Source organism: Anaerotignum sp. MSJ-24 (genome assembly GCF_018918145.1).
GTDB lineage: Bacteria > Bacillota > Clostridia > Lachnospirales > Anaerotignaceae > Metalachnospira.
The window spans coordinates 230,687-288,357 of the sequence record NZ_JAHLPX010000001.1 but is presented as its reverse complement, the minus strand read 5'-3'; the positions used below and the strand labels follow the sequence as shown (position 1 = coordinate 288,357).

Sequence of the window (57,671 nt, the reverse complement as noted above, 5' to 3'; positions counted from 1 at the left end):
TTCTAATATTCTTATAATGGTTTATTTTCCGTTTTCTTTGAAGCCGTCAAGCTTTGCACGCTTGTAGCTTTCAAATCTGTCCTCATCAAGAGCAAGTCTTATTTCTTCCATCATTGTGTTGAAGAAATAAAGGTTGTGCATTACGCAAAGACGCATTGCAAGCATTTCCTTTGCCTTGAAAAGATGACGGATGTATGCCTTTGAATAACGTCTGCATACGGGGCAGTCGCAGGTATCGTCAATAGGTGTGTCGTCAAGCTCATATTTTGCATTGAGAAGATTGAGCTTTCCATGGTTTGTGTATACATGGGCATGACGTCCGTTACGTGCCGGAAGTACGCAGTCGAAGAAATCAATACCTCTTTCAACGCTTTCGAGAATGTTCTCCGGTGTGCCTACACCCATGAGATATGTCGGCTTGTTCTGAGGAAGATAGGGAACAACCTCTTCGAGAATGTGATACATCTCTTCGTGAGTTTCACCGACAGCAAGACCGCCGACAGCATAGCCGTCAAGGTCAAGCTCGGAAATACGCTTTGCGTGCTCAATACGAATGTCGGGATATATTGCACCCTGGTTTATGCCGAAAAGCATCTGCTGTTTGTTTATTGTGTCATCAAGTGAATTAAGTCTGTCCATTTCGGCTTTGCATCTGTAAAGCCAGCGAGTTGTTCTTGCAACAGAATTTTCCACATAGCCTCTGTCGGCAAGGGCAGGAGCACATTCGTCAAATGCCATGGCTATTGTTGAAGCAAGGTTGGACTGTATACGCATACTTTCCTCAGGCCCGATAAAAAGCTTGCGTCCGTCAATATGCGAATTGAAATAAACGCCTTCTTCCTTTATCTTTCTCAGCGAAGTAAGAGAGAAAACCTGGAATCCGCCGCTGTCGGTGAGTATGGGCTTGTCCCATACCATAAATTTATGAAGTCCGCCGAGCTTTTTAACAACCTCATCACCGGGACGAAGGTGAAGATGATATGTGTTGGAAAGCTCAACCTGACATTTTACTCTCTCAAGGTCCTCTGTTGATAATGCACCCTTAATAGCCGCAAGAGTTCCTACGTTCATAAAAACAGGTGTCTGTATTACACCGTGAGGTGTGTGAAATTCGCCACGTTTGGCACGTCCGCTTGTTTTCAGTAATTTGTACATTGTTATCTCCGTTCAAAATAAAAATAGATTTTGATATATTTTTTATCAATTATATATTTTACCTTTAAAATGTATAGATTTCAAGGTATAATAAAATACATACATTATAAATCGGTATTTTTAAGGAGAAAACAATGATTAATTATATTGCTACTGCTGCGGCAGGACTTGAGGCATGCGTAAAGAGAGAGGCTATAAAGCTCGGATTTGAAAATATTCACACCTTTGACGGAAGAGTTGAATTCACCGGTGACGAAAGCGTTATACCAAAGGCAAATCTCTGGTTCAGATGTGCCAGCAGAATACTCATAAAGATAGGAACCTTCAAGGCTGTTTCATTTGAAGAGCTTTTTCAGGGAACAAAGGCACTCCCCTGGGAGGAATGGATTCCGGTTGACGGAAAGTTTACGGTAGTCGGAAAAAGCGTAAAAAGCACGCTCTATTCAGTTTCAGACTGTCAGGCTATCGTTAAAAAGGCAGTTGTAGAAAGACTTAAGGGTGTATATGATGTGGACTGGTTTGACGAAACCGGTGCAGAGTACACAATACAGGTTGCTTTGCTTAAGGACATTGTGACACTCACAATAGATACATCGGGCTCAAGCCTTCACAAAAGAGGCTACCGTGCAAATGCCCTTGATGCACCGCTTAAGGAAACGCTTGCGGCTGCTATGATTGAGTTAAGCTACTGGAACAAGGACAGAGTACTTATGGATCCCTTCTGCGGTTCCGGCACAATACCCATTGAGGCGGCTATGATAGCAAGAAACATAGCTCCCGGACTTAACCGACACTTTGCATCGGAAAAATGGGACAGAGTTCCCGAAAAGCTTTGGAAAGAGGAGCGTAAAAAGGCCTATGCCGCAATAGATTATGACTGTATGCCGGAAATATACGGCAGTGACATTGATCCGGCAGCTATCGAGCTTGCGAAATCAAATGCGGAGCTTGCCGGAGTTGACGACTGCATAACATTTGAGGTTAAGCCGGTGCAGGAGCTTGAGCTTTATGGAGATTACGGCTGTCTTATAACCAATCCACCCTACGGCGAAAGACTCGGTGATATGAAAACCGTAGAGGATATGTACCGCTCTCTCGGCGGAACGATGCACTCAAACGAAACATGGTCAACCTATGTAATAACATCAATGGAGTATTTCGAGAAGCTTTTCGGCAAAAAAGCAAGCGCAAAGAGAAAGCTCTTCAACGCATGGATTAAGACGGACTATTACCAGTTCTATGGCCCAAGACCGCCGAAAAAATAAAATCTTGCGGCTTTACAAGTCGCAAGGGTGTTTTGTGAGGGAGGACGCGCTTAGAATTGCGAATACTGACCGCACAAGACGGTGCGGCAACGGAGTTGCTTTTGCTTGCAAAAGTCATGACCAACGCTGTCCTCCCTCGTGCTCCCTCCTTTCCGGACACGCACGAGTTACTGAAAAACCTAAAGCTCGCAGGAATACTGCGAGCTTTTTAACGGTTTTTATACTTTAGGCATGTTCAATTTTGGGAGTTTGGTTTAAATATTTCCTATAACTACATTCGTAAGAATGTAGTTAGTCAGAGTTTACGTCCACGCTTTTTAAAGGGTGGCGGGTTTAAGGGCAGAGCCCTTATATCATATATTAATTATATTTTTCGTTTACTATATTTTTTGTGCATTCAATGAATTTTTTAACCGTATTTGTTGCATATTTCTGCGACTGTATAGCTATGCCGAGCTCACGATAGATTTTCGGCTTTGTTTCCATTATCTTTATGTTATCGTTTCTGCCCTTAAGCAACAGCTCGGAAAGTATGCTCGTTCCAAGGCCTCTTTCTACCATTGAAATGATAACCGAATAATTCATATGTGAATTGCTTATATTCGGCTTTATGTCATATTTGTTGAATACACGGTCAATATCCTTATTAAGTCCGTAGGACGGCATAAAAAATTTCTTTCCGTTAAGCTCCGTAAGCGGAAGCACCTTGCTGCTGTATTTATCGTCAGCCGGAAGTATTGCATAAAGCGGATCCTTTCGGAGTGTTATCCATTCGGTCTTATATTCCTCCTGTTTGGAAAGAAAGCCTATGTCGATTGTTCCGTCCAGAACCCAGTTATATATTTCGTCCGAAACACCGTCCTTTATTTCAAAGGTAACATCGGGATATTCGGCATTAAACCGCTTTACCGCATCGGAAAGCCAGTGCATGATAATGCTTGAATATGAACCTATTCGTATTATAGAATCCTTCATTGAGTTTACACGCTTTATTTCAACATCGAGAGCCGCACTTGTCTCCACAAGCTTCTGTATGTACGGAAGTATACGGCTGCAATTAGGCGTAGGCTTAACGCCGTGATGTCCTCTTATAAGAAGCTGAAAGCCGAATTCGTTTTCAAGTCCGTTCATCATATGAGTAAGTCCGGACTGGGTATATCCAAGAACCTGTGCCGCTTTTGTAAAGCTGCCGAGATTGATTGAAGCAAGCAAAGCTTCATATTTTTTTGTATCCATATCAAATATTATCCTTTCGGTTGTTTATATGAATCATTCTCATGTATTGAAATAATTATAAAGCCTTATCGCCCTAAAATCAATTAAAAATTAGCAATATCTTTTTTTATTTTTGTCATATAAGTACGGTTATATTATTTGAAAAATCCACATAGATTTTATAAACGGAAAAATTAGCTTCGGAGGGCATAATATGACAAATCCAGACATTTATCAGGATATTTCTGAACGCACCGGCGGCGCAATTTACATAGGTATCACAGGACCCTGCCGGACAGGCAAATCAACCTTTATACGACGTTTTATGGAGAAAAGCGTTCTGCCGAACATGAGTATTCAGGCAGAAAAGGACAGAGCAAGAGATGAACTGCCGCTTATCGGCCAGGGCAGAATAATCACAACAACCGAGCCGAAATTCGTTCCGTCAAAGCCGGCGGAAGTACAGGTCAGCGACAGTATAAAGTTCAAAATGCGGCTCATTGACTGCGTTGGGTACATAGTTGACGGTGCGGAAGGTATAACCGACGGTGACGGAGCAAGAATGGTAAATACTCCATGGTCGGATAAACCGATGCCGCTTGAAGATGCGGCAAGATTAGGCACAAACAAGGTAATAAACGATCATTCTACCGTTGCGGTGGCAATGACAACCGACGGAACGATAACCGATATTCCGAGAGAAAATTACATAAAAGCAGAGGAGGATATAATTGCGGAGCTTAAAAAAACACATAAGCCGTTTGTTATCGTACTTAATACGGCAAACCCATATTCAGCTGAAACAGACCTGCTACGGAAGGAGCTTGAGGATAAATATTCTGTTCCCGTATTTGCGATAAACTGTGCCCAGCTCAGGGATGACGACATAAACACGATTCTTGAAGGACTGCTTTTTGAATTTCCTGTAAACGAGATAACTGTGAACATTCCCAAATGGATTGAAGTGCTCGATTCCGAGCATTGGCTCAAAAAGTCAATTATAGATTCTCTTCTTTCCATAACAGAAAAAACGGCTGAATTAAGAGGAATAGCTGACAGTGCCGCAGAGCTTGAAACAAACGAATACATAAGAAAAGCCTATGTCGGTGACATATCTGCCGGCAGCGGTGATGCGGAAATAGATGTGTCCATGCAGGACGATTTGTTTTACACCGTCCTTAGCGAAACGATAAACATAGATATAAAAGGCGATTATGAGCTTATCAATATAATGAAGGAGCTTTCCTCCGTCAAAAATGAGTATGAAAAAATAAGCTCGGCACTTGCCGATGTAAAACGCAAAGGCTACGGCATAGTCGGTCCGACATTCGAGGACATTGTGCTGGATGAGCCGGAGGTATTCAAGCATGGTTCACGCTATGGCATAAAGATAAAGGCACATGGCGAGGCAATCAATATGATAAAAACTGACATAGAAACCGAGGTTGCACCCATAGTCGGAACAGAAGAGCAGAGCAAGGAATTTATAGACGATATTCTCAATACATATAAAACCGATAAGGAAAAAATATGGGAGCTTAATTTATTCGGCAGAACGCTTGACACGCTCGTAAATGAAGGCATGAACAACAAAATATACACAATGCCGGAGGACGCACAGCTTAAGCTTCAGGAGTCATTGCAGAAGATACTCAACGAAGGCAGTGGCGGTTTGATTTGCATAATATTGTAAAAAACAAAGCTGTTCGGTTTGTAATCAGCCGGACAGCTTTTTCGAATATAGTTAAGATAATATTAAAAATCTTTGCCATTGTCGGTGACCTTGCATATCGCACAGTCATCAAGTACAAACATAATTTTTCCTTTGGCAGTATCGCCGAGCTTGTCATAAAGTCTTCCGGCACTCATGGATTCTCCTTTTACGGTAAAAGGACTGTTTGCGACATAACCTATTTTGCCGAGTCCGTTTATTTTTACCTGTATAGCCTCTTTGTCATATGCGTTGTCGGGCTCTTTCAGTAATTTCACTTTCATTCCCTTTTCCATGAAGGCATTTCCTAAATAATGTTTACAGCCTGTTATAGTGAAGTACATTTCATCCATAGTCATTACCAATCCTCTCCGAGTTCGTCCATTGCATCATCTACACCGTCGGCATATTCGCTGTCGTATTCGTATCTGTCGTAATCATAGTCGCCATCCATATATACGGCGTCGTAGCCGTCATCATAAGAATCATATGTATAGCTGTAATTATAATCATAGTTATAATTGCTTTTTGAACTGTTGTTTGAGTAAGAGTAGTTTTCTGAACTGCCGCTTGAATATGAACTGCTGCTTTTTGAGCTTGAACTGCTTTTTGAACTGCTGTTTGAAGTACTCGTATCTGTTTTATCATATGCACTGTATGTTGAGTTACTTTTTTTATTACTTGTGTATGTATAGTTCGGTAAATGATGTAAACTGCTGTTATCTTCAAATATGCTGTATAAACCTACCATATCCAAAGCCAATACAATTACTATTATTGTTTTAATAATTTTATCCTTTTTCAATTCAAGCACTCTCCTATACTATTAAATTGCTTCTGTTTTTATTAATTCAATATTATTACCGATATTTAAAATACTTTCAAGCTCATCAAGACTTTTTTCGAAAATCTCCGCAAAAGCACTGCAATCAACTCCATCCGTCATTGCATAAATACAGTTCAACTCATGTAATTTGTTTTTTCTTTTAATGCGGAGCTCTTTAAGCGTTTTGAATATGTTATAGCCTTGGGCGGCATTGCAGTTTACATCTTCAGCCTCAGCCAAGGTATTTTCTATTACCTTATCAATTTCATTAATTTCGATATTCAGATTTATCATATATTGCTCGGCATTACGGTAAAATTCAGCCTGCTGTTTTGCAAATGAAAGCCAGTTATTTTCTTTTCCGTCTAAAGGAGTAACACATTTATCCTCTGTCATAATATCCTTTCCACCTCGATATATATTTTTTTGTTCTGTAATTACATGAATTTTATTATCTTCGGCATTATGTAAAGCCTCTTTAACCGGAGGACTGCTTTTCATGACACAGTCTTTAAACAGTAAATTATATTTCCGTGGAGTGTATTTTCTTGTTTCAAGACCTTTTATGGATTTAGCCGCCTGCTTTGCCTTTGATATATTTATGCTTGTACCGAAATTTGTCTGAAAATATTCCGTTCTCAAAAGCTCATCTTTTATATCTCTACGGTTTTCACGACATATCCGTAACAGCTCAACCAGATCTTCCGCTTCTCCGGATTTTGTTTCACACAGCTCAATATAATGAAGAATATCACATATCTTCTGATCAATATCTGTAAGATTATTTGTAAGCTTATCACGGTAGTTTTTAACTTCAGATGATACATTTATAAAATGCTCAAGGTATTTTAACCAATCTATCTCTGATAAATCATCTGACGAAATACTCTTTTCCACCGAATTTTTTAATTCGTTACGAACAATTTCTTTTACAGGAGAACTACATTTTCTTTGGATTTGATTATTTAACACAACAGGTATTTCCTTATTTGAAATACACTTATTGCAGACCTCCTCCGATTCGGAAATTTTTTTGTTATTTTCCGTCGGCACAATACAATAGAATGACGATTTTTTTCCCGTTCCGATTTTATTATTTGCCTGTGCAAATGTAAACATAGATGCATCGTTTTCGTCCGCAGCAACAACAAGTTCATTCGTCATATCTGACCTGTAATAATGTCCGCGATAATCCATAATGTAATAAAGTAAATCAGCCACTATATTTCCGCCTCCTGTTTTATATTCTGTCCCTTTTCCATTCATAAAAAAATAAGAACCAAAGGGAAGTCATCTCTTATGGTTCTTATTTTAAACATTCAGGTGTCCAATAAACACACCTCAGAGTACAAATTTATGTTCGCTTATTGCTTATACCGGATTACAAGTCTGTCAATTTCATCATTCATCATTTTGACAGCAGAGGCAGGACTGACAAGCTTTATACCATCACCAAGACCTATTACCCATGCAATGAACTGTAAGCTGAGTGCAACCTCAACATTTACGGAAAAGTGTTCATCATCTAAATGAATTAAAGATACATTCTTGCCAAAGCGGTCAATAATAACTCCGGCAAGATCATTATCACATTCCATACGCACTGAAATTTCATCGCCGCCATACATACCGAACATTTTTTTAGTGTATATTGCGGTGTCGAAGGCTTTGAATACCTGTCTGCCTTCTCTCGGTCTGCCGGTCTGGGTTATGTGAAGCATTTTGTCAACACGGAAGTGCTTTATAATGCCTTTTGTGCTGTCATATGCTATAAGGTAATAATTTTCATCGTCCCATGATAATGCCCATGGACTTACCATATATAAAGCACCGTTGTGGCGAAGCTCCATGCTCTTGTCTACGTTCCATTGGAAGTATTGGAATGTTATTATTGAGTTTTCGGCTATTGCGGTATGTATTCTGTCAACATTGTAATAAATGCTTTCGTTCATTGTTTTGACACGACCGGAAACAAATACCTGTCTGTGAAGTTGAGATGCCTCATATTTGCTGGCAAGACTTTCTAATTTTTTAATAAGCTCGTTGGATTTTTTCTCGGTTATAAATTTTGCTGATTGAATAGAATCAACTAAAAGCTTAAGCTCTGCAAGCTCAAATGGCCTGTTGCCTATGTGATAAGAATATGTACGGTCTTCCTGTGTACCTATAATATCAAGGCCGTATAACCTTAGACTTTCGATGTCGCTGTACAGACTTTTTCTTTCCGCACTTATGCCGTATGCCGATAATGCCTCTATAATTTCCGTCATTGTTATGCTGTGTGTTTCGTCTGTGAGCTCAAGAAAAATTTTTGTCAGATACATAAGCTTGAGTTTTTGATTAGGTGATTTTGGCATAGTTATCCTCCCGTACATTATTACAACCGTAAAGAACTTATTTAATATAGTATAACATAAATCGGAATATACGGAAGGTATTGCTATTGGGTTAAAGTATACCTTTCTGCCAATCGGCAATTTTGCAAAATCATTTTGCGGCTTTACAAGTCGCAAGGGGAATGTTGCGAGAGAGGAAGCTCTTAGAATTGCGAAGTCCGCCTGTCCTCCCTCGTGCTTCCTCCTTTCCGGACACGCACAAGTTACTGAAAAACCTAAATCTCGCAGGAATACTGCTCGATTTTTAACGGTTTTTATACTTTAGGTGTGTTCAAGTTGTGAGAATTAATTTTAATTTTTCCCCTAACTACATTCGTTAGAATGTAGTTAATCAAAGTTTAGGTCAAGCCTTTTTAAAGGCTTGTGGGTTTAAGGGCAACGCCCTTAGGTCTTATCGTTACAATAAGGTATATTTTTTTAATCTGATTTAATGACAAAGAACTCATATTGTTTTATAATAATCTGATAGCTTATTTTAATAAGGAGGAAAACAATATGCAGCCAAACAGAGAACAGGCATGGGAATTGCTTAATGAATACAACAAATCGGACGCACTTTTAAAGCACGGTCTTACGGTAGAGGGCGTTATGCGCCACTTTGCGGCTAAATTCGGCGAAGATGTGGAAAAATGGGGAGTTATAGGGCTTATCCATGACCTTGATTATGAGATGTATCCCGAACAGCATTGCACAAAAACAGCGGAAATAATGCGTGAAAAGGGCATTGACGAGGATTACATACACGCAGTCTGCTCACATGGCTGGGGACTTTGCTGTGACGTTGAGCCGGAGCTGAAAATGGAAAAGGTGCTTTACACAATAGACGAGCTTTCCGGACTTATCAATGCAGCCTGTCTTATGCGTCCGTCAAGAAGCGTTCTGGATATTGAAGTAAAGAGCGTTAAGAAAAAATATAAATCGCATGGCTTTGCGGCAGGCGTAAACCGTGAGGTAATAGAAAAAGGCTGTGAAATGCTCGGTATGTCACTTGACGAGGTTATAGCCGAAACAATAGAAGGCATGCGTGAGTGTGCCGAAGCAATCGGTCTTAAGGGCGAGCTTTGATAAGGTCGGGTGCGGTTAATTGGAAATAACGAGATACGAATTTTATTATCCGGCGGCAAACGGCGTACACGATATTTTCGCCTGCATATGGAGCGATACCGATTGTAAATACTATAAAGGCGTTGTCCAGCTTGCACACGGAATGTCGGAATATATACTCCGCTATGAGGAGTTTGCCGTATATCTTGCAAAACGTGGCTATGTTGTATGCGGAAACGATATGGCAGGCCATGGAAATTCAGTTGACGATAAATCCGATTACGGATATTTCGGCGAAAGAACAGACAGCTGGGAATATCTTGTTGACGATATAAAATATCTTGAAGGCATAGTACGGCTGAAATATCCGGATTTGAAGTATATTATGCTCGGCCATAGTATGGGCTCTCTTCTCGTAAGGGAATATATGGCAGCTTGCGGAGACCGGTTCAACGGCGTTATACTGCTCGGAACAAGCGGCCCGCAGATAAAGACGGACTTCGGCATAAGGCTTTCAGAGCATTTTATGAAAAAACACCCGAAGGAGAGAGGCGTTGTCGTAAGTCAGATTGCATTCGGGCATAATAACAGAAGAATTAAAAATCCGAGAACCGTTTATGACTGGTTTACAACGGACAAAAAGGTAATCGAGAAATATGTTAAGGACGATAAATGCGGTTTCCTTTTTACAAATGAAGGCTATAATGCACTTTTCAGACTGCTTAAAAGAGTGAACCGCAAGGAATGGGCATGGTCTGTTCCGAAAAATCTGCCTGTGCTCATTATGTCCGGCACAGACGATCCCGTCGGAAATTACGGAAATGGCGTTAAATGTGTGTATAACCGGCTTGTTGATGCCGGCTGTACGAATGTTAAGCTTAAGCTTGTGCATGGCGCAAGACATGAGCTTTTGAATGAGAGTAAGAATGAAAGAATATATTATTTTATATATAACTGGCTTGAAAAAAATATAGATGATACGGAGGAATATTATGACTGAACAGCTTGCAGGATGGTTTGTAAATAATCTCGGCGGTGTTCTTCGTCCGGAGGTTATTGTTTTTATTGTGTCGCTTCTGCCTATACTTGAGCTCAGAGGCGGCATACTTGTCGGCTTTCTTCTCGGAATGAAGCTTGCGCCGTCGTTTATTATAGCGTTTATCGGAAATATCATTCCTGTGCCGTTTATACTTATGTTCATTAAGTTTATATTCAAAAAGCTTAAGAAAACAAGAATGAAGGGCTTTATAGAAAAGATAGAAAATAAGGCGATGAGTAAAAGCGATCAGGTGCAGAAATATGCCTATCTCGGACTTCTGCTGTTTGTCGGCATTCCGCTTCCGGGAACAGGCGCATGGACCGGCTCACTTATTGCCGCACTGCTTGAGATGGATATGAAAAAATCCTTTGGGATAATCGTTCTCGGAGTAATAATGGCAGGAATAATTATTTCGATATTGAGCTATGGGGTGCTTGGTTCGATACTGTAAATGCTAATTAAAACCATGGGACTCTGTCCCATACCCAGCAAGCCTTTAAAAAGGCTTGATCTAAATTTTGATAAACTACATTCTAACGAATGTAGTTTTGGAAAATAATTAAAATTAGCTACAAAATTTCTATTTCGTATTTTAAAATTGCGTTAAGACCGAGCAGCATTCCTGCGAAGGTTAGCAATTTTCGTAACTCAAGCGTGTCCGGAAAGGAGAGAGCGCGAGAGAGGAAAGTCGCTGGTCATGACTTTCGTAAACGAAAGCAACTGCGTTGCCGTGCCATCTTGCACGGTCAGTATTCGCAATTTAAGAGCTTCCTCTCTCGCAAAGACAACCTTGCGACTTGTAAAGCCGCAAAATAAGTTTGTGAAAATGCCTGTTGGCATAAAAGATAGCATTACGAAAGGAAAACAGCATGACTGAAAGAATAGCAACGCCCATTCGCACAAGGGCGATAATGGAAAGATACGGATTTAATTTTAAGAAGGGCTTTGGCCAGAACTTCCTTATTGATACCAATGTTCTGGACAATATTGCCGACGCAGCGGGAATAACATCGGAGGACACCGTTCTTGAAATCGGCCCCGGCTTCGGCAGTCTTACACAGACCGTTGCCGAAAGAGCCAAAAAGGTTATATCACTGGAGATAGATACAAAGCTTATACCGATATTGAACGAAACACTTGCGGATTACAATAATATAGAGATTATCAATAAAGACGTTCTTAAATGCGATATTGATGAGCTTTCAAGAGAGAAAAACGACGGAAAGCCATTTAAGGTTGTGGCAAACCTTCCGTATTATATAACCACACCGATAATAATGGATATGCTCGAAAAGCACAGCGCCGTAACCTCAATGACGGTTATGGTGCAGAAAGAGGTCGCCGAGCGTATGCAGGCAGGCCCGAAAAGCAGTGACTACGGTGCATTGTCGGTAGCGGTGCAGTTTTATGCCGATACAAATATAGACATGATTGTACAGCCGTCCTGCTTTATGCCAAGACCGAAGGTCGCTTCTGCCGTTATAACGCTTAAGCTCAGAGATAAACCGTCGGTAGATGTTAAGGATAAAAAGCTGTTCTTCCATATCGTTAAATGTGCCTTCGGCCAGAGAAGAAAAACTCTTCTTAATACACTCTGCAATCAGGGCAATTTCAATATGACTAAGGAAGAAATCGGTGAGGTAATACGCTCGGCCGGCCTTGACGAAAGAATAAGAGGCGAGGCAATGAGCCTTCAGGAATTCGGAATTTTGTCAGATAAATTCTATAATATAATTAATAAATAAAATAATACCGAAAATCATTTCTTGAAATGATTTTCATAAAGTTTAGGTTCACCCTTTTTAAAGGGTGATGGGGTTTGGGGCAACGCCCCATAGAAAGAAAGTGGTTAATAATGAATAAAATAAATACAGCGGCAGTTGTCGGCGTAGGTGCAATCGGCTCGTTTTTCGCAGATAAGCTTGATCTGGTACTCGGCGAAAATTTTAAAGTAATAGCCGGCGGCGAAAGAGCCGAAAGATTGAAAAAGGACGGCCTTGTCATAAACGGCAGACAGCGTTATTTTAATATAGTTCCGCCGGAGCGGAAGGGCGAGATTGTCGATTTTATAATCATAATTCCTAAAATGACCGGCTTGAAACAGGCACTTAAGGACGCAGAAAACTATATTGGCCCCGATACAATAATAATGACACCGCTTAACGGCGTTGAAAGCGAGGAAACGGCGGCAGAGGTTTATGGCTGGGATAGATTGGTCTATTCATTTATGCGTCTGAGCAGTGTAAAAAACGGAAATGTCGTGTCGTTTAATCCCGATATTTCCTTTGTTGAGTTCGGCGAAAAAACCAATGATGAAAATAATCTCTCCGAAAAGGTTCTCCGCATACGTGAGCTTTTCGACAGAGCCGGAATAAGATATAAAAATCCCGATGATATGATTAAGGCTATCTGGGAAAAATTCGTCTGCAACGTAAGCGAAAATCAGGTTGCGGCTGTGCTGAATATTCCCTTCGGTGCATGGGCATCATGCCCGGACGCAAACGCATTGAGGCTTATGACAGCGGCAGAGGTCATAGAGATTGCACATAAAAAAGGCATTATGATAGATAAAAACTATGCGGCAGACCACCTTGAATATCTTGATAGCGTGCCGCATTCCAATAAACCGTCCACATTGCAGGATATACTTGCCGGAAGAAAAACCGAGGTGGATATGTTCGCCGGAACAATTATAAAGCTTGGAAAGGAAACCGGAGTGCCGACGCCGTTTAATGAATTTCTCTATCATGCGATAAAGGTGCTTGAGGCGAAAAATGAAGGAACGATAGTAGGCGTATAACGCCGTAAGTTGAAAACTTTATCCGATATTCGGAGGTTTAATTATGAATAACAGCAATATTTCGGCAGAGGAAAAACAGGCCGCAAAATTCAAACAGATGACCGAGGCTCCGGTCGATAAGCTTATACTCGGTCTTGCCATACCTACAATAGCAAGCATGCTTATTACGTCAATTTACAACATGGCCGATACATATTTTGTAGGCAAAATAGGCACGAGCGCTACCGGTGCTGTCGGCGTTATATTTCCGCTTATGACCATAATACAGGCGGTCGGCTTTTTCTTCGGCCATGGTTCGGGCAACTATGTTTCACGTATGCTCGGAGCAAAGAGAACAAAAGAATGCGAAGAAATGGTAACAACCGGCTTTGTATATTCGCTTATCGGCGGAATTCTTATTACCGTTTTCGGATACTTGTTTCTAAGGCCGTTTGCCGTTTTTCTCGGAGCAACGGACACAATATTGCCTTATGCCGTTGATTATCTTAAATATATACTTATCGGAGCACCGGCAATGGTTTCGTCCTTTGTGCTGAATAACCAGCTTAGATTTCAGGGCAATGCCGTCTATGGAATGATAGGAATAATGATAGGCGGTCTGCTGAACATGGTTCTTGACCCGGTTTGTATTTTTGTGCTGGATATGGGTGTTGCAGGTGCGGCAGTGGCAACGGCTTTGAGCCAGTATATATGCTTTTTTGTACTGCTGTATATGTCCAATAAAAAATCAATTCCCATAAGATTCAAAAATTTCAGACCCGGTGTATATTATTTTAAAGAAATCATAAAGGGCGGACTGCCTTCGCTTTTCAGACAGGGCTGCTCAAGCATAGCGTTTGTTATGCTTAACCATAGTGCCGGTGTTTACGGCGATGCGGCTATTGCGGCAATGACCGTTGTCCAGAGAATAATGCAGTTTGCGGCATCGGCAATGATTGGCTACGGACAGGGATTTCAGCCGGTATGCGGCTTTAATTTCGGTGCAAAAAAGTACGACAGAGTTAAGGACGGAGTAAAGTTCTGCACAAAATCCTCGCTTTTGGTGTTAATCGCCTTTTCGGTAATAGGCATTGTCTTTGCACCACAGCTTATAGCACAGTTCAGAGATGATCCGGAGGTTATCGCCATCGGCGTAAGAACTCTGCGTTTCCAGTGCATATCCTTTCCGCTTGTCGGCTGGATAATCATTTCAAATATGATGGCACAGACGATAGGCTATACCGTAAGAGCGTCGATAATGGGCATGGGAAGACAGTTCCTTTTCTTTGTACCGTGCCTGTATATTATGTCGGCAGTGATGGGACTGACCGGAATAGAGGCATCGCAGATGGCGGCGGATATAATCGGCTTTGTTGTTTCGCTGGCAATAGGAATTGATATTCTTAAGAAAATGAAATAGAATTGCTATACGGTCTTTGGAATTTAAAAGTATAATTATTAAAATTTATGTATAAACGATATAGACATTAAACCGAAAGTATAGTAGAATTCCAGTAAAGAATTAAAATTTATAATACATTAAGGCTTTTGGGGGAAGAACCGCAATGTATTAATTGGGGAATGTACATGAATGATATTAAAAATCCGAAGTATATCGTTATACGCTCATTATGCGTATTTGCGGCTGTGTTTTTAATTGCAAACAGTTTTGCGCATATGGTAATGCTCAGCCATAAAAACGAAGCCAAACTGAAGGCTGCATATACGGCGGAATCAACGGTAAGACGAATAGAATCACAACTTAATAAATACCTTTCAAAAACCGATGTGCTTAAGCAGGTTATCGAAAGCGGATATAAAATAGATGATGACCAGTTCAATGCTCTGGCAAAATTTATGGTGGACGACAACCATGTAATAGAGGCCGTTGAGCTGGCAAAGAACGGCGTTGTTTCGCAGGTATATCCCGTCGAAGGCAATGAAGAGGCGATAGGCTTAAATTTTTTTGAAAACAAGGAACGTAAGAAAAATGCCAATATTGCCAAGGATAGCGGAGAATATACAATAGCCGGCCCGTTTGAGCTTGTACAGGGCGGAATGGGTGCTTTGCTCTTTGATCCGATTTATACACAAAACTCCGACGGCAGTAAAAATTTTTGGGGCTTTGCTCTTTTGGTTATCAACTGGGATAATTTTGTGGACGGCCTTGAGCTGGATAAGCTTGATGAATCCGAATATCATTATAGGATATGGAAAAACGATATATCCACCGGAAACGAAACGGTTATAGCCGAATGCAAGGAAGAATCGTTTAAGGACGCCTTGGAGGTCGCATGCGATGTTCCCAATGATGTATGGTATTTCGATATATAGCCGATAGACGGCTGGATTTCGAGATCGCAGCTTGTTATGTACAGCATGATCTGCCTGACAGCGGCTTTAATGATTGCGTTTATATACTGGCAGTTTGAAAAGGGCCGTTATAATGATGTGGTTTATGCCGAAAACATCAAGAAATCCGCAGACGAGGCAAGAGCGGCAAATGCGGCAAAGACAAGCTTTCTTTCAAGAATGACGCATGATATAAGAACTCCGCTTAACGGAATTATCGGTCTGCTTAATATTGATGAAAACCATCCGGACGATGCGGAGCTGATAAAAGCAAACAGGGCAAAAATGCTCGTAGCGGCTAACCATCTTCTGTCGCTTATTAATGATGTTTTGCAGATGAGTAAGCTTGAAAGCGGAGAGATAGTGCTTGCACATGAACCGATAAGCCTTATTGAGCTTGCAAACGACATAAATACGCTTATGGAGCAGAGAGCGACCGAGGCAGGCGTAGATATTGAATACGATAAGGACGAAAGCAAGATAAAATATCCGTATGTGTATGCAAGTCCTCTTCATATCAGACAGATATTTTTGAATATATACGGAAACTGCATAAAATACAATAAGAGCAACGGACGAGTTGAAACAAGATTCAGCTTTCTTGGCGTAAAGGACAATGTGGTTACATATAAATGGATTATTTCCGATACCGGAATAGGAATGAGCAAGGATTTCCTTAAGCATATATTCGAGCCTTTTGCACAGGAAAGAACCGATGCAAGAAGCATATATAACGGAACCGGCCTCGGCATGGCAATCGTTAAGGAGCTTATTGATAAGATGAACGGAACGATTGAGGTTACAAGCATTGAAGGCGAAGGCTCGACATTTACGATAACAATTCCTTTTGAGATAGCCGATAAGGAACAGTTTCTACAAAAGACTAAGCTAAATAAAAATGTGGATATAAAAGGTCTTAAGCTTCTGCTGGTTGAGGATAATGAGCTTAATGCGGAAATAGCCGAAACGCTTCTCGGTGATGAAGGCGCTGTTATAACCGCAGTCAGTGACGGTCGGCAGGCAGTCGATAATTTCAAATCAAATCCTCCCGGAACATATGACGCAATACTTATGGATGTTATGATGCCGGTTATGGACGGAATTACCGCAACAAAAATAATCCGAGCCATGGATAGACCGGACGCAAAGGAAATACCTATATTGGCGATGACGGCGAATGCCTTTGATGAAGATGCAAAAAGCTGTATCGACGCCGGTATGAACGCACATCTGGCTAAACCGTTGCAGATGGATGTTGTTGTTGCAACAATAGATATGTATTGCAGAAAAAATAAGTGATTAAAAATTCCTCTTTGCCAATCGGTAGAGAGGAATTTATATTTATATACCAATATGGATTTTTACAAAATCATTTTGCGGCTTTCATTGACCGCACAAGTATGCACCCCGAAGAAAGCGGGGCGGTCGTAGACCGTTTTGCGTAGCAAAATGCTTTGACCAGTGAACCGCAAAGAAAGATGCGGCGGTCGCAGACCGCTTTGCGAAGCAAAGTTCTGAATATAGTGCGGTGGCATAGCCACTTTTGCTTTGCAAAAGTCATGACCATAAAGTCTTCGCAGGAATGCTGCTCGGTTTTAACGCAATTTTGAAAATATCGGCTGTTTAAGTTGATACAGAATTTAAAAACAATATTATCCCAAAAATCATTTGCTAAAATGATTTTTATAAAGTTTAGGTCGAACCTTTTTAAAGGTTCGTGGGTTTAAGGGCAAAGCCCTTAGGTATTTACAATAAGGTATAGTTTAATAATAAAAAGGACATCAGTTCGTTCCTCCTGATGATTTTTATTGTATTCATATAAGCTGTATAAAAAATATTTAATGGGATATGCGGCAGAAGAAAGGGAAAAATTTCGACTTAATACTCTAATAAAAAACGGCAGCGATACATCTTGGGGGGAGTATCGCTGCCATTCCGTGTGTATAACTGCGGATTTCTATTCCGTATCCGTAGAGTAGTGGCAACAATCAACATTTTGGGGAAACATTCTTTGTGCCACTTACTGATATTATTATATCGCAATTTTGAAAAAAGTCAACATTAATTTTACAAAATTTACAAAAAATATCCATTGAAGTATAAACATGAAAAAAATCTGTTTTTAGAATATAGCTTATCGGTTGACCATCAGCTTTTTCAATGCGGCCTCAAGCCCGTTGACCGTAAGTGGATACATATCAAATTCTTCCTGTAATATACCTAATGTCTGACGCCAGTAATTTCCGTATACATACTGCATTTCTCCCGGATTGAGCCATATACAGTGCGAAAAATGCCCCTTAACCTTGCGAAACCAGTCGATGCCGCTTGTTTTTCCGTAGTTGTAATATCCGCCGCCCATAAGCTCATAGGGCGCCATTGCCGCATCTCCGACGATTATCAGCTTATAATCACTGCTGAGCGTATTGAGAACAAGGTTTGTATCCACCCAGCGTCCCGGTATACATTCTCCGTCGGTATACAGTCTTTCGTATATGCTGTTATGGAAATAATAAAACTTAAGGTCCTTGAAATGATTGGACTTTCTCAGTGCGGTAAAAAGCTGACTGCAAAGCTTTCGGTAATAATCCATTGAACCGCCGGAATCCATCATAACAACAACCTTTACGGTGTTTTTTCTCGGGCGGTCGTATACAAGTGAAAGCCGTCCGGCATTGTTTCCGGTTTCTTCGATTGTTTCGTCTATGTTCAGTTCGGTTTTAGGTGCATCGGTTTTTGTCGAATATTGTCTTAAAGTGCGTAGAGCAATCTGCATTTGACGGGTATCAAGAACCTTGTCTTCGCTGAAATCTTTGAAATGACGTTCACCGGCAACTCGGAAGGCTCGCTTATGCTGGCTTTCGCCGCCGACACGTATTCCGTTGGGGCCTTTGCCGCTGTTGCCGAAAACCGACATACCGCCTGTGCCTACCCAATATTTTCCGCCGTTATGCTCGCTGTCCTGCTCGGCAATTCGCTCACGCAGCATTTGTTCTATACGCTCATAACCAAGCTTAAGGTTCTGTCTGGCTATCTCCTCGTCATAATTTCCCGGTGTTTCCTGTGGCTTGTTCAGCCAGTTCATAAGCTCCTCGGGAATATCCTCCAAAAAATTTATATCCTTGAAAAATTCCAGAAATGCACCGTCGAACTTATCAAATTCGCTTTCAGACTTAACAAGAACGCTTCTGCAAAGATAATAAAATTCAGAGAAAGAGGCGTGAGTCATGCCTTTGTCCAGAGCCTCATTAAGCGTCATCCACTCAGTCATGGACACCTTAAGGCCCTTCGACCGGAGAAGATACAAAAATGAATCAAACATATTCAGGCCTCCTTATTTAAAGGGGAAAAGAGAACGTGCTTTTGCTCGCTCAAGTGCGTCTATATCTTCGTTTTTCTTGAGTATTACGCCGGCAAAGGGAATTTCCTTTGTTATTCTTTCCGCAGGAATTCCGCTTAATGTCAATGCCTGAATCCAGTCGATAATTTCCGAGGTACTGGGTTTTTTCTGGATTTCCTTAAGACTTCTTACATAATAGAAAGCGGCTGTAACCTGTGCAAGCACGTTTTCGTCGATGTCGGGGAAGTGTACCTTAACGATTTCACGCATAAGCTCCTCATTTGGAAACTCGATATAGTGGAAAATACAGCGTCTTAAGAATGCGTCGGGAAGCTCCTTTTCGGCATTTGAAGTGATTATAACGATAGGACGCTGTTTTGCCTTTATTGTTTCGCCGGTTTCGGGAATATAAAACTCCATGCGGTCAAGCTCCCAGAGAAGGTCGTTAGGGAACTCAATATCAGCCTTGTCGATTTCGTCGATAAGCAGAATAACCTGTTCGTCGTCGCTGAAGGCCTCACCAAGCTTGCCGAGCTTAACGTATTTTGCTACGTCATCAACGCCGGCGTTTCCGAACTGGCCGTCATAAAGTCGCTGGACAACGTCGTATACATAAAGGCCGTCCTGTGCCTTTGTGGTGGATTTGATATTCCAGATGACGAGCTTTTTGCCGAGTGCTTTTGCAACGGACTGGGCAAGCATGGTTTTGCCTGTTCCCGGCTCGCCCTTGATAAGAAGAGGTTTTTCGAGAGCAACGGCGATGTTTACCGCACGCATAAGCTCTTCCGAGGCAACGTAATCGTTACTGCCGTTGAATGAATTGAGATTATCTTTTGACATGATATGTCCTCCTTTTTTTAAAAAATATTTTGCGGCTTTACAAGTCGCAAGGGTGTGTGTTGCGAGGGGTGCGCACTTAAATTGCGAAGTCCGTCTCACCCCTCGCAGCTCCTCTGTCCCGGACACGCTTAAGTTACGGAAAACCGAAACTTCGCAGGAATGCTGCTCAGTTTTTTCGGTTTTCGAAAGTACAAAATCGAAATTTTGTAGCTAATTTAAAGTTGTTTGAAATTTTTCGTAAAACTACATTCGTGAGAATGTAGTTAATTAAAATTTAGGTCAAGCCTTTTATGAACCGCAAAGATAGATGCGGCTGCCGTAGGCAGCTTTGCGAAGCAAAGTTCTGACCATACTAAGGCTTGCTGGGTATGGGGCAAAGCCCCATAAATAGATGTTTAAAATAATAAAGTATAAAAGGCTATATGTCAATTCACTCAGAATTTAATTAGAGTATAGTTTTGTTATTTCGGTAATAACACAGCGGCATATAATGAATAAAACCAATCGACAAAAAACCGCTTGTATGCTATAATAGCTTATATATTAAAATATTGTTTAGAATAATACGTAAACAGGGAACAGTTAGGCATTGCTTGAATATTCCCTATTTTTGTGAAATACTTTTGTGGTATGTATCGGTATATTTGGAGGATATTGTGATGGGGTTTTATGAAAGGGATTTCTCTATATCAATGTTTGATAACAGTCCGCTGGCGTTTTGCGTTATACGTGTTGACCTTGACGAAAACGGCGAGCCTGTGGATTGGACATTTTTATATTGCAACGAAGCACTTGCTGAGATAGAAGGCCGTCCGCAGAACGAACTTCTCGGACACCGCTTTTATGAAATGTTTCCCAAATGCGATCGTGACTGGGTTAAGCCGTATTATAAAGCCGCTTATGAAAAAATTCCGATTGAGTTTGATACATTTACATTGATAGAAGGCAAATATCTCCATGTCAACTGTATTCCGCTTGATGAGCCGGGCCTTTGCGGCTGTATGCTGAGAATTATGCAGTCCGAGGAGGATTATAAGAGAAGCCTTGAGGATAAGATGGCGGAATTCAAGAATATACATGAGGCACTCGGTTCGGGTTCGTGGGCATTAAGATATGATACTGCCGGAAAATTGATTGAATGCAGCTGGTCGGATACATTCAGAAAAATGCTCGGATTTGAATCTTTGAAGGATTTTCCCAATGAATTTGAATCTTGGAAATCAAGAATTCATCCCGATGATAAGGAATATACGCTCAGAGAATACTATGAATCGCTTTGGGATTATAATAACAAAAAGACCTATGATGTTGAATATCGTGTGCAAAATAAGGATGGTACATATCATTGGTACAGAACGGCAGGACGTTTGTCAAGAAGGGCAGACGGATCGCCGATTACTTTTAACGGTGTGTTTGTGAATACCGATGAAATACACGAAGCCAACGAAAAGCTTCATAAGGCATTGAAGGAGGCTCAGGACGCAAGAAATGAGCTTATTATAGATAATGAAATTATTTCCTCCGTAAGCAGACTTTATTTTGCTATTTACCGTATAGATATTGAAAAGGATTTTTATGAGGAAATATCAAGCAACAGCAGAATACATCGATTGACAGGGCACGAAGGCAAAGCACAGCGTAAGCTGAATAAGCTTTGCAATTCGATTGTTACAAAGGAATATTGTGCAAGTGCAAGACGGTTTTTCAATCTGTCTACGCTTGCGGAAAGACTTGCGGATACTGATACAATAGAAATGGATTATCATGCAAACGACGGAAACTGGTATGAAGCACGTTTTATAGAGAAAAAGCGTGATGATAACGGAAAGGTTACTCATGTGCTTTATGTAACAAGAATAGTGAGCAAGCAGAAGCAGCAGGAGCTTGAACAGGAGCAGCTCAAAATAGCTTATGAAGCGGCAGAAAGAGCAAATGAGGCAAAGACAGCCTTTTTGTTCAATATGTCGCACGACATTCGTACGCCAATGAACGCCATTCTCGGCTATACAAAGCTTATAAAAAAAGAGATTACCGATCCAAAGCTTCTGCATTATCAGGAAATGATTGAGAAGTCGGGAAATTTGCTTTTGTCCATAATCAACAATGTGCTGGACATGAGCCGCATAGAAAGCGGAAAAATGGAGCTGGATATTGATTACAGCAGAGCCGGAGTCATTACAAGTGAGATTTGCGATATTTTTGCCGAGGATATAAAGAAGAAAAATCTCACATTAAAACGTGTTGTCAATGTCCGGCATGAGCATATAATGATGGATAAGATAAAGGTTCAGGAGATTTTTACGAATCTTATAAGCAATGCGGTTAAATACACTCCGCCGGGAGGCACAATAACGATAACAATAGATGAAATTCCCTGTGATAAGGAAGGGTATGTTACATTCAAATCCTGTGTTGCCGATAACGGAATAGGCATGAGTGAGGAGTTTCTGCCGCATATTTTCGATTCGTTCGCCAGAGAAAGGAACACAACCGTAGGAGGAGTAGTCGGAACAGGTCTGGGAATGTCCATCGTAAAGAGCCTTGTGGATTTGATGGAAGGCACAATAGAGGTAGAAAGCAAAATAGGCGAAGGCTCAAGGTTTACCGTTATATTACAGCATAAGCTTGCAGATGAGGAATACTACGAAAAGCGGAAGGCTGCGGCTGTTAAGTCGGACATGAATTTCAGCGGAAAGCATATTCTGCTTGCAGAGGATAATGACTTGAATGCCGAGATAGCCACTGCAATGCTTGTGGATATGGGATTTGTGGTGGACAGAGCAGAGGACGGCGTAATCTGCATAAACCGTATTGAGCATATGCCATCAGATACCTATGACCTTATACTGATGGATATACAGATGCCAAATATGGACGGATACAAGGCAACGAAGATAATCAGAAAGCTGCCGGATCAGGAAAAAGCAGGTATTCCGATTGTCGCAATGACAGCTAATGCTTTTGATGAGGATAAAAAACAGGCGTTTGCGGCAGGCATGAATGGGCATATAGCCAAGCCGATAGATACAGAGAAGATACAGTATGTTCTTTCCGAGGTTATTAAATAAGAACATAAAATCGAAAATAAAGGTGCTTACGGAGGCTTTCGGACATGTAAGCATCTTTTATGTTTATTATAATTTCGCATTAAAATTATTGACACGTATGGTTTATACGTGCATAATATAGTTAAGGGAGGAAATAATTGTGACCGTAAGAGAAGTAATAAAAATGCTTAAAGATGATGGCTGGGTTGAATGTGCGCAGAGAGGCTCACATATTCAGTTTAAGCACGAAACAAAGAAAGGAAAAGTCACAATTCCCAATCATGGCGGAGATATTCCGAGAGGTACTCTTAACAGTATTTTGAAACAGGCAGGACTTAGATAATCCTTTTAATAAATGAGGTGATTAAAATGAAACCGACAACTTATTTTTCCGTATTTGAACCATGCGAGGACGGTTACAGCGTATATTTCCCGGATTTACCGGGCTGTATAAGCATGGGCAGTGATATAAAAGAGGCCGAAAAGAACGCAGAAGAGGCTTTGGGCTTGCATTTATGGGGAATGGAAGAGGACAATGAAGAAATTCCCGAGGCAACATTGCCGCCGTTCGAAGATGCGGAAACAAATTGCTTTATAGTTCCCATTACCATATATATGGAGCTTGTGAGAAATGAAATGGAAAACAAAGCGGTCAAAAAGACATTGACTATACCTTATTGGCTCAATGAAATTGCCGAAAAAAATAAGGTGAATTTTTCACAGGTGTTGCAGACAGCGTTAAAAGAAATATTGAATGTTTAAAATAAAGGTGCTTACGGAGGCTTTCGGCTATGTAAGCACCTTTTGTTTATGCTGTGTATTTATTTGAGATACCCGTATTTCTTATTCTTACTTAAAATAAAGTAGATTGATACGAACAATGCCAGTACCTCCGAAACGGTCAGCGCAAGCCAGATGCTGTTTATGTCGAAAATCAGCGGCAGAATGAGGACGGCGGCAATCTGGAACACGAAGGTTCTGAGAACCGATATTATTGCGGAAACCGTTCCGTTATTGAGTGCCGTAAAGAATGACGATGCGAAAACATTTATGCCGCAGACAAGGAATGACAGCGAGAACAGCTTGAAAGCCGAGGCTGTCATTTTGAACAGCTCATCATCATAGCCGACAAAGAATTTCGATAACGGTGCGGAAAAAAGCTCCGCAAGAACAAACATTGCAATGCTCGATATAATTATAAGCCTTAGGTTTTTGCGGAAAAGGCTCTTTAGCTCATCTCTGTTGTCGGCACCGTAATGAAAGCTGATAATCGGTGCAGTTCCGGTGGTGTAGCCGAAAAAAATCGCCATGAATATGAACTGCGTATACATAAGCACGCCGTATGCCGAAACGCCGTTTTCACCGAAATATTTCATAAGCTGTATATTGTAAACCATGCTGACAACCGAGGTTGATACATTGGTAAGAAGCTCAGACATACCGTTGTAGCAGGCACGGAGTATAGGACGGATTTCTATATTGGTCTTAACCAGATGTATGTTTCCGTCATTTTTCTTGAGAAAATACCATATAGGCAGAACAGAACCGACAAGCTGGCCTATACCGGTTGCCAGAGCCGCACCGGTAACGCCGAGCTTTAAAACAGCCATGAACAATGCGTCCAGAACCATGTTGGTTAAGCCTGCCGCAATGGTTATCTTTAGACCGAGATGCGGCTTTCCGGCAGTAACCATAAAGCTCGGAAATGAATATTGGAGTATGCCGAATACGTTGAAAATAAGCAGTACACGACCGTATTGAACGGCATATTCAAGCATGGATTCATCGGCACCGAGAAGTATTGATACCGGACGGATAACGATTATGCCGATAACCGAAAGCAGAATGCCGAGTATTACCGAAATGTAAATAAGCATTGAAAAATATCGGTCGGCTGTATTTTGGTGGCCTTCGCCAAGCTTCATGGAAACAAGAGCACTTCCTCCGGTGCTTATCATAAAGCCGAAGGACGTAAGCATCATTGTAAACGGTATAATTATGTTTACAGCGGCAAAGGGCGTTTTGCCGACAAAGTTGGATATGAAAAATCCGTCCACAACCGAATAGATAGATGCAAATATAAGCATGAAAACAGACGGCATGGAAAACTTCAACAGCTTTCCGTATGTGAAATGATCTGTTAATTTAATGTCCATTTTTCAGTTTCTCCAATTCTTCTTTGAGATTTTGATTGTATTTTCCGAATAAATCAATGAAAATATGCTGTTCCTCATATGAAAAACGCTCCAATGCACGGTTCTCTGTGTTTCGCAGATGCTCAACGGTTTTTTCGGCAAGCTGTTTTCCGTCGTCTGTGAGAAGTATTTTTTTGCTTCGGTTGTCCTCGGCAGGCTTAAGCGTTATAAGGCCGTCAGTTTCCATTTTTTTCAGTGCGGAATTTATCGTCTGCTTTGGCAGATAGATTATGCCGCAGAGATAGCTTTGTGTTATAGGCTTGTTTTCGTCAATAAGCGTGTATAAAATCCAGAATACCGTTTCCGATAAGCCAAAATGCTTGGCGATGTTGCGGTAGATTGAGCAGTAGTCGTTGTATATGCGGTTGAATTGAGCTATAAGGCTGTTGTTTTGCATAAATGGATCTTCCTTTTTTTAAGACTTGTGGGACTCTGTCCCACACCCAGCGAACCTTTAAAGTTGTCAGAACTTTGCTTCACAAAGTGGCTACGCCACCGCATTTATCTTTGCGGTTCATTGGTTCGATCTAAATTTTAAAATTGCAATCGTAATATTAACAAAGTTATAGTCCGAAATCGGATAGCGATAGGATTGTAGTCCGATTTCGGACAAATGTCAAGAAATAATTTATACTGTCGGTTAGATTTAATATATAATAAGGAAGTATAAAGTGGCATAAGAGTTGCTTTAGCTATTTGGCTGTGATATAATTATTCAGTTAAAGATACACTTAATTTATTGGAGGTGTTATTTTGAAATTATCGGACTTAATCAAAAATATTGAATATACTTCTGTAAGCGGTTCGGCCGACATTGATATAAAGGCTGTCTGTTATGATTCCCGTAAGGCATCCGAAGGCAGTGTTTTTGTCTGCATAACCGGCTTTGCGACAGACGGCCACAAATATGCCGCATCTGCCGTTGAAAAGGGTGCGGTTGCACTCATTGCCGAGCATGAAATCGAAAACATTCCCGAAAACGTGACGGTTGTTATCTGCCCGAACACAAGAAAGGCGCTTGCCTTTGCGGCGGCTGAATTTTATGGCCATCCTTCCGACAAAATGCGTCTTGTCGGCGTTACAGGAACAAACGGAAAAACGACAACAACCTACTTAATTAAGACAATTCTCGACAATCTCGGATATAAAACAGGCGTTATTGGCACAATCGGAAACATGATCGGCGATAAACAGCTCCATGCCGACCGAACAACGCCCGAAAGTCTTGAGCTTCAGGAGCTTTTTGACGAAATGGTCAAGGAAAACGTGACCGATGCGGTTATGGAGGTTTCCAGCCATTCGCTTGCACTGGACAGGGTTGCCGGAGTTCATTATAAAACAGCGATATTCACCAACCTTACTCAGGACCATCTCGATTACCATAAGACAATGGAAAACTATATGAAGGCAAAGGGCATACTCTTTACAATGGCAGACAATGCTGTTATAAACATAGATGATGCCGCCGGAGAATATATGCTGAGCGTTTCAAAGGGCAAGGTGCTTACAACTGCCATTGATAACGAAAAGGCCGATCTTCGTGCCGAAAACATAAGTATAACTGCGGAAGGCGTAAGCTATACGCTGGATTACGAAGGCAAGCAGTATCCCGTTAAGCTCAACATTCCGGGAAGATTTTCGATTTATAATTCACTGGGTGCAATAGGTGCGTGCCTTTTCAGCGGAATAAAAATGGAGGATATTATACATGGTCTTGCCATGAATAAGGGCGTTCCGGGAAGATTCCAGTCGATAAAAAACGACAAAGGGATAACGGTTATTGTCGATTATGCTCATACTCCCGACGGACTTGTGAATATACTCGAAACGGCGCATGAGTTTGCTAAAAAACGCATAATTACAGTATTCGGATGTGGCGGCGACAGGGACAAAACAAAGCGTCCCATAATGGCAGAGGCTGTCGGAAAAATGTCGGATTTTGCCGTTATAACAAGCGATAATCCACGTACAGAGGATCCTGAGCAGATACTTAACGATGTCGAGGTCGGCATAATACCGACAGGCTGCCCGTATCACAAGATAGTGGACAGAAGAACGGCTATCAATGAGGCAATAAACATGGCAGAAAAGGACGATGTGGTTATAATCGCCGGAAAGGGCCATGAGGATTATCAGATATTCAAGGATAAAACTATTCACTTTGATGATGTTGAGGTTGCCACAGAGGCAATAAAAGCCTTAAGTTGAAAACTTCGTTTTCAACTTGTTTACTGAAGGCATGAACGGTTCATTCCATCGGATTTTAAAAACCAAAAATCCTCGAAACTCTCCGTTCTCCTCGACGGAAGTGAATTCCGTCTGCGGATTCCACTTAGGAAACCACTGACTGTGCAAGATGGCACAGTTGCAAAGCAACTTTCGTTTACGAAAGTCATGACTATTGTTTCCTAATACCTTCAGCTTTTAGATCGAATTTTCAGTTTTAGGTAGGGTTTAATTATGAAACAAATTTTTTCTAAACAGATAACGGAGTTTTGTAATGGAAAGCTTATCGGTGCGGATTTACCGATAACGAGCATTACAACGGATTCACGAAAAATAGAAAACGGCTGTATGTTCATTGCAATAAAGGGTGAACGCTTTGACGGCCACAGCTTTATCGAACAGGCATGGTCATTGGGTGCGGACTGTGTGCTTTCGCAGACGGCCTTTGATGTGCCGGAAGGCAAGGCGCTCATATTGGTTGAGGACACAAGGGCAGCTATGCTCCGCATTGCAAACGGCTATCGTAATTTATTCGACATCTGCCTTGTGAACATAACCGGAAGTGTCGGAAAAACAACGACCAAGGATATGACGGCGGCTGTGCTTTCACAGGGCGGCAAAACGCTCAAAACAGAGGGCAATTTCAACAACGACATAGGTGTGCCTATAACGCTGTTCCGTCTTGAGGACGACATAAAGACCGCCGTTGTCGAAATAGGAATGAACCATTTCGGCGAGATTGATACGCTTGCATCAGCATGTGAGCCAAACATAGGAATAATAACAAATGTCGGCGTTTCGCATATTGAGAACCTCGGTTCGAGAGAGGGCATACTTAAGGCAAAATGCGAAATGCTTCCGCATATAAAGAAGGGCGGCTATGCCGTTCTTAATGCCGATAATGATATGCTTGCAACGGTAAAGGGCAGAGAGAAGGAGTTTGGCCTTCCGGAGGACGTTACGGCGGTATGGTACGGCAGAGATAAGTCCAATGACGTATGGGCCGATGATGTTGTGAGCCACGGCATTGACGGTATGGAATGTACAATACATATGGCTGTCGGAGAAATACGTGTGCATATAACAACTGCCGGAGAGCATATGGTGCAGAACGCACTTGCGGCGGCCGCCGCCGGAGAAATAATCGGGCTTACACCGGAGCAGATTAAAAAGGGCATAGAAGGCTTTGAGCCGACCGGAAAACGTATGGAGGTCATAAGGCTGAAAAACGGCGGTACAATAATAAATGACTGCTATAACGCAAATCCCGTTTCCACAAAGGCGGCAATAGACGTTCTTTCGGAATGTGACGGCAAAAAGACAGCCGTTCTCGGCGATATGGGCGAGCTTGGCTCCTTCGGTGCCGAAATGCACAGGGAGGTCGGCGAATATTGTGCCGAAAAGAATATCGACCATGTTGTCGCAATCGGAGAGCTTTCAAAGAATATGTATAACGCCTGTAAGGATAAAGTTGCAAAGGCAGAATACTTTGCAACTGTTGCGGATTACATTGCAACAAATCCAACGGTTTCAGACAATGAATACATACTCGTTAAAGCATCACACTTTATGAAATTTGAACAAATAACATCTATTTTAGAAAATAGGTAAAATATGCGGCTTTACAAGTCGCAGGGTTGTTTTGCGAGGGAGGACGCGCTTAGAATTGCGAATACTGACCGCACAAGACGGTGCGGCAACGGAGTTGCTTTTGCTTGCAAAAGTCATGACCAACGCCTGTCCTCCCTCGTGCTTCCTCCTTTCCGGACACGCTTGAGTTACGAAAATTATTGACCGCACAAGACAGTGCGGTTGCGTAGCAACTTTTGCAAAGCAAAAGTCATGACCATTAAGTCTTCGCAGGAATGCTGCTCGGTTTTTTCGGTTTTTAAAATACAAAGTTTAAGTTTTATAGCTAATTTAAATTGATTATTAAACTACATTTGCAAAATGTAGTTTATCAAAAGTTTCGCTCAAGCCTTTTTAAAGGCTTGCAGGGTAGTGGGACAGAGTCCCACGGTCTTAAAGCAATAAAGAAAGGTCAGATACCAATGAATTTACTTATAAGAGGAATTTATGCACTTTTAATATCATTCGTAATAAGCGTGCTTGTATACCCAAAGCTTATACCGGCACTCCATAAATTTAAGTTCGGCCAGACCGTCCGTGATGACGGCCCTGAGGCACACCTTAAAAAGAACGGCACCCCGACCATGGGCGGTATTTCGTTTTTGTGCTCCTTCGTTATCGCCGCTCTTGTGCTTAAACCGACACATGAGGTTATCGCCGTTATGCTCGTTACACTCGGCTTTGGCGTAATCGGCTTTATCGATGACTATATCAAAATAGCTAAGCACCGTTCACTCGGCCTCAGACCTATGCAGAAGATTGTCGGACAGCTCGTCATCTGCGTCGTGTTCGTTGCTTATCTCTATAAAACAGTCGGCACTTCGATCTATATTCCCTTTGCCGGCGGCAAAATGTGGAACCTCGGCTGGCTCTATATCCCGTTTGTTATCGTTGCCGTTCTCGGTACGGTAAACGGCGTAAACCTTACAGACGGCCTTGACGGCCTTTCATCAGGCGTAACAATTATCGTAATTGTGTTCTTTACCATGTGCGCTTATGCCGCAGGCAATGGAGCTGTTATCGCAGGCGGTGCAATGATCGGCGGCCTTATGGCGTACCTTATTTTCAACGCATATCCGGCTAAGGTCTTTATGGGCGATACCGGTTCGCTCGCTATGGGCGGCTTTGTTGTCGCTATCTCGCTTGTGCTTAGAATGCCGCTGTTTATATTAATCGCCGGCTTTATCTACCTTATCGAAAGCCTCTCGGTTATTATACAGGTCGCTGTCTATAAAAAGACTAAAAAACGTGTGTTTAAAATGGCACCTATCCATCACCATTTCGAGCTTTGCGGCATAAAGGAAACTAAGATAGTAACTATGTTTTATGTAATAACGGCAATCGCTTGCCTTATCGCATATCTCGGCTGTAACGGAATATATCATTAAGGTAAAATGGAATTTTGAATTTCTAAAACATAGGTTTATTGCCAATCGTCATTTTGACAAATTCATTTTGCGGCTTTACAAGTCGCGGAGGTGTTTTGCGAGGGAGGACGCGCTTAGAATTGCGAAGTCCGCCTGTCCTCCCTCGTGCTCCCTCCTTTCCGGACACGCACGAGTTACTGAAAAACCTAAACTTAGCGGGAATGACCGCTAAGTTCTTAACGGTTTTTGTACTTTAGGTGAGTTCAAGTTGGGAGAATTAACTTTAATTTTATCCCTAAACCTATTTCGTAGAAATAGGTTGCCAAAGTTTAGGGCTGCCCTTTTTAAAGGGCAGTTGGGTTTGGGGCAACGCCCCATAGAAAGGATTGTAATTATGATTACTGATTTTGCAACAAATAAATATATTGTCTGCGGTATGGCCCGTAGCGGCATAGCCGCCGCAGAGCTCCTCGCCTCAAAGGGCGCAGATGTAACACTCCAGGATATGAAGCCTCTGTCTGTTCTTGAACAGGCACATGACCTCGACGGTTTCAGAAACGACGGCATTAAAATTTTCGCCGGCGCTAATCCCGATGATATTATAACCGACTTCGACTGCGTTGTCTTAAGCCCCGGTGTTCCCTTTGACCTCCCGTTTATCGTGAAGGCACAGGAAAATAATATCCCGGTTATCTCCGAGGTTGAGCTCGCTTATGCAATTACTCCTTGTCCCGTTTGTGCCATAACCGGTACTAACGGCAAGACAACAACAACTACACTTACCGGACTTTTTCTGGCTGAAAAATATAATACCGCCGTTGTCGGTAATATCGGTACAGCCTATACCGGTGAGGTGACTAAGCTCGATAAAAACAGCTATGTCTGTGCCGAAATAAGCTCCTTCCAGCTCGAAGGCACTGTCAGCTTTAAACCGCATATCTCCGCTGTCCTTAATATTACTCCCGACCACCTTAACCGCCATAAAACAATGGAAAATTATGTGGCCATGAAGGAGAAAATATTTGCTAACCAGACAGCCGATGATTATACAATTTTGAATTATAACGACGATTATTGCCGAAAAATGTCGGATAAGACAAAGGCAAAAACATTCTTCTTCTCAAGCAGTGATAAGCTTGATGAGGGCATATTCCTTGACGGCGAGTATATACATATTAAATGGAACGGCATTGATGAAAACCTCGTTAATGTAAACGACCTAAAAATACTCGGTGTTCATAACTATGAAAATGTCATGGCGGCAACAGCCTGCGCTATTTGTGCTGATGTTGACCTTAATACAATAAGACGAGTCCTTTCCGCATTTAAGGGCGTTGAGCATAGAATAGAGTATTGCGGCACATATAACGGTGTTGACTGCTATAACGATTCCAAGGGAACTAATCCCGATGCGGCTATTCGTGCGGTGCTTGCAATGAAAAAACCTATCGTGCTTATCGGCGGCGGCTATGATAAAAATTCCGAATATGACGAATGGGTTAAGCTGTTCGAGGGCAGAGTAAAAGACCTTGTGCTTATCGGAGTTACCGCACCAAAGATTGCCGAATGCTGTGATAAATACGGCTTTAAGAACTATGAGTTCGCCGATACATTCGAGGAATGTATAGATAAATGCAAGAAAGCCGCAAAGGATGGCGATTGCATACTTCTTTCTCCTGCCTGTGCAAGCTGGGGAATGTTCGAGGATTATGAACAGCGTGGCAGAATTTTCAAGGAATTAGTGGCAAAGTAAGGGCTTTGCAAATCCTTAATTTAAAAAATTATTTTGCGGCTTTACAAGTCGCAGGGGTGTCTTTGCGAGGGGTGCGCACTTAAATTGCGAAGTACTGACCGCACAAGATGGTGCGGTTGCGTAAGCAACTTTCGTTTACGAAAGTCATGACCAACGACCTCACCCCTCGCAGCTCCCCTGTCCCGGACACGCCAAGTTACTGAAAATTATTGACCGCACAAGACAGTGCGGTTGCGTAGCAACTTTTGCAAAGCAAAAGTCATGACCATAAAGTCTTCGCAGGAATGCTGCTTGGTCTTAAGCGGTTTTGAAATGTCGGCTGGTTTAAGTTGCTACAAATCATAATGTTTTAGAATACAAATTTTGATTTTTGAAATTTAAAAGAAATAAAATTTTTGGAAAGGCGGTGCAGAATATTGTCCTCCGGCAGAAATGTAAGAACCAAACGACCGGTTTCCAACGGGTATCGTAATATACAGAAAATACCGGTGAAATATCGTGAGCACGAAAACGATATTCCCGAAACAAGCAAGCTTCACGGACGAAATTTATTTAAACTGCATCCGTTCAGAGGCGTTGATTATATGGTGCTGGCACTGGTGGTTATACTGGTGCTTTTTGGTCTGGTAATGATATTTTCATCAAGCTATTATTACGCAATGACCGAGGCAAAATTCTATAACGATAAATTCTTTTTCGTAACAAAACAGGCGAAATCGGCGGTGCTCGGTCTTGTGGCAATGCTGCTGTGTATGTCGATAAATACCGAGGTTTTCAGACGGCTTTCAAGACTGGCATATCTGCTTATCGGAGCCTTACTGCTTGCGGTTTTCGCACTGGGCGTTGTTGCCAACGGTGCCAACAGATGGCTTGAGTTCATGGGTACATCGCTTCAGCCGTCGGAGTTTGCGAAGTTTATGATAATAATTTTCATGAGCGATTATGTCATAAAAAACCAACGTAAGCTGACCGGAAACTTTAAAACATTTATTATCGGTGCGTTTCCGCTGTTGGCGGTTGCCGGACTGGTTGCTATCGAAAACCTTTCGACAGGTATAGTTATCGCCGTTGTAGGTATAGCGATTATGTTTGTGGCAAGCGATACAAAGCGTGTCAGAAACTTTGTGGCACTGGGCATTTTCGGAGCACTGGGTGCAATCGGCTTTACGCTTGCAAAAAGCTATCGCCGTGAACGAATAACCGGCTGGCTTAATCCATGGGCGGACCAGACGAATACCGGTTATCAGATAATACAGTCATTATATGCTGTTGCATCGGGCGGTTTATTCGGCTTAGGAATAGGGCAGAGCCGACAGAAGACGTTCATTCCGGAGAGCTACAACGATATTATATTTGCCGTTATATGCGAGGAGCTGGGACTGGTCGGAGCATTGGTCGTTATAATGCTGTTCGTTCTGCTCATATGGCGAGGTACGAAAATCGCCATGACCGCAAAGGACAAATATTCGTCATACTGTGCAACCGGCATAACAGCGATGATTGCCGTACAGGTGATAATAAACATTGCCGTTGTTACCAATTCAATGCCGAACACCGGTATGCCGATGCCGTTCATCAGCTACGGCGGCACATCGCTTGTGGTTATGATGGCGTCGATGGGACTGCTGCTTAACATATCCGCCGATTGTAGAAGATGAAAAGTCAAATACTTATGGGGCTTTGCCCCAAACCCCATGAACCTTTGAAAAGGTTCAATCGAAACTTTTGAAAACTATTTCTGTGAAATAGTTTAGGAAATAAATTATAGTTAAATTCCAAAACAACATTTGAAAAATGTTGTTTAATAAAATTTGGGTTAAGCCTTTTTAAAGGCTTACGGGTTTAAGGGCAGAGCCCTTAGGTCTTACAAAATCCTGTCGGTAATACATGAGTAGCTTTGCAAAATGCCGCAAAGCCGCCTGTTTCTTGCGGTAAACGGTTGACTGCGAATATCCAAGCTTCTCTTCCTGTCGATATATACCACCGAGCTTTTCATAATATTCACGCTTACATAGCTCACTGAGCAGGGCACGCTCCTCTTCGGTGAGCTTTTTCCATGCATGCATAAATACCCGTCTGCGGTACATCAGAGCGCGATATTCCGCTCGCAGCTTGCTCCGCTGTTCAATCAATGCCGACTGCGTGTTGGCGTCAAGAGTTCGGCTCAGATAGCCGTTTATGTCGTTTATACGCTCCTTGATCAGATCGGTGTATTCATCAATGCTCTCGTTCTCAATAATCATTTTTTCTGCCATTTTTCTATAATAGAGTATCTCGGTTTTTTTCAACGCTGTTTTCACCTGCCTGTAAACTGTTTTTGTGCTCTCCTGTGCGTACGCCCGCGCGTTATATATAAAAATATATTGACAACATCTGATTTAATTTTTTATTGTTTTATTTTATATATGTCTGCGGTTTGTACTCGGCAAACACTTCGTTTTATACTACGCTATTTACTAAGAATATATGTTCGTTAGATGGTTCAAAAAAATTCGTCCCGTAAGACGATAATGTTGATTATGTGGATAAGTTATTTTACAAATTTATACAGTAAAACTATGGTTATATAGTCAGATTTTTGGTAAGCCGGTTGTAATCCTCTTTGGACAGCATACGCAATGTCTGAAAAACATCTGTGCCGAGCTTTTGTGCAGTGGGAGCAAATTGGTATATTTCATCGTTCAGCTTAAGCTCGTCCTGATAAATATAAATCATGTCGTTTTCAGGCGCAAGCGGTATAAGACGGTAACGATTCGGGTGACCTTTGCGTCCGCGATAGAGCAGAAGAAGGCGGTTTTCCAGCAACGGACGGCGAACCTGTGCGATAAATGTGGCCTCACGCTTGACACCGACGAGCTGCATAAGGGTTGCGTTGTCGGCAATTATCTCGGTTTCCCAGCCGCTTTGGTTAAACAAAGCCATAAGTCTGTACCACAAAAGCTGCGACAGCGGCGGAAGATAATTGGTTGCCAACCAGCGATGAAAGCAGTTTAATTCACTGATGTAATTGATAGTACTTTTCACAAAATTCCTCCCTTAAATAAGTTGATAAATTTATTATATATCAAACATATATTCTTGTCAATAGCATTATTTATAAATAATATGTTTGCATCATATCGAATTTTAATTCGTATAAATTGTTTCGGAAAATAGTTTAAGAGATAAGTATTTTGTGCCAATCGATAATTTTAAAAAATATTTTGCGGCTTTACAAGTCGCAAGGGTGTTTTTGCGAGAGAGGAAGCTCTTAGAATTGCGAATACTGACTGTGCAAGATGGCACAGTTGCTTTAGCAACTTTCGTTTACGAAAGTCATGACTAACGACTTTCCTCTCTCGCGCTCTCTCCTTTCCGGACACGCTAAAGTTACTGAAAATTGCTAACCTTCGCAGGAATACTGCTCGGTCTTAACGCAATTTTGAAAGGTTGCTGAGTTCAATTTGATATATAGTTTTAAATTAAATAATATCCTCCAGAAAATCATTTGTTAAAATGATTTTTATTAAAGTTTAGATGAATCCTTTTTAAAGGAGTCTGGGGTTTGGGGCAACGCCCCAAGGTCTTTGGTATGGTTGCTTTGCATAATTTTAAGATATTTTTAGGATTTATTTAGGTTGTTTTTTATAATAATTTGTTGTAATTTGCCATAAGCTGTAATATAATATACGCAAAGAAATAAAACATATGCAGTTCTTTTTGCATACATAAAGGAGGAGTTTCTAATGAAAAAGAATTTAATGGGCGTTGCCGCCGCAGTACTTGCTATGTCTATGTCAATGCCTGCATTCGCACATGAGGTTACGGTTAAGGGCGGAACAAATAATACACCCGAACCTACTGTTGAGCATGAGGAAAACCTTCATGGCTTTAATGATGTAGACAAAAAAGATAATGCAACAGTAAACAAGGCAGTTGACAAAAATGCAGTTGTAGGCGTTGGCAACAATAAACTTGAAGGCAATGAAATCATCACAATCGAAGACCTTGCCGTTATGCTCTGGAGCATGGAAGGCTCACCCGTAACTCCCGGTAAGATTGCACCTGCCGCAGTTAATTCATCTGTTTATGCAAAACAGGCTGTTAAATGGGCTGTCGCTCAGAATATAATCGGTGAAACAGAAGATCCTCAGAGAAACGCAACAGTTGCGGACGTTAAGGCTATGCTCGCCGCTTATGGTCTTGATATGTCAGAGGTTGTCGGCAGTCCCACAGAAGCAACAAGAATGCGTGCGCTTGAATTAATCGCCGAGGCCGAAATGCGTGAAGGTATCGTTGTATATGACGATTGGGAAAGAGGCATCACCCATGACGGCGAAGACGGCGGAGATATAGACATCGCTTATTGATTTTAAATTAAATTGATATAACTCGGAAAATCATTTTGTGAATTGATTTTCATAAAATTTAGATTGAACCTTTTTAAAGGTTCATAGGGTTTGGGGCAACGCCCCAAGGTCTTATTTTCCATTCATGGAGGATTAATATAAATGAAAAAGAAATTCCTTGCATTGGCGGTTGCTTCCGCAATGCTGATGTCGGCTACACCGGCGTTTGCCGCAGACCATGTGGTAATTGCACCTTCCGCAGCTGCTCCCGAAAAGGAAAAAATGTCTGCCGAAGAGCTTAAGAAAAAAGCCGTTGAGCTTGGCATTATAGATGAAGATATGGATATTTCCAAAGGCATTATGGTCGAGACTGCCTGCTATATCGCTTGGCGTGCATCCGGTTCACCGGAGGCAAAGAACGGTTTTATCGCTCCCTGTGCGGTTAATGCCCCTAAGGAAAGACAGACTGCAATCAAATGGGCAGTCGGCAAGGGCATAATAAGCGGCAGTGAGGACATTAAAGCAATGGCAAACGGATTTAAGCTGACGGAAATTGCTCTCAGAGCAGACTTTGATGTGGATATGGTTCCGTCAAGGCCCAATCTTGAGGCATTCCTCAGATTTATTATCGAGCTTGGTCAGCGTCAGCTTGACGATGTCGGTAACGGATCAGTTGAAAGATATACATTATTATAACGTCAGATACCGATAAAAATTGAATTTTGAAACAGAAGAGATACGACAGGAATGCCGTATCTCTTTTTTTGTATTTTTTTTAGTACTTTTTTCTAAAAACCTATTGACAGATATTAAATTATACTGTATTGTATAGATATAAAAACAATAATGTATTTATAAAAATACTTTATGTTATATATTTAAGGTATTTTATATGAATATCGAGAAAGAGGTGGTTATATGAAAAATAAAAAAGTGGTAACGGCAATTGCCTTAGTTTTTGTAATGGCAATGAATGTTTCTGCATTTGCACATGAGGCAATTGTTAAAAACGGAGAAACATCGGCTGTTGTCGCAGATGACAGACTCACTGATGAAGAAGTAAAAAAGATCGCACATGAAAGAAGCTTAGTAAAGGAAAAGGTAGATTGGAGCAAAAAAGTAACTTTGGAAGATGTGGCTCATTTAATATGGAGCGGTGACAAAATGCCCAATCCGAAAAACGGATATGTTGCACCTATTGCGGCAACAGCTTCAAAAGATATGGTAGATGCAATAAAATATTGTGTTCAGCAGGGCATTATCTCTCCGAACGGAAATGCTATGGATATGCCTACTATAGAGCAGATTATGGATATGTTTAACCGTGCAGGATTCGACATTACTAATTGCGAGGAGCTTACGGGTACGGATGAACTTTCAGTTGTAAGAACGTACCTTTCACTTGAAAGAAGAAATATGATGGATGTCGGAACCAGCGGAAGAAGAAGAAGATACGATAGACCTAATGGAGATATAGTATGGCCTAACTTCCCCGGAGGCAATGGTAATTACATGTAACCCGATAAAGACTTTGTAACCGAAAAATAGAGACGAGAAAAGAACGTGAAAACAGATGTAAATTAGATGAAAACTCTAAAATAACGTTAAATGCATAATCAAATTCCCCATTCTGTATTATGAATAAATAAAATGTCTTTATTGGTGTACAAAATTGTTTCTAATCAAGCACAATACTATTGATTTTTATATATAGAGTGTGTATAATAAAAATAGAAATTCGATTTATTGGAAATACCCCTCCAAAATACCTTTTTCTTATTTAATCCTAAAAGGCCGTTGTTGAAAAACAGCGGTCTTTTTTTGTATATGAAATTGCCATTATTCGAGATTTAGAATATAATATATGAATTAATATATAAGGAGGATTAGCATGGAATTTATGTCGGCAAGAGAAGCCGCTGACAAATGGGGAATTTCTCAAAGAAGAGTAGCAATTCTTTGTTCTGAAGGAAGAATTGATGAAGCTGTGATGGTTGGAAATATGTGGAGTATACCAAATACGGCTAATTTTACCGCGTATTCGGAAAATGAGTTTAATGATGAAAAACAAATTGAGCTTGCTGAATTTGCAAAGAAAATGAGTAAAAAAGGTGCGATTGTTGTTAGTAATTCAGACCATCGAGGAGTGAATTTATATGAACCTTGCCTTGAATGATAGTTTAACTGGAGAATATAATTCAAATTCACAAATAGCAAGAGTTTTGACCGAAGAATGGGTTGAAAAAAATATGTATTGTCCACGATGTGGCAATCTTCATATTAATCACTTTGAAAATAATAGACCGGTTGCAGATTATTATTGTCCATCATGTAATAATGAATATGAATTAAAGAGTAAAAATGGAAATTTAGGACACAAAGTTAATGATGGTGCATATAACACAATGATTGAACGAATATCAAGTAATGATAATCCGGATTTTTTCTTTATGAATTATTCAAAAAATGAGTTGAAAGTTATAGACTTTATTCTAATTCCAAAGCATTTTTTTGTTCCGGATATTATAGAAAAACGTAAACCTTTAGCACTAACTGCAAAGAGAGCAGGCTGGACAGGTTGCAACATTTTATTAGATAAAATTCCTGAACAGGGTAAGATAGATATAGTTTCAAATGGTGAAATAATAGATATAAATTATGTTATTAATAAAGTAAATAAAAGTAGTCTACTTGAAACAAAGAACATAAATAATCGTGGTTGGCTTATGGATGTTTTAAATTGTGTTAATAAAATACCATCAGAAATATTTACATTAGACGAGGTATATAATTTCGAAAATATATTACATATTAAACATCCACAGAACAATAATATTAGACCTAAAATCAGACAACAACTTCAATTCCTAAGAGATAAAGGCTTTATAGATTTTTTAGGTAAAGGTAAATATATAAAGAGAATATGAGGTATTTTTATGAAAAAATATATGATTGCAATAGAGGAAACTGTCGTAGAAGAGTTTGAGGTTGAAGCAAATAATTTTGATGAAGCTCTAAATATTGCTGCAAAAAAATACTATGATTGTGAATTTGTAGTATCTCCGGGAGAAGTACAACTCAAACAGATGTCAGTTGCATCACAGAATGGTGAATATAGTAATTGGATTGAGTTCTAATGAAAGATGCAGAGAAAAAATTGACTTTGAGCATGATGGTGCAAATGGAAGGGTATATTTGCATAAAGGAGATGTAAGAAAGCTTGAGTTTATTTCAGATGAAAGTATTGATTTAATATGTACACATCCGCCATATGCCGATATTATTAATTACAGTGAAGATATACCGGAAGATTTGTCATTGCTCAAAATTAATGATTTTTTGGAAGAAATGAAGAAAGTTGCGTCTGAAAGTTACCGAGTTCTTAAAAAAGGAAAATATTGTGCAGTCCTTATGGGCGATACTCGTCAAAAAGGCTGTATGATACCTATGTCATTTGAAGTTATGCGTATATTTGAAAATTCCGGTTTTAAATTAAAAGAACTAATAATAAAAGAACAGCATAATTGCAGAGCAACAGGATATTGGAAAACAAACAGTATTAAATATAATTTTTTACTTATAGCACATGAGTATTTGTTTGTGTTTAAAAAATGATTTATCTTGTTTTTAATAACAGAGGTGTATTGTAATAATAAAGATAGAATGAGAGATATTTCGATTTCTATCTTTTTTATTAAATTAATAAATAAACTTTCCTTGACAAATATTCCATGGAAATATAGAATTACATCTGTACGAATTGGACAAAAAATATTCAGATTTGTTAGTTATAGCAAATATAAGTAACTGCTAACCGGTTTGTACATATATTAATTCTAAGGATGTGAAAATGATGACTCTTGATGAGCTTGAAATAGGTAAATCCGGCGTTATTACGGCCGTAAACGGCGAAGGTGCTTTACGCCGCCGCCTGTTGGATATGGGGCTTACTCCCAGAACAAAGGTTATGGTGCGTAAGGTTGCACCGATGGGCGATCCGATTGAAATACATCTGAGAGGCTATGAGCTGACCATTCGTGTTGACGATGCAAAGGATATTGAAATAGAAAGGGTGGCAGACTGATGATTTTTGCACTCGGCGGTAATCAGAACTGCGGTAAAACAACGCTGTTTAACCAGCTTACGGGCTCTAATCAGCATGTCGGAAACTTTCCCGGTGTTACGGTGGAAGGCAAAAGAGGAACGATAAAGGGACATCCGGATGTTGAGGTTGTTGACCTTCCCGGTATATATTCGCTTTCGCCTTATACCTCGGAGGAAATTGTAACGCGAGATTTCCTTATTAATGAAAAAATAGACTGTATTATAAACATAACCGACGCAACAAATATCGAGCGTAATCTCTATCTTTCACTTCAGCTTATGGAGCTGGATATTCCGATGGTTATAGCCTTGAATATGATGGACGAAATGCGTGAAAACGGCAACACGATAAAGATACAAAAGCTTTCGGAGGCACTCGGTGTTCCGGTTGTTCCGCTTGCCGCCGTTAAAAACGAAGGTGTTGACGAGCTTGTGGAGATTGCCATAGAAACGGCACAGCATAGGGCAAAGCCGGCAGTTAAGGACTTCTGCTCCGGTGCGGTACATAGAGCGATACATTCAGTTGCACATCTTGTTGAGGACCATGCGGACAGGATAAACGTTCCGTCAAGATTTGCGGCAACAAAGCTTATCGAAGGCGATGAGCCTATGATGAATGCACTCAGGCTTTCTGACAATGAAAAGGACATGCTTGAGCATATCGTTACCGAAATGGAAACGGAAACAGGTACGGACAGAGAGGCTGCTCTTGCCGATATGCGATATGACTTTATCGAAAAGGTATGTGCCGACACTGTAATAAAGACAGGAAAATCCAAGGCACACGAAAGAAGTGTAAAAATAGACAGCGTGCTTACCCATAAGGTATGGTCGATACCAATATTTGTCGGCATTATGGCGGTTATATTCTGGCTGACCTTCGGCGTAATCGGTGCATGGCTTTCGGACGGATTCACAGTGCTGATTGATAAGGTAATAGCATTGATAGATATGGGACTTACGAGCTACGGAATAAATCCGGTTGTACATTCGCTTATTATTGACGGCGTATGTGCCGGAGTAGGAAGCGTGCTTTCGTTCCTTCCGACAATCGTTGTGCTGTTCTTCTTCCTTTCAATGCTTGAGGACAGTGGATACATGGCGAGAGTTGCATTTGTTATGGACAAGACATTGAGAAAAATCGGACTTTCGGGACGTTCCTTTGTGCCTATGATAATAGGCTTCGGCTGTTCTGTTCCGGCTATCATGGCAAGCCGAACACTGCCGTCCGACAGGGACAGAAAGATGACAATAATACTTACGCCGTTTATGTCCTGTTCTGCTAAGCTGCCGATATATTCTGTATTTGTTATGGCGTTTTTTGCACCATATTTAAGACCGGTTATGATGATATTTTTATATATATTCGGTATGGTCATGGGTGTTTTGGTTGGCCTTGTATTAAAAAAGACTGCCTTCCACGGCGAGCCTGTGCCGTTTGTTATGGAACTGCCGAACTACCGTATGCCGGGCTTTAAGTCGGTTGTTATGCTTATATGGGACAAGGCAAAGGATTTCATAACAAAGGCGTTTACGATAATATTCACTGCGTCTGTAATCATATGGTTTTTACAGACTTTCGATACAAGGCTGAATGTTGTGACAGACAGCTCAATGAGTATGCTTGCGTTAATCGGACAGCTTGTTTCGCCGATATTCAGACCGCTTGGCTTTACGGACTGGAGAGCCGCAACGGCGCTTATTACGGGATTTTCGGCAAAAGAGGCGGTTATCAGTACGCTGTCGGTGCTTGTCGGCGGAAACATAAATGCTATGCTCCCGACAATATTTACGACAAAAGCGGCTATTTCGTTCCTTGTGTTTACACTGCTTTATACACCGTGCGTTGCGGCAATAGCGGCAGTAAAAAGGGAACTGCATTCGAGAAGTATGGCGTTGTTGGTTGTTGTAGGACAGACGGTATTTGCATGGTGCGTTGCGGCAATAGTATATAACGTGATTATGCTGTTTTGACAGGAGTTTGAGGATAATGGGAACAATGGGAGTATTGGATTATGTGCTTATAGGAGCGGTATGCGTTGGGCTGTTTTTCGCCATACGGTATATGATACGGCACAGAGGCGGCTGCTGCGGTTGTTCCGGCTGCTCCGGAAATTGCAGCAAATGCGGTAAATGTAAGGGATAAGGGGAAAGAAGACCTTGGGGCTTTGCCCCAAACCCCACAAAACTTAGTATGGTCAGAACTTTGCTTCGCAAAGCTGCCTAAAGGCATCCGCATCATGGTCAAAGCATTTTGCTACGCAAAACGGTCTGCGACCGCCCCGTTTTCTTCGGGGTGCATACTTTGCGGTTCATAAAAGGCTTAACCTAAACTTTGTAAAACTATTTCTGTGAAATAGTTTTGTATGGAAATATTATATGGAATATGAAAACTCGGAGGTGCAAATCAGACTTCCGAGTTTTTTAATGGAAATTACAAGCAAAAAAATAGAACGCCGTCGCAACGCCGTCCTTACAAAAACCTATATGATTTTTTGATTCTGCACCCATTATATACGAATATATAATGGGTGTCAATATATGGAGAGCCACAGAGCGACAATCCCAGTGCAGTCCGAAAACATACACCTCAATCCAAATTAATACAATAAACTATTTCGAAGAAATAGTTTATTAAAGTTTCGATCGAACCTTTTTAAAGGTTCGCAGGGTAGTGGGACGGAGTCCCACGGTCTTGACCTTTATTCAAAATAATTTATCTTCATAGCACGGCGAACGTCTGCGAGAGTTTCGTTTGCCTTGGCTCTTGCAACCTCACTGCCTGACTTGAGAATATCGTATACATCGGGTATACGTGACTCCCACATAGCTCGTCTTTCACGAATAGGCGCAAGCTCTGCCTGAAGCACCTTGTTCAGGAACTTCTTTATCTTTACATCGCCTAAACCGCCACGCTGATAATGCTCCTTTAATTCATCAAGACACTTGTATTCCGGTAAGAACTCAGCAAACTGCTCGTCTGTACAGAACGCATCAAGATATGTGAATACCGGATTGCCTTCTACCTTGCCGGGATCCTGTACACGTAAATGGTTCGGATCGGTGAACATAGACATTACCTTTTTCTGCACATCCTCGGCACTGTCGGAAAGATAGATACAGTTTCCGAGTGACTTGCTCATCTTTGCCTTGCCATCGATACCCGGTAATCTTAAGCAAGCCGCATTTTTCGGCAGTATAATGTTAGGCTCGGTAAGTGTTTCGCCATAAACCGAATTAAATTTGTGTACGATTTCCTTGCACTGCTCAAGCATAGGAAGCTGATCCTCACCGACAGGTACATCAGTTGCACGAAATGCAGTAATGTCTGATGCCTGGCTGATGGGATAGCAGAAGAAGCCGACAGGTATGCTTGCTTCAAAGTTACGCATCTGAATCTCTGCCTTTACGGTCGGGTTACGCTGTACTCTGGACACAGTAACAAGGTTCATGTAATATGTCGTAAGCTCGGTTAATGCCGGAACCATTGACTGAATGAATATAGTTGCCTTTTCGGGATCAATTCCGCAGGCAAGATAGTCCAATGCAACCTCGATAATGTTGTTTCTTACTTTTTCGGGGTGCTCGGCGTTGTCTGTAAGTGCCTGTGCATCGGCGATCATGATATAGATTTCGTCAAACTCGCCTGAATTCTGTAATCTTACTCGTTCTTTAAGCGAGCCTACGTAATGGCCTACATGGAGCTTGCCCGTAGGGCGGTCGCCTGTTAATATAATTTTCATAAAAGTTCCTCCGCTTAGTTATTTTAAGACCATGGGGCGTTGCCCCAAACCCTATGAACCTTTAAAAAGGTTCAATCCAAACTTTGATAAACTACATTCTACGAATGTAGTTTTGAATATAAATTAAATCCATAATCAACTATTTTGAAAAAATAGTTGATATTAAAGTTTAGGTCAAGCCTTTTTAAAGGCTTGCCGGGTATGGGACGGAGTTCCATGGTTTTTACATAGTTTCGTGTACAATTTGTTCTCTTCTGTATACTACCTTTTTTACAGTCAGTGCAAACACAATGGCTGTTATTATCGAGCCCAATATATCCGAGATAGGAGCGGCATAAAATATATTGGTTATGTCCGTTATCCTCGGAATAATAAGCACCGCAACAAAATACATTCCTTTTCGTATGAGCGAAAGCGGTATTGCACGCTGTACCTGTCCCATACCGATAAGCCCATCGACAACCGGCCACTGGAATGTGAATCCGATTATGCCTAATGTATATATCTTGATTGCTCTTACTGCCTCGGTCATGTACTGTGTGTCAGATGTGAATATCCGCACAAGCACCTGCGGTACAGTCTGGCTTATTGTAAACATTATAACACAAAATGCGAAACAAAGCATTATTATATATTTTTCCGACTGCATAACCCGTTTTGCGTTTCCGGCACCGAAGTTGTAGCTCAAAATTGCCTGTGTTCCTCCGGTTATTCCGCCCAACGGCATTGTTATGATGAGCATAAAGCTCTGCACGATTGCCATACAGCCCACAAGTAAATCAGCATTTGCTCCGCCGAATTTCTGGAGCATCATGTTGACCTCGATTAAAAGCACGTTGTCGATTGATACCGTAAGAAAGGGCACAAAGCCGGTTTTGAGTATACGCAGGCATAACGCCGGGAAATAGTTGCCGAAGGTTAGTCTTATTGGCGGCTTGTCCGAAAGCAGAAAATGCAGAACATATACGCAGGTTCCTATCTGCCCGATAACGGTGGCGATTGCCGCACCGACTATGCCGAGATTAAGTACATATATGAATACCGGATCAAGAGCAATGTTTATTACCGCACCGATAATAACCGCAATCATGCCGTTTTTTGCAAAGCCCTGCGAAAGTATGTATTGATTCATGCCGTTTCCGAGAAGGGCGAATATCGTTCCCAATACATATATCTTAAAATATTTTTCCGCATAGGGATATATTGCCTCGCTTGCACCGAAGGCAAATAAAATCTGCTTTCGCATGAAAAACGCAATGGCCGTACATATAACAGAAAATATGATAAGAAGCAGAAATGCGTTGGATACGTATTTAGATGCTTCTTTTTTATTGCCTTCGCCGAGCTTTATGCCCATCAGCGGAGCACCGCCGACACCGATAAGGGTTGCAAAGGACAAAATAATAGTAACTATCGGAGCACAAACGCCGATTGCCGTAAGCGCCGTTTCTCCTACAACGGGCATATGGCTAACGAATATTCGGTCCGTAATGCTGTAAAGCACGCTGACAAACTGTGCCGCCATTGCCGGAAAAGCCAGCTTTATCACAAGCTTGCGTACGTCCTCCGTTCCAAGACGGTTTTCCTGTTCCATAAAAATTATCACTGCCTTTATAAAAATACTGCCTGAAATATTATAAGACGAAAGAGGAGGATAATCAAGACTTAAAACCTAAGGGCTCTGCCCTTAAACCTGTGAACCTTTAAAAAGGTTCGATCCAAATTTTGCTAAACTACATTCTGACGAATGTAGTTAGGGGAAGAATTAAATTTATGTTGACACAGCCTTATTCACGTACTATAATTTTGTTCAAAACAGAACAGTTCTATTTAGAACAATTTGAAAGGGAGGATATATATGGAACCGGATTTTCCTTCGTTTATCGGACTTATAAATATGCTGAAAAAAAGCTATGACTGTTTTATACAGCCGGTTATGGATAAGTATTCCATGACACGGATTGAAATTGACATACTTATGTTTCTTGCCAACAATCCGCAATATTCAACCGCAAGCGACATAGTAAACAAGCGTATGCTTACAAAATCCCATGTTTCCTATGCGTTGAATACATTGGAGCAGAATGGCTATATCCATCGGGAATACCGGAATAATAACCGCAAAACGGCGTATATCGTTCTTCTGGAAAAGGCGGAGGATATAATTGCCGACGGAAAAAAGGCTCAGCTTGAGTACGGCAAAACGGTTTCGGAAGGCATAGACAGGGAGCAGTTCAGGGAAATATTAATGCAGATGAGCGAAAATCTCAATAAGAATATTAATGCAAAACAGGAGGAAAAATAATGCTTTATAAATTTATTATCTGCTTTATTGCAGGAATAGGTGCCGGCTTGGGAACAGGCTTTGCCGGAATGAGTGCGGCTGCGGTTATTTCGCCTATGCTTATAACCTTTCTCGGATTTCCCGCATATCAGGCGGTCGGCATTGCGCTTGCATCGGATGTGCTTGCCAGTGCGATAAGCGCCTATACATACGGCAAAAATAAAAATCTCGATATTAAAAACGGTCTGCTTATGATGGCATTCGTATTGCTGTTTACAATGGTCGGCAGTTATATTTCTTCGCTTCTGCCCAACAGAACAATGGGCAGCTTTTCGGTTGTTATGACGTTCTTCCTCGGAATCAAATTCATAGTCCGTCCCGTTATGACAACAAAACAGGCAATGCTTGATGTCAGCCCGTCAAAAAGAAGAGTGCAGTCAATAGTCTGCGGAATGATAATCGGCTTTATATGCGGCTTTGTCGGCGCAGGTGGCGGCATGATGATGCTGCTTATTCTCACAAGCGTTCTCGGTTATGAGCTTAAAACGGCGGTCGGCACAAGCGTATTCATAATGACGTTTACGGCACTCACCGGAGCATTGAGCCATTTCGCAATCGGCGGTGCTCCCGATGTGGCGGCACTTATATTCTGCGTTGCATCAACACTCCTTTGGGCGAGAATAGCGGCAGTCTTTGCGAATAAGGCAGAGCCGAAAACGCTCAATAGGGCAACGGGAGTTGTGCTTACGGTGCTCGGTGCGGCAATAATGATTGTAAACTTTATAAGTTGAAAACTTTGGAATTTTACTTTTAAATAAATTTAATATTTTTAGAATTTAGGTCAAGCCTTTTATGAACCGCAAAGATAGATGCGGCTGCCGTAGGCAGCTTTGCGAAGCAAAGTTCTGAACAATGAACCGCAAAGTATGCACCCCGAAGAAAACGGGGCGGTCGAAGACCGCTTTGCGAAGCAAAGTTCTGAATATGATGCGGTGGTCGAAGACCACTTTGCGAAGCAAAGTTCTGATCATACTAAGGCTTATAGGGTGTGGGATAAAGTCCCACAGGTATTTGATTTTATGTTGTTATGAATTTCTTTTCATAAAGCTCACGCATTGTGTCATAAAGTATGAGCTTATCATCATCGGAAAGCGAAGGCAGAAGGTTTATTATCTCTATATCGGCTGCAGAAAAGTCGGATTTCATAAAATAGGGCAGTTCCTCTCTGCCGAGAAGATATTCCGGCGTCACGCCGAAATAATCCGCAATCAGCTTAACATTACGCTCGGAAAGCTGTTTAGTCCGTCCGGCCTTAAACTCGGATAAAACGCTTCTTGATAAGCTTATATCACGACACATTTTTGTTATCGTAATGCTGTTTATGTGGCATAAATCCTCAATTCTATAATATAAATCCGTCATGGCAATCATTCCTTTTTAACTTAATTACTTATAATATAACCCTTAAAACGGCTTTATATTACAGAATAAGTGTATAACAGGAGTATGTATAACTCAATTAAGAATTTTTAAAGAAAATCTAAATTTTTTATAAACATATTGGAACAGTTAAAATATTTTTATTGTGACAGAAAAATGATGTATAATATAAATAAATTTATACACAGGAGGAATGTATCATGGAAAGAGTAGTAAAGTTTTTAAAAGATGCTGAAACCTATTATTTAGCAACGGTTGAAGGTGACCAGCCGAGAGTAAGACCTTTCGGAACAGCTCATATTTTTGAAGGCAAGCTTTATATTCAGACAGGCAAGGTGAAGGACGTTTCAAAGCAGATTCATGCCAATCCCAAGGTTGAAATTTGTGCATTCAAGGACGGCGAATGGCTCCGTGTAGCCGGAGAGCTTGTGGAGGACGACAGAAGAGAGGCAAGACAGTCCATGCTTGACGCATATCCTTCTTTGCAGAAGATGTATTCCGCAGATGACGGAAATACAGAGGTATTTTATTTCAAAAATGCCACAGCCACATTCTCATCATTTACACATGCTCCGGAAGTAGTGAAGTTCTGATGACAAAAGATGAATGGTATAAGCAGTTATTTGAAGGACTGGGCAATTCCAAATTCCGAAGCGGCTTTCATCTGAAACAGAAGGACATTGATTACATAAACGAAAAGGGACTTGACACCATAAGAAGGCACGCCGAGGACTTTATTGCAAAGCGGATTGCTCCGGCAAAAGTACTCAATGACGGAAAACAGACGCCTATGCGTGGCCACCCTGTGTTCATTGCACAGCATGCGACAGCAACCTGTTGCAGGGAGTGCATACGGAAGTGGCATAAAATACGGCCGGGCAGAGAACTGAGCAAGATACAACAGGAATATCTTGTTGACGTAATTATGGTGTGGATTAAAAGGGAATTTGACAGATATAAATGAAACTAAAATCTCTATTTAAGATAATTGCGGATACTGCTATACAACAAACGCTCCGGTTACATATCAAATCGGAGCGTTTCAACTTAATTATTTAAATATATGTGTATAGTACCATATCAGCTCAAGCAGCTTTCTTTCGTTAATCGGTTTGGACACATGTTAAAATGATTTTCGATAAGGTTTAGGTGAACCCTTTTTAAAGGGTTCTGGGGGTTGGGGCAAAGCCCCATAAAATAAAATGTTTGCAGTTAAAACTACATTAATATATAATAATTAAAAATACATACAGGAGTGATATTATGCGTAAATATGAAGATATAGTAAATGTTGCGGTGGTCAATTTCCGCCAGGTATGGGGCAGCACAGAGAGCAACCTTGCGAGAATAAAGGGCTTTACAAAACAGGCGGCAAAGCGTGGAGCAGACATAATTGTTTTTCCCGAAATGGCTTTGACCGGCTATGACAACGAAACCGACGTGCCGTATGCCTACAAAATGCAGTTAAGGGACGCCCAGACAACCGATGGCGACGCGATAGCCGAGATTTCTGCCGTAACAAAGATGTACGGCGTATATGCCGTATTCGGTATGGCAGAGCGTGATAAGGAAAAGAATGATGTGGTTTATAACTCTGTTGCTGTATGCGGCCCGAAGGGCTTTATCGGCACATACCGTAAGCTCCATCCGGCACTTGAGGAGCAGTGCTGGTGCACAAGAGGCGACGAACCTTTTATGTTTGATACACAATGGGGTCCTGTTGCGGTAGGTATATGCTACGACAGCTATAACTTCCATGAGCTTGCCAGATATTATGCGGCGGCAGGTGCAAGATTGTATCTTAACCCGACAGCAGTCGGCGGCGGCCCGTTCTTCGACTGGAAGGAATATTATATGACAGGTCTTAAGCAGATAGTCAATTCAGCGGAAATATTTGTTGCCAGCTCAAACCTTACCGGCTTTGCAAAGGTAGACGAAGAGGCCGGCGGCAGCAATGACAACCAGAAGAGCCACGGCACACGCTTCGGCGGCGGAAGCATTATACTCGGACCGGGTGTAGGCGACAAAATACATATTTATGCCGGAGATGTGGACAGCGAGGAGGAAAAGGTGTTCATGGAAACAATAGATCTTTCGCTTGCCACAAGACGTAACTTCAAGGTGGACAGCATAACAGGCAGACCGGATTACCGCCCCGATTTATACATTAAATTAAATCAGAAGTTACTCGAAACAGAATTCTGGAAACAGTTTAAGGAATAAAAGACTTATGGGGCTTTGCCCCAAGGTGTTCAAAAAAGTATGCTTTATTGCCAATCGACAATTTGTTAAAACCATTTTGCGACTCTACAAGTCGCGGGGTGTGTAGCGAGGGAGGATGCGCTTAAATTGCGAAGTCCGCCTTTCCTCCCTCGCGCTCCCTTCTATCCGGACACGCTCAAGTTACTGAAAAACCGAAACTTCGCAGGAATGCTGCTCAGTTTTAACGGTTTTTGAAATATCACTCGACATTTTGTAGCAATACAAAATTATATATTTAATCTAAAAAATACATCCCCAAAACTATTTCGTAAGAAATAGTTTATCGAAAGTTTAGATTGAACCTTTTTAAAGGTTCATGGGGTTTGGGGCAAAGCCCCAAGGTGTTCAAAAAAGCATATCTTTTTGCAACAATACGTTTCTCCCATCTGTATATAAAGCAGAACGGAAAATAAAACAACACTTTATAAACAGAAAGGACGAATGAATTATGAAAAAATTTATCGCAGTATTAGTTGGAGCAGTTATTACAATGAGTGCTATGCCTATGGCATTTGCCGCAGAAACCACAGCCGTTAATGACACAATAATCGGTATGCCGAGTCCGTTTATTGATTACGACACACTCGAAGAGGCAGAGAAGGCTGTCGGCTTTGAAATCAACGTGCCGGAGAGCATTGACGGATATTCCGAAAAGGTCATCAGCGTTATGGACGGCAAAATGATACAGGTAGTCTTTGTGGAAGGTGACAAACAGATCTGTATCCGCAAGGAAAAGGGCAATGACGACATCAGCGGAGATTATACAAAATATGCCGAGAAAAAGATAACCGACATTGACGGCGTAACAATTACACTCAAGGGCGGCAACGGTAAATATGGCAATGCTTCATGGACAGCAGACGGATATTCCTATTCAATCGGTGCGTATGATTACTCGCTTGAGATAAACGAAGGCATTGCACTTGACGAAATGCTTGACCTTGCCGAAACGGTGATAACCGGCGTTGACAACACAGGTATTGTCGGTATACCAAATCCGTTCATTGAATACAAATCACTTGAAGAGGCAGAAAAGGCAGTCGGCATTAAGCTTAACATTCCTGAAGAGCTTAACGGCTACAAAATTGATAGCATAAGCTCAATGGACGGAGTTATGTTACAGGTGATTTATTCAAACGGAACAGACAGCATTTTTGTACGCAAGATGCAGGGCAACGCAAGCATCAGCGGAGATTACAACGTATACGACAATTCGGTTGATTTCTATGTAGGCGGCAAAAACGTAAGCTTTAAGGGCAACAACGGCGCAATCAGCAACGCCGAATGGAACAAAAACGGATATTCATATTCATTATATTCCGAAAATGGCGCAAGCTACGAAACAATGAAGGCTTTTGCGGAAGTTGTAAAATAAAATGAAAAAAATAAAATAATTACTTACAAAAATATGGGTGGAAAACATGGTAATTGCAGTAAACGGAATAAACAAAACAAATATTTTTGAGAGATTATTTTACGGGTTGAAATACAAAATACAAATGGTCCTTGCGGCGTTTGCCGCAAAGGCCGATTGTACAGACAAGAATACAACAGTCGTTTCCGCAAGGGCGGAGTACATAATAAATACCTACGGAAACAGCATAATGCGTCTGGCGTATTCATATCTGCACAACATGAGCGATGCCGAGGATATTTTACAGGAAACGCTTATTAAATATGTAAAAACCGCACCAAAGTTCGAGAACGACAGCCACGAAAAGGCATGGCTTATGACGGTTGCGGCAAATCTCAGCAAAAACAAGATAAATTACAACCGAATACGCACCACCGACGAATTACAGGACACGCTTGTTGCCGAGGAAAGAGAGAATTTATCCTTTGTATGGGAGGCGGTTAAACAGCTTCCGTCCAAATATACTTATGCGGCTATTGTCGAAAAAGAGTTTGACGGTATAAATATGACAATAAAAGGCAATGAAGATGAAAACGATGTCAATAAATTCTTCAATGCCGTATGGACAAAGAACGGATACAGCTATTCGTTGTTCTTTGAGAACGCGTAGATATGGCGGAAGTTGAGAATATAATTAATTCTACCGCATGGTAATTATTTATAATTTTCTGCCAATCGGCAATTTTACAAAATTATTTTGTGGCTTTCATTGACCGCACAAGTATGCACCCCGAAGAAAACGGGGCGGTCAAAAACAGCGAAGACCGCTGACGCTTATGAACCGCAAAGATAAATGCGGTGGTCGAAGACCACTTTGCAAAGCAAAGTTCTGAATAGGCGGTTTTGCGTAGCAAAATTTTGACAATAGACCGTTTTGCGTAGCAAAATGCTTTGACCATAGTGCGGTGGCATAGCCACTTTTGCTTTGCAAAAGTCATGACCATAGTCGCAAGGGGAATGCTGCTCGGTCTTAACGCAATTTTGAAATTTGGAAATCGAAATTTTGTAGCTGATTTAAATTTGTATGAAATTTTTCGTAAAACTACATTCTTGAGAATGTAGTTTATCAAAGTTTCGATTGAACCTTTTTAAAGGTTCATAGGGTTTGGGGCAAAGCCCAAAGGTATTTGATTTTTATAGGCAATAAAAAAGAAGGGTTTTTGTGTCCTTCTTTTTTTGCGTTCATTTATTTTATTCTTTTTCGTCTGTGTTAAATTCTTCGATAGCCGCCTCGTTTGTCTTTATCTGCTCGGTTGACATCATAAGTGTACGTGCCATATAGCTTGCGGAGTCGTTAAGATGCTGAAGCATTGCCGCCTCTGCCGCCTCTCTGTCACGAAGCTCGATTGCGTTGATTATTTTGAGATGATCCTCTGCACGCTGAAGATTTGTATGCACTACGTTATTGCCGAATACGTTTACGAACATATCCTGAAGAAGCTCGAAGGTTCTGAGGATAATCGGGTTAGCCGTAGCAAGGGCAATAAGGTGATGAAATTCAAGATCGTATTTGATTATCTGATCGTTCGTTTTGGCAAGCTTCATGTTTACAACCGTGAGATAAAGCTTGTCGATCATTTCGGTTGAAGCACGCATAGCGGCATATCCGGCTGATGCTGTTTCGGTCATTCTTCTGTATTCAAGAAGATTGACACGGTCGAGAGAGCCTGCCGGAGCGGTAGGGTAAATATCGCTTGTGTTTATCGAAGCGGCGTCCGCACAAACAAAGGTGCCTCTGCCCTGATAGCTTTCAAGAATACCCATGTTAGTTAATTTTCTAATAGCGGCTCTTGCGGAAACTCTGCTGACATCAAGAGTTTTGCAAAGAATGTTTTCAGAAGGTATCTTGTCACCGGGCTTCCATGAACCGTTGGCGATATTGGATTTAATATGATTATAGACTCTGTCGCTGATTGGTGTTCGTGATGATTTTTCTGTTAAGTCTGCCATTTTATTGACCTCCTTTAAATATATGGGTGAATAAAAATATATTCAATTTGTATTAGATAAATAGATTATACTTGTAATAAATGCCTTTGTCAATTATTTAATTAAATAAAATGATAAAAAATGTCAATTATTATTATTATTTTTTTGAAAAAACAATGATAGAGTTTGATTTTATAAACTAAATTCACAAAATATGGTTATTAAAGGTGCATATTCCGAATTAATATTAGGATTATCCAGTATTTGGTAAAGTATACTGCCTATAAATTGTCACTGCCAATATGCTTATATTAATATTATTGATAACCAATATACCGTTTTAAACGTGATTAATAATACAATATATAATACTTGTTATCTGAATAATAAGCGTTTGCTTATTCTATAAACGGTTATAGGAAAGGTTTTATGTAAATATAACACTGTTTACGTCATAAAAACACCGATTTTGCTCATACAGGCATAAATAAGTATAGTGGTATATCTTGTATAAATATATAACCAATAATTATATTAAGAATTTTTTTCGATACAAAATTAAAAAACGGCATAGATTCAAGGCTTTTACAATATTAATAATTGTATTTTACATATACTTTACTTGGAAAATTGTCGAATAACATTTTTCGGTCGTAAAACATGTATTATTTTATAAGTGTTAGGAGTGCATAAATACGATAAAATCAATGAATATCGGGTGTTTAAAAATTATTTTTAGATAGTCTTACAAATATATAGATTGAAAAAAACACTATGATATAGTAAGCTAATTAATGTCGTGATGCTTATAATTGAGTAAGCGGCATATGAAAAATAATTATTTTGGGGGAAATATCATGCTTAATTTTTTTGTCAAAGGAAATTCATTTCTTTGGAACTTTCTACTTTTGATTTTGCTTTGCGGAACAGGAATTTATTACACAATCAAGCTTAAGTTTATTCAGGTCAGACGTTTCGGCGAAGGCTGGAGACATGTTTTCGGAAACCTTTCGCTCAAGGGCGAGAAGGGCGAGAACGGAGAAATGACGCCGTTCCAGTCCATAGCTACGGCAATAGCGGCCCAGGTAGGCACAGGTAACCTTACCGGTGCGGCAACGGCACTTGTTTCCGGCGGTCCGGGAGCGATATTCTGGATGTGGCTCAGTGCGTTTTTCGGAATGGCAACTATTTATGCCGAGGCAGTTCTTGCACAGAACTACAAGGTGGTTGAAGAGGGCGAATTGACAGGTGGCCCTGTTTACTACATAAAAGCGGCATTCAAAGGCAAATTGGGCAAGGTGCTTGCGGCAGCCTTTGCTGTTTTTATAATCATTGCGCTTGGCTTTATGGGCAATATGGTTCAGTCAAACTCAGTAGGAACTGCCTTTGCGGGCGTTTTTAATGCAAGAGGCATCAATATCTCATCTTTGGTTATCGGTGTGGCAATCGCAATTTTTGCGGCAGTTGTTTTCATTGGAGGAACAACTCGTCTTGCATCTGTAACTGAAAAAATCGTACCTATTATGGCGGTTATTTATATCGTTGGCTCTGTTATTATTCTTGTTATGAATGCATCTGCTATTCCCGGAGCTTTCAAAATGATTTTTGTCGGCGCTTTTAAGCCTTCTGCAATAATGGGCGGTGCTTTGGGCGTAACTGTTCAGCAGTCAATAAGATACGGCGTTGCAAGAGGTCTTTTCTCAAATGAGGCAGGTATGGGCTCAACACCCCATGCACATGCAAGAGCAAAGGCGAAAAATCCCCATGAACAGGGACTTGCGGCAATGATAAGCGTATTCATAGATACATTTGTTATCCTCAGCATTACAGCCGTTACAATCATCTGTACAGGCGTTCTCGACTGCGGAAAAACAGGTATTGCGCTCACACAGACAGCCTTCGTTACAGGCTTTGGTTCATTCGGTGATATTTTCATTGCTGTTTGTCTTTTCTTCTTTGCGTTCTCAACAATTATCAGCTGGCATTTCTTCGGCATGGTTAATGTAAAATATCTTTTCGGCAAAAAGGCCGTTAAGCTTTATTCGGTTATCGTTGTTATCTGTATCGTAATCGGTTCTGCGCTTAAGGTAGACCTTGTATGGGAAATGGCAGACTTCTTTAACGGAATCATGGTTATACCGAACGTGCTCGCCCTTGTTGCACTGGGAGCGGTGGTAAAGAAGATATTCGTTGATAATGACGGAAAATAAAAGACCTTGGGGCGTTGCCCCAAACCTCACCAACCTTAGAATGGTCAGAACTTTGCTTCGCAAAGCGGTCTTCGACCGCCGCATCATGGTCAAAGCATTTTGCTACGCAAAACGGTCTGCGACCGCCCCGTTTTCTTCGGGGTGCATACTTTGCGGTTCATAAAAGGTTGGATCTAAACTTTAAAAAATGGACTGTTAAAAAATAACAGTCCATTTTTGTGTTCTATATAATTTTATATGTTTGTTACGGTTGAAACGAAGTCAATATTATTGACGGTTTTTTCCGTCCAATTAAGTCTGTTCTGCTTAATTTTTCTCATAAATGTTATAGCCACAACAAGTGCGATTCCTTCCGCAACAGGGAATGCCACCCACATCATGCTTTCTGCATTAGGCAGCTTTGTGAATATCCAGCAGAGCGGAAGTGCTACGATTATCTGACGGATTGCGGACACGATAAGCGAATGGAAGCCACAGCCGAGTGCCTGAAAAACGCCCTGATATATTACGTTTGCACCGACAAAGAGATAGCCGAGTGTTACTATACGTATCGCACGCACGCAGAGTGCCAGTGTTTCGTCCGAAAGCGAGAACACTCCGGCAAGCGGTTCGGCAAATATCTGAAGTCCGATTAAGCCGATAAGCATTATTATAAGCGTGTAAATCATGCCGTAGTGTATTGCCTGATTGATACGTGCTTTGTCATGTCTGCCGTAGTTAAAGCCGACAACGGGGATAACGGCGTTGTTCATGCCGATTCCCGCAAGATAAATGAACTGCTGTATTTTATAATAAACTCCGTAGGCGGTAACAGCCGATGTTGAAACAGCACCGAAAATTACGTTCACGCCGTAGGACATAATTGAAATTAATGCCTGCATTATTATGGCAGGAATACCGACAACATAAATCTGTTTTATAATGCTTGATGACGGCTTTAAATATTTAATACCGTTTTTGATGTCGTGGTTATATTTAAAATGAAAATATGCGTTTAACACAAATGTTATCATCTGACCGATTATAGTCGCATAAGCCGCTCCTGCAATGCCCATCTGAGGGAATGGCCCAAGACCGAAAATAAGCATCGGGTCAAGAACTATGTTTGCAATAGCACCTGCCGCCTGTCCTATTGTGGGAAAAATTGTCCGGCCTGTTGACTGCAACATTTTTTCATAGATCATTGAGAATATACATCCGAATGACATAACTGTGCAAATACTGAGATAAGTTTTGCTTAAGCCGAGGACAATCTCATCGGTTGTCTGTGACACAAGGTATGCATTCATTCCGAATATGGTAAAAATGAGGAAGGCGATGTATGTGCAAATGCCCAGAAATACGGCATTTCCGGCGATGTGTGCAGCTTTTTCACGGTTGCCCTCACCGAGAATTTTTGATAAAAGCGCATTAATACCTACGCCTGTTCCTACGCCAACGCCGACAATAAGCATCTGTATGGGAAAGGCAAGGGTAAGCGCATTGACTGCATATTCGCCCATGCCTGTTATTGTTGCCGTGTCCGGCATTCTGCTGACAAAATAGCTGTCTACTATGTTGTAGAATGCCTGTAAAATCATGGACATTATCATAGGAACGCCCATGGATAAAAGTAATTTATTTACGGGAACTATGCCCATTTTGTTTTCTCTTATGTTTTCTTCCACTTTTAAACCTCCGTTCATCAAAAGCTAATCGCAAAAAAAGAACGTAAATCCGATACCGAATTCACGCTTTTTTAAAGCCACAATATAAACAACTGCTATATGGTAACAAAA

Annotated in this window: 53 protein-coding genes; 36 read left to right on the top strand and 17 right to left on the bottom strand. The window is 41.1% G+C overall.

Annotated elements, in window-relative coordinates:
* Positions 1-21: 21 nt before the first annotated feature.
* Entirely contained in the window at positions 22-1,155 is a 1,134-nt protein-coding gene (gene tgt / locus KQI66_RS01355) for a tRNA guanosine(34) transglycosylase Tgt (protein ID WP_216426908.1), read from the bottom strand.
* Positions 1,156-1,289: 134 nt separating this feature from the next.
* On the opposite strand from tgt, the gene KQI66_RS01350 reads away from it, so the two are divergent.
* The gene (locus tag KQI66_RS01350; RefSeq protein WP_216426907.1) at positions 1,290-2,420 is read left to right on the top strand and encodes a THUMP domain-containing class I SAM-dependent RNA methyltransferase; all 1,131 of its coding nucleotides are present in this window, start codon (positions 1,290-1,292) and stop codon (positions 2,418-2,420) included.
* Positions 2,421-2,780: 360 nt separating this feature from the next.
* Here the strand turns inward: KQI66_RS01350 and KQI66_RS01345 are convergent, their stop codons facing one another.
* Positions 2,781-3,656: a LysR family transcriptional regulator gene (locus KQI66_RS01345; RefSeq protein WP_216426906.1), complete on the bottom strand. Its 876-nt coding sequence runs from the start codon at positions 3,654-3,656 to the stop codon at positions 2,781-2,783.
* Between the two features lie 193 nt (positions 3,657-3,849).
* Here KQI66_RS01345 and spoIVA point away from each other — a divergent pair, with 193 nt between their 5' ends.
* Entirely contained in the window at positions 3,850-5,328 is a 1,479-nt protein-coding gene (gene spoIVA, locus KQI66_RS01340) for a stage IV sporulation protein A (protein WP_216426905.1), read from the top strand.
* Between the two features lie 62 nt (positions 5,329-5,390).
* Here spoIVA and KQI66_RS01335 read toward each other — a convergent pair whose 3' ends face one another.
* The 4 genes from KQI66_RS01335 to KQI66_RS01320 all read right to left on the bottom strand — a co-directional run bounded on the left by KQI66_RS01335 (position 5,391) and on the right by KQI66_RS01320 (position 8,529).
* A complete protein-coding gene (locus KQI66_RS01335; RefSeq protein ID WP_216426987.1) occupies positions 5,391-5,699 on the bottom strand; it encodes an HIRAN domain-containing protein in 309 nt (102 codons plus the stop codon).
* Between the two features lie 5 nt (positions 5,700-5,704).
* Entirely contained in the window at positions 5,705-6,151 is a 447-nt protein-coding gene (locus KQI66_RS01330; RefSeq protein ID WP_253287609.1) for a hypothetical protein, read from the bottom strand.
* Between the two features lie 21 nt (positions 6,152-6,172).
* Positions 6,173-7,393 (bottom strand): hypothetical protein, encoded by a 1,221-nt coding sequence (locus KQI66_RS01325; RefSeq protein WP_216426904.1) that lies wholly within the window; start codon positions 7,391-7,393, stop codon positions 6,173-6,175.
* Positions 7,394-7,536: 143 nt separating this feature from the next.
* Positions 7,537-8,529, bottom strand: a complete 993-nt coding sequence (locus tag KQI66_RS01320; protein WP_216426903.1) for a helix-turn-helix transcriptional regulator — start codon at positions 8,527-8,529, stop codon at positions 7,537-7,539.
* 534 nt (positions 8,530-9,063) lie between these two features.
* Here KQI66_RS01320 and KQI66_RS01315 point away from each other — a divergent pair.
* From KQI66_RS01315 to KQI66_RS01280, 8 genes are all read left to right on the top strand, one after another.
* Complete coding sequence (locus KQI66_RS01315) at positions 9,064-9,633, top strand: HDIG domain-containing metalloprotein (RefSeq protein WP_216426902.1); 570 nt, start codon at positions 9,064-9,066, stop codon at positions 9,631-9,633.
* A gap of 19 nt (positions 9,634-9,652) precedes the next feature.
* Positions 9,653-10,612: an alpha/beta fold hydrolase gene (locus KQI66_RS01310; RefSeq protein WP_216426901.1), complete on the top strand. Its 960-nt coding sequence runs from the start codon at positions 9,653-9,655 to the stop codon at positions 10,610-10,612.
* Positions 10,605-11,102 carry a COG2426 family protein gene (locus KQI66_RS01305; protein WP_216426900.1) on the top strand — a complete coding sequence of 166 codons (498 nt, stop codon included), beginning with the start codon at positions 10,605-10,607 and terminating at the stop codon, positions 11,100-11,102. Before KQI66_RS01310 ends, KQI66_RS01305 begins: the two co-directional genes overlap by 8 nt.
* 418 nt (positions 11,103-11,520) lie before the next feature.
* Positions 11,521-12,396, top strand: a complete 876-nt coding sequence (gene rsmA, locus KQI66_RS01300; protein ID WP_216426899.1) for a 16S rRNA (adenine(1518)-N(6)/adenine(1519)-N(6))-dimethyltransferase RsmA — start codon at positions 11,521-11,523, stop codon at positions 12,394-12,396.
* A gap of 110 nt (positions 12,397-12,506) precedes the next feature.
* Positions 12,507-13,451, top strand: a complete 945-nt coding sequence (locus KQI66_RS01295; protein WP_216426898.1) for a ketopantoate reductase family protein — start codon at positions 12,507-12,509, stop codon at positions 13,449-13,451.
* A 43-nt stretch (positions 13,452-13,494) separates the two neighbouring features.
* Positions 13,495-14,850: an MATE family efflux transporter gene (locus KQI66_RS01290; protein WP_216426897.1), complete on the top strand. Its 1,356-nt coding sequence runs from the start codon at positions 13,495-13,497 to the stop codon at positions 14,848-14,850.
* A gap of 167 nt (positions 14,851-15,017) precedes the next feature.
* On the top strand, positions 15,018-15,764 hold the full coding sequence (locus KQI66_RS01285; RefSeq protein ID WP_216426896.1) for a CHASE domain-containing protein: 747 nt from the start codon (positions 15,018-15,020) through the stop codon (positions 15,762-15,764).
* Between the two features lie 36 nt (positions 15,765-15,800).
* Positions 15,801-17,081, top strand: a complete 1,281-nt coding sequence (locus KQI66_RS01280; protein WP_216426895.1) for a hybrid sensor histidine kinase/response regulator — start codon at positions 15,801-15,803, stop codon at positions 17,079-17,081.
* A gap of 835 nt (positions 17,082-17,916) precedes the next feature.
* Here the strand turns inward: KQI66_RS01280 and KQI66_RS01275 are convergent.
* Together KQI66_RS01275 and KQI66_RS01270 are read right to left on the bottom strand one after the other, a co-directional pair.
* Entirely contained in the window at positions 17,917-19,104 is a 1,188-nt protein-coding gene (locus KQI66_RS01275) for a vWA domain-containing protein (protein WP_216426894.1), read from the bottom strand.
* A gap of 12 nt (positions 19,105-19,116) precedes the next feature.
* Positions 19,117-19,962 carry an AAA family ATPase gene (locus KQI66_RS01270; protein WP_216426893.1) on the bottom strand — a complete coding sequence of 282 codons (846 nt, stop codon included), beginning with the start codon at positions 19,960-19,962 and terminating at the stop codon, positions 19,117-19,119.
* A 659-nt stretch (positions 19,963-20,621) separates the two neighbouring features.
* Between KQI66_RS01270 and KQI66_RS01265 the strand changes: the two genes are divergently transcribed.
* The 3 genes from KQI66_RS01265 to KQI66_RS01255 all read left to right on the top strand — a co-directional run bounded on the left by KQI66_RS01265 (position 20,622) and on the right by KQI66_RS01255 (position 23,771).
* A complete protein-coding gene (locus KQI66_RS01265) occupies positions 20,622-23,030 on the top strand; it encodes an ATP-binding protein (RefSeq protein ID WP_216426892.1) in 2,409 nt (802 codons plus the stop codon).
* A 139-nt stretch (positions 23,031-23,169) separates the two neighbouring features.
* Entirely contained in the window at positions 23,170-23,352 is a 183-nt protein-coding gene (locus KQI66_RS01260) for a type II toxin-antitoxin system HicA family toxin (RefSeq protein ID WP_216426891.1), read from the top strand.
* 26 nt (positions 23,353-23,378) lie between these two features.
* Positions 23,379-23,771: a type II toxin-antitoxin system HicB family antitoxin gene (locus KQI66_RS01255; RefSeq protein WP_216426890.1), complete on the top strand. Its 393-nt coding sequence runs from the start codon at positions 23,379-23,381 to the stop codon at positions 23,769-23,771.
* Between the two features lie 59 nt (positions 23,772-23,830).
* Here the strand turns inward: KQI66_RS01255 and KQI66_RS01250 are convergent, their stop codons facing one another.
* A complete protein-coding gene (locus KQI66_RS01250; protein WP_216426889.1) occupies positions 23,831-25,165 on the bottom strand; it encodes an MATE family efflux transporter in 1,335 nt (444 codons plus the stop codon).
* Entirely contained in the window at positions 25,155-25,601 is a 447-nt protein-coding gene (locus KQI66_RS01245; protein ID WP_216426888.1) for a MarR family winged helix-turn-helix transcriptional regulator, read from the bottom strand. The genes KQI66_RS01250 and KQI66_RS01245 overlap by 11 nt, the downstream gene beginning before the upstream one ends.
* 356 nt (positions 25,602-25,957) lie before the next feature.
* Between KQI66_RS01245 and KQI66_RS01240 the strand changes: the two genes are divergently transcribed.
* From KQI66_RS01240 to ftsW, 5 genes are all read left to right on the top strand, one after another.
* A complete protein-coding gene (locus KQI66_RS01240) occupies positions 25,958-27,412 on the top strand; it encodes a UDP-N-acetylmuramoyl-L-alanyl-D-glutamate--2,6-diaminopimelate ligase (RefSeq protein ID WP_216426887.1) in 1,455 nt (484 codons plus the stop codon).
* Between the two features lie 252 nt (positions 27,413-27,664).
* The gene (locus KQI66_RS01235; RefSeq protein WP_216426886.1) at positions 27,665-29,041 is read left to right on the top strand and encodes a UDP-N-acetylmuramoyl-tripeptide--D-alanyl-D-alanine ligase; all 1,377 of its coding nucleotides are present in this window, start codon (positions 27,665-27,667) and stop codon (positions 29,039-29,041) included.
* A gap of 440 nt (positions 29,042-29,481) precedes the next feature.
* Positions 29,482-30,447, top strand: coding sequence for a phospho-N-acetylmuramoyl-pentapeptide-transferase (mraY, locus tag KQI66_RS01230; RefSeq protein WP_216426885.1), 966 nt, complete (start codon positions 29,482-29,484; stop codon positions 30,445-30,447).
* A 373-nt stretch (positions 30,448-30,820) separates the two neighbouring features.
* Entirely contained in the window at positions 30,821-32,179 is a 1,359-nt protein-coding gene (gene murD, locus KQI66_RS01225; protein WP_216426884.1) for a UDP-N-acetylmuramoyl-L-alanine--D-glutamate ligase, read from the top strand.
* A gap of 416 nt (positions 32,180-32,595) precedes the next feature.
* A complete protein-coding gene (ftsW, locus tag KQI66_RS01220; RefSeq protein WP_216426883.1) occupies positions 32,596-33,837 on the top strand; it encodes a putative lipid II flippase FtsW in 1,242 nt (413 codons plus the stop codon).
* 168 nt (positions 33,838-34,005) lie between these two features.
* Here ftsW and KQI66_RS01215 read toward each other — a convergent pair whose 3' ends face one another.
* Positions 34,006-34,434: a hypothetical protein gene (locus KQI66_RS01215; protein ID WP_216426882.1), complete on the bottom strand. Its 429-nt coding sequence runs from the start codon at positions 34,432-34,434 to the stop codon at positions 34,006-34,008.
* Between the two features lie 307 nt (positions 34,435-34,741).
* On the bottom strand, positions 34,742-35,203 hold the full coding sequence (locus KQI66_RS01210; RefSeq protein ID WP_216426881.1) for a hypothetical protein: 462 nt from the start codon (positions 35,201-35,203) through the stop codon (positions 34,742-34,744).
* A gap of 701 nt (positions 35,204-35,904) precedes the next feature.
* Here KQI66_RS01210 and KQI66_RS01205 point away from each other — a divergent pair.
* The 10 genes from KQI66_RS01205 to KQI66_RS01160 all read left to right on the top strand — a co-directional run bounded on the left by KQI66_RS01205 (position 35,905) and on the right by KQI66_RS01160 (position 42,757).
* Positions 35,905-36,528 carry a hypothetical protein gene (locus KQI66_RS01205; protein ID WP_216426880.1) on the top strand — a complete coding sequence of 208 codons (624 nt, stop codon included), beginning with the start codon at positions 35,905-35,907 and terminating at the stop codon, positions 36,526-36,528.
* A 141-nt stretch (positions 36,529-36,669) separates the two neighbouring features.
* Positions 36,670-37,203: a hypothetical protein gene (locus tag KQI66_RS01200; RefSeq protein ID WP_216426879.1), complete on the top strand. Its 534-nt coding sequence runs from the start codon at positions 36,670-36,672 to the stop codon at positions 37,201-37,203.
* 222 nt (positions 37,204-37,425) lie between these two features.
* Positions 37,426-38,025, top strand: coding sequence for a hypothetical protein (locus KQI66_RS01195; protein WP_216426878.1), 600 nt, complete (start codon positions 37,426-37,428; stop codon positions 38,023-38,025).
* A 373-nt stretch (positions 38,026-38,398) separates the two neighbouring features.
* Positions 38,399-38,683, top strand: a complete 285-nt coding sequence (locus KQI66_RS11450) for a hypothetical protein (RefSeq protein ID WP_330654931.1) — start codon at positions 38,399-38,401, stop codon at positions 38,681-38,683.
* A complete protein-coding gene (locus tag KQI66_RS01185; protein WP_216426877.1) occupies positions 38,664-39,434 on the top strand; it encodes a DpnI domain-containing protein in 771 nt (256 codons plus the stop codon). Before KQI66_RS11450 ends, KQI66_RS01185 begins: the two co-directional genes overlap by 20 nt.
* Positions 39,435-39,443: 9 nt before the next feature.
* Entirely contained in the window at positions 39,444-39,644 is a 201-nt protein-coding gene (locus KQI66_RS01180; protein ID WP_216426876.1) for a DpnD/PcfM family protein, read from the top strand.
* Positions 39,613-40,122 (top strand): DNA methyltransferase, encoded by a 510-nt coding sequence (locus KQI66_RS01175; RefSeq protein ID WP_330654930.1) that lies wholly within the window; start codon positions 39,613-39,615, stop codon positions 40,120-40,122. The genes KQI66_RS01180 and KQI66_RS01175 overlap by 32 nt, the downstream gene beginning before the upstream one ends.
* 235 nt (positions 40,123-40,357) lie before the next feature.
* On the top strand, positions 40,358-40,591 hold the full coding sequence (locus KQI66_RS01170) for a FeoA family protein (protein ID WP_330654948.1): 234 nt from the start codon (positions 40,358-40,360) through the stop codon (positions 40,589-40,591).
* On the top strand, positions 40,591-42,585 hold the full coding sequence (gene feoB, locus KQI66_RS01165) for a ferrous iron transport protein B (RefSeq protein ID WP_216426875.1): 1,995 nt from the start codon (positions 40,591-40,593) through the stop codon (positions 42,583-42,585). Before KQI66_RS01170 ends, feoB begins: the two co-directional genes overlap by 1 nt.
* Positions 42,586-42,601: 16 nt before the next feature.
* On the top strand, positions 42,602-42,757 hold the full coding sequence (locus KQI66_RS01160; RefSeq protein ID WP_216426874.1) for a FeoB-associated Cys-rich membrane protein: 156 nt from the start codon (positions 42,602-42,604) through the stop codon (positions 42,755-42,757).
* A 556-nt stretch (positions 42,758-43,313) separates the two neighbouring features.
* On the opposite strand, the gene trpS is transcribed toward KQI66_RS01160, so the two are convergent.
* Both trpS and KQI66_RS01150 read right to left on the bottom strand, forming a co-directional pair.
* Positions 43,314-44,354, bottom strand: a complete 1,041-nt coding sequence (trpS, locus tag KQI66_RS01155) for a tryptophan--tRNA ligase (RefSeq protein ID WP_216426873.1) — start codon at positions 44,352-44,354, stop codon at positions 43,314-43,316.
* Between the two features lie 223 nt (positions 44,355-44,577).
* A complete protein-coding gene (locus KQI66_RS01150) occupies positions 44,578-45,948 on the bottom strand; it encodes an MATE family efflux transporter (RefSeq protein WP_216426872.1) in 1,371 nt (456 codons plus the stop codon).
* A 264-nt stretch (positions 45,949-46,212) separates the two neighbouring features.
* Here KQI66_RS01150 and KQI66_RS01145 point away from each other — a divergent pair, with 264 nt between their 5' ends.
* Together KQI66_RS01145 and KQI66_RS01140 are read left to right on the top strand one after the other, a co-directional pair.
* Positions 46,213-46,659 carry a MarR family winged helix-turn-helix transcriptional regulator gene (locus tag KQI66_RS01145; protein WP_216426871.1) on the top strand — a complete coding sequence of 149 codons (447 nt, stop codon included), beginning with the start codon at positions 46,213-46,215 and terminating at the stop codon, positions 46,657-46,659.
* Positions 46,659-47,429: a sulfite exporter TauE/SafE family protein gene (locus KQI66_RS01140; protein ID WP_216426870.1), complete on the top strand. Its 771-nt coding sequence runs from the start codon at positions 46,659-46,661 to the stop codon at positions 47,427-47,429. The genes KQI66_RS01145 and KQI66_RS01140 overlap by 1 nt, the downstream gene beginning before the upstream one ends.
* A gap of 286 nt (positions 47,430-47,715) precedes the next feature.
* Here the strand turns inward: KQI66_RS01140 and KQI66_RS01135 are convergent, their stop codons facing one another.
* Positions 47,716-48,060 carry a helix-turn-helix domain-containing protein gene (locus KQI66_RS01135; RefSeq protein WP_216426869.1) on the bottom strand — a complete coding sequence of 115 codons (345 nt, stop codon included), beginning with the start codon at positions 48,058-48,060 and terminating at the stop codon, positions 47,716-47,718.
* A gap of 218 nt (positions 48,061-48,278) precedes the next feature.
* Between KQI66_RS01135 and KQI66_RS01130 the strand changes: the two genes are divergently transcribed.
* The 5 genes from KQI66_RS01130 to KQI66_RS01110 all read left to right on the top strand — a co-directional run bounded on the left by KQI66_RS01130 (position 48,279) and on the right by KQI66_RS01110 (position 52,364).
* Positions 48,279-48,671, top strand: a complete 393-nt coding sequence (locus tag KQI66_RS01130; protein WP_216426868.1) for a pyridoxamine 5'-phosphate oxidase family protein — start codon at positions 48,279-48,281, stop codon at positions 48,669-48,671.
* Positions 48,671-49,042: a DUF4186 domain-containing protein gene (locus KQI66_RS01125; RefSeq protein ID WP_216426867.1), complete on the top strand. Its 372-nt coding sequence runs from the start codon at positions 48,671-48,673 to the stop codon at positions 49,040-49,042. The genes KQI66_RS01130 and KQI66_RS01125 overlap by 1 nt, the downstream gene beginning before the upstream one ends.
* Before the next feature lie 299 nt (positions 49,043-49,341).
* Complete coding sequence (locus tag KQI66_RS01120) at positions 49,342-50,301, top strand: carbon-nitrogen hydrolase family protein (RefSeq protein ID WP_216426866.1); 960 nt, start codon at positions 49,342-49,344, stop codon at positions 50,299-50,301.
* A 487-nt stretch (positions 50,302-50,788) separates the two neighbouring features.
* Positions 50,789-51,715, top strand: a complete 927-nt coding sequence (locus KQI66_RS01115) for a hypothetical protein (protein WP_216426865.1) — start codon at positions 50,789-50,791, stop codon at positions 51,713-51,715.
* A 46-nt stretch (positions 51,716-51,761) separates the two neighbouring features.
* Positions 51,762-52,364 carry an RNA polymerase sigma factor gene (locus tag KQI66_RS01110; RefSeq protein WP_253287608.1) on the top strand — a complete coding sequence of 201 codons (603 nt, stop codon included), beginning with the start codon at positions 51,762-51,764 and terminating at the stop codon, positions 52,362-52,364.
* 581 nt (positions 52,365-52,945) lie between these two features.
* Here KQI66_RS01110 and KQI66_RS01105 read toward each other — a convergent pair.
* Complete coding sequence (locus tag KQI66_RS01105; protein WP_216426864.1) at positions 52,946-53,704, bottom strand: FadR/GntR family transcriptional regulator; 759 nt, start codon at positions 53,702-53,704, stop codon at positions 52,946-52,948.
* Between the two features lie 836 nt (positions 53,705-54,540).
* Between KQI66_RS01105 and KQI66_RS01100 the strand changes: the two genes are divergently transcribed.
* Positions 54,541-55,893, top strand: a complete 1,353-nt coding sequence (locus tag KQI66_RS01100) for an alanine/glycine:cation symporter family protein (protein ID WP_216426863.1) — start codon at positions 54,541-54,543, stop codon at positions 55,891-55,893.
* A gap of 233 nt (positions 55,894-56,126) precedes the next feature.
* On the opposite strand, the gene KQI66_RS01095 is transcribed toward KQI66_RS01100, so the two are convergent.
* Positions 56,127-57,560, bottom strand: coding sequence for an MATE family efflux transporter (locus tag KQI66_RS01095; protein WP_330654927.1), 1,434 nt, complete (start codon positions 57,558-57,560; stop codon positions 56,127-56,129).
* Positions 57,561-57,671: the final 111 nt, after the last annotated feature.

Coding starts and splice junctions, on each gene's coding strand:
- KQI66_RS01285 (WP_216426896.1), top strand. CDS start 15,018: ATGAATGATATTAAAAATCCGAAGTATATCGTTATACGCTCATTATGC.
- mraY (WP_216426885.1), top strand. CDS start 29,482: ATGAATTTACTTATAAGAGGAATTTATGCACTTTTAATATCATTCGTA.
- KQI66_RS01115 (WP_216426865.1), top strand. CDS start 50,789: ATGAAAAAATTTATCGCAGTATTAGTTGGAGCAGTTATTACAATGAGT.
- KQI66_RS01105 (WP_216426864.1), bottom strand. CDS start 53,704: ATGGCAGACTTAACAGAAAAATCATCACGAACACCAATCAGCGACAGA.
- KQI66_RS01195 (WP_216426878.1), top strand. CDS start 37,426: ATGAAAAATAAAAAAGTGGTAACGGCAATTGCCTTAGTTTTTGTAATG.
- KQI66_RS01110 (WP_253287608.1), top strand. CDS start 51,762: ATGGTAATTGCAGTAAACGGAATAAACAAAACAAATATTTTTGAGAGA.
- KQI66_RS01100 (WP_216426863.1), top strand. CDS start 54,541: ATGCTTAATTTTTTTGTCAAAGGAAATTCATTTCTTTGGAACTTTCTA.
- spoIVA (WP_216426905.1), top strand. CDS start 3,850: ATGACAAATCCAGACATTTATCAGGATATTTCTGAACGCACCGGCGGC.
- KQI66_RS01200 (WP_216426879.1), top strand. CDS start 36,670: ATGAAAAAGAAATTCCTTGCATTGGCGGTTGCTTCCGCAATGCTGATG.
- KQI66_RS01160 (WP_216426874.1), top strand. CDS start 42,602: ATGGGAACAATGGGAGTATTGGATTATGTGCTTATAGGAGCGGTATGC.
- KQI66_RS01215 (WP_216426882.1), bottom strand. CDS start 34,434: ATGGCAGAAAAAATGATTATTGAGAACGAGAGCATTGATGAATACACC.
- KQI66_RS01185 (WP_216426877.1), top strand. CDS start 38,664: ATGAACCTTGCCTTGAATGATAGTTTAACTGGAGAATATAATTCAAAT.
- KQI66_RS01280 (WP_216426895.1), top strand. CDS start 15,801: ATGTACAGCATGATCTGCCTGACAGCGGCTTTAATGATTGCGTTTATA.
- KQI66_RS01125 (WP_216426867.1), top strand. CDS start 48,671: ATGACAAAAGATGAATGGTATAAGCAGTTATTTGAAGGACTGGGCAAT.
- KQI66_RS01145 (WP_216426871.1), top strand. CDS start 46,213: ATGGAACCGGATTTTCCTTCGTTTATCGGACTTATAAATATGCTGAAA.
- tgt (WP_216426908.1), bottom strand. CDS start 1,155: ATGTACAAATTACTGAAAACAAGCGGACGTGCCAAACGTGGCGAATTT.
- KQI66_RS01295 (WP_216426898.1), top strand. CDS start 12,507: ATGAATAAAATAAATACAGCGGCAGTTGTCGGCGTAGGTGCAATCGGC.
- KQI66_RS01150 (WP_216426872.1), bottom strand. CDS start 45,948: ATGGAACAGGAAAACCGTCTTGGAACGGAGGACGTACGCAAGCTTGTG.
- KQI66_RS01270 (WP_216426893.1), bottom strand. CDS start 19,962: ATGTCAAAAGATAATCTCAATTCATTCAACGGCAGTAACGATTACGTT.
- KQI66_RS01245 (WP_216426888.1), bottom strand. CDS start 25,601: ATGCAAAACAACAGCCTTATAGCTCAATTCAACCGCATATACAACGAC.
- KQI66_RS01265 (WP_216426892.1), top strand. CDS start 20,622: ATGGGGTTTTATGAAAGGGATTTCTCTATATCAATGTTTGATAACAGT.
- feoB (WP_216426875.1), top strand. CDS start 40,591: ATGATTTTTGCACTCGGCGGTAATCAGAACTGCGGTAAAACAACGCTG.
- KQI66_RS01335 (WP_216426987.1), bottom strand. CDS start 5,699: ATGGATGAAATGTACTTCACTATAACAGGCTGTAAACATTATTTAGGA.
- KQI66_RS01345 (WP_216426906.1), bottom strand. CDS start 3,656: ATGGATACAAAAAAATATGAAGCTTTGCTTGCTTCAATCAATCTCGGC.
- KQI66_RS01350 (WP_216426907.1), top strand. CDS start 1,290: ATGATTAATTATATTGCTACTGCTGCGGCAGGACTTGAGGCATGCGTA.
- KQI66_RS01250 (WP_216426889.1), bottom strand. CDS start 25,165: ATGGACATTAAATTAACAGATCATTTCACATACGGAAAGCTGTTGAAG.
- KQI66_RS01180 (WP_216426876.1), top strand. CDS start 39,444: ATGAAAAAATATATGATTGCAATAGAGGAAACTGTCGTAGAAGAGTTT.
- KQI66_RS01305 (WP_216426900.1), top strand. CDS start 10,605: ATGACTGAACAGCTTGCAGGATGGTTTGTAAATAATCTCGGCGGTGTT.
- KQI66_RS01235 (WP_216426886.1), top strand. CDS start 27,665: ATGAAACAAATTTTTTCTAAACAGATAACGGAGTTTTGTAATGGAAAG.
- KQI66_RS11450 (WP_330654931.1), top strand. CDS start 38,399: ATGGAATTTATGTCGGCAAGAGAAGCCGCTGACAAATGGGGAATTTCT.
- KQI66_RS01140 (WP_216426870.1), top strand. CDS start 46,659: ATGCTTTATAAATTTATTATCTGCTTTATTGCAGGAATAGGTGCCGGC.
- murD (WP_216426884.1), top strand. CDS start 30,821: ATGATTACTGATTTTGCAACAAATAAATATATTGTCTGCGGTATGGCC.
- KQI66_RS01205 (WP_216426880.1), top strand. CDS start 35,905: ATGAAAAAGAATTTAATGGGCGTTGCCGCCGCAGTACTTGCTATGTCT.
- KQI66_RS01175 (WP_330654930.1), top strand. CDS start 39,613: ATGGTGAATATAGTAATTGGATTGAGTTCTAATGAAAGATGCAGAGAA.
- KQI66_RS01120 (WP_216426866.1), top strand. CDS start 49,342: ATGCGTAAATATGAAGATATAGTAAATGTTGCGGTGGTCAATTTCCGC.
- KQI66_RS01255 (WP_216426890.1), top strand. CDS start 23,379: ATGAAACCGACAACTTATTTTTCCGTATTTGAACCATGCGAGGACGGT.
- rsmA (WP_216426899.1), top strand. CDS start 11,521: ATGACTGAAAGAATAGCAACGCCCATTCGCACAAGGGCGATAATGGAA.
- trpS (WP_216426873.1), bottom strand. CDS start 44,354: ATGAAAATTATATTAACAGGCGACCGCCCTACGGGCAAGCTCCATGTA.
- KQI66_RS01320 (WP_216426903.1), bottom strand. CDS start 8,529: ATGCCAAAATCACCTAATCAAAAACTCAAGCTTATGTATCTGACAAAA.
- KQI66_RS01130 (WP_216426868.1), top strand. CDS start 48,279: ATGGAAAGAGTAGTAAAGTTTTTAAAAGATGCTGAAACCTATTATTTA.
- KQI66_RS01315 (WP_216426902.1), top strand. CDS start 9,064: ATGCAGCCAAACAGAGAACAGGCATGGGAATTGCTTAATGAATACAAC.
- KQI66_RS01170 (WP_330654948.1), top strand. CDS start 40,358: ATGATGACTCTTGATGAGCTTGAAATAGGTAAATCCGGCGTTATTACG.
- KQI66_RS01135 (WP_216426869.1), bottom strand. CDS start 48,060: ATGACGGATTTATATTATAGAATTGAGGATTTATGCCACATAAACAGC.
- KQI66_RS01290 (WP_216426897.1), top strand. CDS start 13,495: ATGAATAACAGCAATATTTCGGCAGAGGAAAAACAGGCCGCAAAATTC.
- KQI66_RS01275 (WP_216426894.1), bottom strand. CDS start 19,104: ATGTTTGATTCATTTTTGTATCTTCTCCGGTCGAAGGGCCTTAAGGTG.